At 40.6% G+C, this 57,671-nt stretch carries 52 protein-coding genes (1 of these 52 running past the window's edge); 24 read left to right on the top strand and 28 right to left on the bottom strand.

Annotation, left to right across the window (positions count from 1 at the left end; translation table 11 throughout):
* Positions 1-361 precede the first annotated feature (361 nt).
* Both H5162_RS16015 and H5162_RS16020 read right to left on the bottom strand, forming a co-directional pair.
* A complete protein-coding gene (locus tag H5162_RS16015; RefSeq protein ID WP_182768348.1) occupies positions 362-1,141 on the bottom strand; it encodes an RES family NAD+ phosphorylase in 780 nt (259 codons plus the stop codon).
* Between the two features lie 115 nt (positions 1,142-1,256).
* Positions 1,257-1,586 carry a stress response translation initiation inhibitor YciH gene (locus tag H5162_RS16020; protein WP_145240330.1) on the bottom strand — a complete coding sequence of 110 codons (330 nt, stop codon included), beginning with the start codon at positions 1,584-1,586 and terminating at the stop codon, positions 1,257-1,259.
* Between the two features lie 157 nt (positions 1,587-1,743).
* On the opposite strand from H5162_RS16020, the gene H5162_RS16025 reads away from it, so the two are divergent.
* The 4 genes from H5162_RS16025 to H5162_RS16040 all read left to right on the top strand — a co-directional run bounded on the left by H5162_RS16025 (position 1,744) and on the right by H5162_RS16040 (position 5,690).
* On the top strand, positions 1,744-2,049 hold the full coding sequence (locus H5162_RS16025; protein WP_145240332.1) for an STAS domain-containing protein: 306 nt from the start codon (positions 1,744-1,746) through the stop codon (positions 2,047-2,049).
* Positions 2,049-3,707, top strand: a complete 1,659-nt coding sequence (locus H5162_RS16030; protein WP_182778975.1) for a fused response regulator/phosphatase — start codon at positions 2,049-2,051, stop codon at positions 3,705-3,707. Before H5162_RS16025 ends, H5162_RS16030 begins: the two co-directional genes overlap by 1 nt.
* Positions 3,708-3,760: 53 nt before the next feature.
* Positions 3,761-4,420 (top strand): histidine kinase, encoded by a 660-nt coding sequence (locus H5162_RS16035; protein WP_182734871.1) that lies wholly within the window; start codon positions 3,761-3,763, stop codon positions 4,418-4,420.
* Between the two features lie 79 nt (positions 4,421-4,499).
* On the top strand, positions 4,500-5,690 hold the full coding sequence (locus H5162_RS16040; protein WP_149983417.1) for an amino acid aminotransferase: 1,191 nt from the start codon (positions 4,500-4,502) through the stop codon (positions 5,688-5,690).
* 98 nt (positions 5,691-5,788) lie between these two features.
* Here H5162_RS16040 and H5162_RS16045 read toward each other — a convergent pair whose 3' ends face one another.
* The 9 genes from H5162_RS16045 to H5162_RS16085 form a co-directional block, all read right to left on the bottom strand.
* Entirely contained in the window at positions 5,789-6,628 is an 840-nt protein-coding gene (locus H5162_RS16045; protein WP_145240341.1) for a Tim44 domain-containing protein, read from the bottom strand.
* Positions 6,629-6,840: 212 nt separating this feature from the next.
* Positions 6,841-7,644: a DUF3379 family protein gene (locus H5162_RS16050; protein WP_182735578.1), complete on the bottom strand. Its 804-nt coding sequence runs from the start codon at positions 7,642-7,644 to the stop codon at positions 6,841-6,843.
* Positions 7,644-8,201 carry a sigma-70 family RNA polymerase sigma factor gene (locus tag H5162_RS16055; protein ID WP_149983044.1) on the bottom strand — a complete coding sequence of 186 codons (558 nt, stop codon included), beginning with the start codon at positions 8,199-8,201 and terminating at the stop codon, positions 7,644-7,646. Before H5162_RS16055 ends, H5162_RS16050 begins: the two co-directional genes overlap by 1 nt.
* Before the next feature lie 70 nt (positions 8,202-8,271).
* Entirely contained in the window at positions 8,272-9,918 is a 1,647-nt protein-coding gene (locus tag H5162_RS16060; protein ID WP_182740091.1) for a BatD family protein, read from the bottom strand.
* Positions 9,912-11,819, bottom strand: coding sequence for a VWA domain-containing protein (locus tag H5162_RS16065; protein WP_182778977.1), 1,908 nt, complete (start codon positions 11,817-11,819; stop codon positions 9,912-9,914). The genes H5162_RS16060 and H5162_RS16065 overlap by 7 nt, the downstream gene beginning before the upstream one ends.
* Positions 11,819-12,805, bottom strand: coding sequence for a VWA domain-containing protein (locus H5162_RS16070; protein ID WP_145240351.1), 987 nt, complete (start codon positions 12,803-12,805; stop codon positions 11,819-11,821). Before H5162_RS16070 ends, H5162_RS16065 begins: the two co-directional genes overlap by 1 nt.
* A complete protein-coding gene (locus tag H5162_RS16075; RefSeq protein ID WP_145240353.1) occupies positions 12,798-13,235 on the bottom strand; it encodes a DUF4381 domain-containing protein in 438 nt (145 codons plus the stop codon). The genes H5162_RS16070 and H5162_RS16075 overlap by 8 nt, the downstream gene beginning before the upstream one ends.
* Before the next feature lies 1 nt (position 13,236).
* A complete protein-coding gene (locus H5162_RS16080; RefSeq protein ID WP_182778979.1) occupies positions 13,237-14,181 on the bottom strand; it encodes a DUF58 domain-containing protein in 945 nt (314 codons plus the stop codon).
* A 3-nt stretch (positions 14,182-14,184) separates the two neighbouring features.
* Complete coding sequence (locus H5162_RS16085) at positions 14,185-15,141, bottom strand: MoxR family ATPase (protein ID WP_182778981.1); 957 nt, start codon at positions 15,139-15,141, stop codon at positions 14,185-14,187.
* A 285-nt stretch (positions 15,142-15,426) separates the two neighbouring features.
* Here H5162_RS16085 and fadI point away from each other — a divergent pair, with 285 nt between their 5' ends.
* The 3 genes from fadI (at position 15,427) to H5162_RS16100 (ending at position 19,694) form a co-directional block, all read left to right on the top strand.
* A complete protein-coding gene (gene fadI / locus H5162_RS16090; RefSeq protein ID WP_145240359.1) occupies positions 15,427-16,737 on the top strand; it encodes an acetyl-CoA C-acyltransferase FadI in 1,311 nt (436 codons plus the stop codon).
* Entirely contained in the window at positions 16,737-19,031 is a 2,295-nt protein-coding gene (gene fadJ / locus H5162_RS16095; protein WP_182731357.1) for a fatty acid oxidation complex subunit alpha FadJ, read from the top strand. Before fadI ends, fadJ begins: the two co-directional genes overlap by 1 nt.
* Positions 19,032-19,175: 144 nt before the next feature.
* Positions 19,176-19,694, top strand: coding sequence for a GNAT family N-acetyltransferase (locus H5162_RS16100; protein ID WP_145240362.1), 519 nt, complete (start codon positions 19,176-19,178; stop codon positions 19,692-19,694).
* Between the two features lie 53 nt (positions 19,695-19,747).
* On the opposite strand, the gene H5162_RS16105 is transcribed toward H5162_RS16100, so the two are convergent.
* Positions 19,748-20,134, bottom strand: coding sequence for an MmcQ/YjbR family DNA-binding protein (locus H5162_RS16105; protein ID WP_145240364.1), 387 nt, complete (start codon positions 20,132-20,134; stop codon positions 19,748-19,750).
* Positions 20,135-20,336: 202 nt separating this feature from the next.
* Here H5162_RS16105 and yeiP point away from each other — a divergent pair, with 202 nt between their 5' ends.
* Positions 20,337-20,909, top strand: coding sequence for an elongation factor P-like protein YeiP (gene yeiP, locus H5162_RS16110; RefSeq protein WP_145240366.1), 573 nt, complete (start codon positions 20,337-20,339; stop codon positions 20,907-20,909).
* Positions 20,910-21,262: 353 nt separating this feature from the next.
* Here yeiP and H5162_RS16115 read toward each other — a convergent pair whose 3' ends face one another.
* Together H5162_RS16115 and H5162_RS16120 are read right to left on the bottom strand one after the other, a co-directional pair.
* Positions 21,263-23,395, bottom strand: coding sequence for a bifunctional diguanylate cyclase/phosphodiesterase (locus H5162_RS16115; protein ID WP_257326390.1), 2,133 nt, complete (start codon positions 23,393-23,395; stop codon positions 21,263-21,265).
* 157 nt (positions 23,396-23,552) lie between these two features.
* A complete protein-coding gene (locus H5162_RS16120) occupies positions 23,553-26,273 on the bottom strand; it encodes an insulinase family protein (RefSeq protein ID WP_182731359.1) in 2,721 nt (906 codons plus the stop codon).
* 180 nt (positions 26,274-26,453) lie between these two features.
* Between H5162_RS16120 and sixA the strand changes: the two genes are divergently transcribed.
* The 4 genes from sixA to H5162_RS16140 all read left to right on the top strand — a co-directional run bounded on the left by sixA (position 26,454) and on the right by H5162_RS16140 (position 29,604).
* Entirely contained in the window at positions 26,454-26,930 is a 477-nt protein-coding gene (gene sixA, locus H5162_RS16125) for a phosphohistidine phosphatase SixA (RefSeq protein WP_182731360.1), read from the top strand.
* A gap of 232 nt (positions 26,931-27,162) precedes the next feature.
* Positions 27,163-27,513 (top strand): RidA family protein, encoded by a 351-nt coding sequence (locus tag H5162_RS16130; protein WP_149983028.1) that lies wholly within the window; start codon positions 27,163-27,165, stop codon positions 27,511-27,513.
* Positions 27,514-27,780: 267 nt separating this feature from the next.
* A complete protein-coding gene (locus H5162_RS16135) occupies positions 27,781-28,359 on the top strand; it encodes a hypothetical protein (protein ID WP_145240375.1) in 579 nt (192 codons plus the stop codon).
* Positions 28,360-28,866: 507 nt separating this feature from the next.
* Positions 28,867-29,604 carry an SDR family oxidoreductase gene (locus H5162_RS16140; RefSeq protein ID WP_182731362.1) on the top strand — a complete coding sequence of 246 codons (738 nt, stop codon included), beginning with the start codon at positions 28,867-28,869 and terminating at the stop codon, positions 29,602-29,604.
* 3 nt (positions 29,605-29,607) lie between these two features.
* Here H5162_RS16140 and H5162_RS16145 read toward each other — a convergent pair whose 3' ends face one another.
* Positions 29,608-30,531, bottom strand: coding sequence for an AEC family transporter (locus H5162_RS16145; protein WP_182778983.1), 924 nt, complete (start codon positions 30,529-30,531; stop codon positions 29,608-29,610).
* 36 nt (positions 30,532-30,567) lie between these two features.
* Positions 30,568-31,125, bottom strand: a complete 558-nt coding sequence (gene smrB, locus H5162_RS16150) for an endonuclease SmrB (RefSeq protein ID WP_145240381.1) — start codon at positions 31,123-31,125, stop codon at positions 30,568-30,570.
* A 147-nt stretch (positions 31,126-31,272) separates the two neighbouring features.
* Between smrB and prmB the strand changes: the two genes are divergently transcribed.
* Together prmB and aroC are read left to right on the top strand one after the other, a co-directional pair.
* The gene (gene prmB, locus H5162_RS16155; RefSeq protein WP_145240383.1) at positions 31,273-32,208 is read left to right on the top strand and encodes a 50S ribosomal protein L3 N(5)-glutamine methyltransferase; all 936 of its coding nucleotides are present in this window, start codon (positions 31,273-31,275) and stop codon (positions 32,206-32,208) included.
* A 67-nt stretch (positions 32,209-32,275) separates the two neighbouring features.
* The gene (gene aroC, locus H5162_RS16160) at positions 32,276-33,373 is read left to right on the top strand and encodes a chorismate synthase (protein ID WP_145240385.1); all 1,098 of its coding nucleotides are present in this window, start codon (positions 32,276-32,278) and stop codon (positions 33,371-33,373) included.
* 81 nt (positions 33,374-33,454) lie between these two features.
* Here aroC and H5162_RS16165 read toward each other — a convergent pair whose 3' ends face one another.
* Positions 33,455-35,464, bottom strand: coding sequence for a fused MFS/spermidine synthase (locus H5162_RS16165; protein WP_182778985.1), 2,010 nt, complete (start codon positions 35,462-35,464; stop codon positions 33,455-33,457).
* Positions 35,465-35,592: 128 nt separating this feature from the next.
* On the opposite strand from H5162_RS16165, the gene H5162_RS16170 reads away from it, so the two are divergent.
* Entirely contained in the window at positions 35,593-37,593 is a 2,001-nt protein-coding gene (locus H5162_RS16170; RefSeq protein WP_182778987.1) for a winged helix-turn-helix domain-containing protein, read from the top strand.
* Positions 37,594-37,610: 17 nt separating this feature from the next.
* Here the strand turns inward: H5162_RS16170 and H5162_RS16175 are convergent, their stop codons facing one another.
* Complete coding sequence (locus H5162_RS16175; RefSeq protein ID WP_145240391.1) at positions 37,611-38,456, bottom strand: LysR family transcriptional regulator; 846 nt, start codon at positions 38,454-38,456, stop codon at positions 37,611-37,613.
* Positions 38,457-38,565: 109 nt separating this feature from the next.
* Here H5162_RS16175 and H5162_RS16180 point away from each other — a divergent pair, with 109 nt between their 5' ends.
* Together H5162_RS16180 and H5162_RS16185 are read left to right on the top strand one after the other, a co-directional pair.
* Positions 38,566-39,216 carry a glutathione S-transferase family protein gene (locus tag H5162_RS16180; RefSeq protein ID WP_145240393.1) on the top strand — a complete coding sequence of 217 codons (651 nt, stop codon included), beginning with the start codon at positions 38,566-38,568 and terminating at the stop codon, positions 39,214-39,216.
* A 34-nt stretch (positions 39,217-39,250) separates the two neighbouring features.
* On the top strand, positions 39,251-39,604 hold the full coding sequence (locus H5162_RS16185; protein WP_145240395.1) for a DUF4112 domain-containing protein: 354 nt from the start codon (positions 39,251-39,253) through the stop codon (positions 39,602-39,604).
* 13 nt (positions 39,605-39,617) lie between these two features.
* Here H5162_RS16185 and H5162_RS16190 read toward each other — a convergent pair whose 3' ends face one another.
* Positions 39,618-40,322: a DUF1045 domain-containing protein gene (locus tag H5162_RS16190; protein WP_182731369.1), complete on the bottom strand. Its 705-nt coding sequence runs from the start codon at positions 40,320-40,322 to the stop codon at positions 39,618-39,620.
* A gap of 260 nt (positions 40,323-40,582) precedes the next feature.
* Between H5162_RS16190 and H5162_RS16195 the strand changes: the two genes are divergently transcribed.
* The 5 genes from H5162_RS16195 (at position 40,583) to H5162_RS16215 (ending at position 45,742) form a co-directional block, all read left to right on the top strand.
* The gene (locus H5162_RS16195) at positions 40,583-41,137 is read left to right on the top strand and encodes an elongation factor P hydroxylase (protein WP_149983018.1); all 555 of its coding nucleotides are present in this window, start codon (positions 40,583-40,585) and stop codon (positions 41,135-41,137) included.
* A complete protein-coding gene (locus H5162_RS16200) occupies positions 41,127-42,242 on the top strand; it encodes an ATP-NAD kinase family protein (RefSeq protein WP_182778989.1) in 1,116 nt (371 codons plus the stop codon). Before H5162_RS16195 ends, H5162_RS16200 begins: the two co-directional genes overlap by 11 nt.
* Positions 42,243-42,278: 36 nt before the next feature.
* Complete coding sequence (locus tag H5162_RS16205) at positions 42,279-42,554, top strand: YfcL family protein (protein WP_145240403.1); 276 nt, start codon at positions 42,279-42,281, stop codon at positions 42,552-42,554.
* A 161-nt stretch (positions 42,555-42,715) separates the two neighbouring features.
* Complete coding sequence (locus tag H5162_RS16210) at positions 42,716-44,275, top strand: AbgT family transporter (RefSeq protein WP_182735590.1); 1,560 nt, start codon at positions 42,716-42,718, stop codon at positions 44,273-44,275.
* Between the two features lie 153 nt (positions 44,276-44,428).
* Positions 44,429-45,742 carry an AarF/ABC1/UbiB kinase family protein gene (locus H5162_RS16215; RefSeq protein ID WP_182731371.1) on the top strand — a complete coding sequence of 438 codons (1,314 nt, stop codon included), beginning with the start codon at positions 44,429-44,431 and terminating at the stop codon, positions 45,740-45,742.
* Positions 45,743-45,901: 159 nt separating this feature from the next.
* On the opposite strand, the gene H5162_RS16220 is transcribed toward H5162_RS16215, so the two are convergent.
* From H5162_RS16220 to H5162_RS16235, 4 genes are all read right to left on the bottom strand, one after another.
* On the bottom strand, positions 45,902-47,749 hold the full coding sequence (locus H5162_RS16220; protein ID WP_145240410.1) for a DEAD/DEAH box helicase: 1,848 nt from the start codon (positions 47,747-47,749) through the stop codon (positions 45,902-45,904).
* Positions 47,750-47,909: 160 nt separating this feature from the next.
* Positions 47,910-48,173 carry a GrxA family glutaredoxin gene (locus tag H5162_RS16225; protein ID WP_149983014.1) on the bottom strand — a complete coding sequence of 88 codons (264 nt, stop codon included), beginning with the start codon at positions 48,171-48,173 and terminating at the stop codon, positions 47,910-47,912.
* Positions 48,174-48,312: 139 nt separating this feature from the next.
* Positions 48,313-50,391, bottom strand: coding sequence for a TonB-dependent siderophore receptor (locus H5162_RS16230; protein ID WP_145240414.1), 2,079 nt, complete (start codon positions 50,389-50,391; stop codon positions 48,313-48,315).
* A gap of 123 nt (positions 50,392-50,514) precedes the next feature.
* Positions 50,515-51,012 carry a TlpA disulfide reductase family protein gene (locus H5162_RS16235; RefSeq protein WP_182778991.1) on the bottom strand — a complete coding sequence of 166 codons (498 nt, stop codon included), beginning with the start codon at positions 51,010-51,012 and terminating at the stop codon, positions 50,515-50,517.
* Positions 51,013-51,299: 287 nt separating this feature from the next.
* Here H5162_RS16235 and H5162_RS16240 point away from each other — a divergent pair, with 287 nt between their 5' ends.
* Positions 51,300-51,788, top strand: coding sequence for an Hsp20 family protein (locus H5162_RS16240; RefSeq protein WP_182778993.1), 489 nt, complete (start codon positions 51,300-51,302; stop codon positions 51,786-51,788).
* A gap of 140 nt (positions 51,789-51,928) precedes the next feature.
* Here the strand turns inward: H5162_RS16240 and H5162_RS16245 are convergent, their stop codons facing one another.
* The 4 genes from H5162_RS16245 to H5162_RS16260 form a co-directional block, all read right to left on the bottom strand.
* The gene (locus H5162_RS16245; RefSeq protein WP_145240420.1) at positions 51,929-52,471 is read right to left on the bottom strand and encodes a hypothetical protein; all 543 of its coding nucleotides are present in this window, start codon (positions 52,469-52,471) and stop codon (positions 51,929-51,931) included.
* Positions 52,468-53,601, bottom strand: coding sequence for a peptidylprolyl isomerase (locus tag H5162_RS16250; protein WP_259398267.1), 1,134 nt, complete (start codon positions 53,599-53,601; stop codon positions 52,468-52,470). The genes H5162_RS16245 and H5162_RS16250 overlap by 4 nt, the downstream gene beginning before the upstream one ends.
* Positions 53,602-53,657: 56 nt before the next feature.
* Positions 53,658-54,671 carry a phospholipase gene (locus H5162_RS16255; protein ID WP_145240424.1) on the bottom strand — a complete coding sequence of 338 codons (1,014 nt, stop codon included), beginning with the start codon at positions 54,669-54,671 and terminating at the stop codon, positions 53,658-53,660.
* 115 nt (positions 54,672-54,786) lie between these two features.
* Entirely contained in the window at positions 54,787-56,340 is a 1,554-nt protein-coding gene (locus H5162_RS16260) for a cryptochrome/photolyase family protein (RefSeq protein ID WP_182735593.1), read from the bottom strand.
* 132 nt (positions 56,341-56,472) lie between these two features.
* Here H5162_RS16260 and H5162_RS16265 point away from each other — a divergent pair, with 132 nt between their 5' ends.
* Positions 56,473-57,285, top strand: a complete 813-nt coding sequence (locus tag H5162_RS16265; protein ID WP_182760376.1) for a hypothetical protein — start codon at positions 56,473-56,475, stop codon at positions 57,283-57,285.
* A gap of 17 nt (positions 57,286-57,302) precedes the next feature.
* On the opposite strand, the gene H5162_RS16270 is transcribed toward H5162_RS16265, so the two are convergent.
* Positions 57,303-57,671: the 3' portion of a globin gene (locus tag H5162_RS16270; RefSeq protein ID WP_182731376.1), read on the bottom strand. 96 nt of this gene lie beyond the right edge of the window; the window shows 369 of its 465 coding nt (coding positions 97-465); its start codon lies off the right edge, out of view; it ends in the stop codon at positions 57,303-57,305.

The following is a 57,671-nucleotide window of genomic DNA, read 5'->3' on the forward strand; positions in this document are numbered from 1 at the left end:
ATTTAAATAGAAAGCGGCGAGCAAATGTGAGAAATTGTGAAAAGCTATTAGCATAAAATAGAGCGATATAGTAAACCATCTAAAGCAATTCAAAAACTGCGAATTTGCAGCCTTTCTATGTCTAACATTCAGTATTCAGCGGACATTAGTCACGTTATTTATTACAAACAACATTTCCTCGAAGAGTAATTGCGGGCAGGCAATTTTTTGCACGGTTAAGTTTGATGACTTCAGCATTTATTTATAATGGGTGTCAATTTTGTTTTCAATTTTGTTTTTCTCAATTTTGTTTTTCATCATAATATCTCGTCTGTAAATAAAGCACTGGAGCGATAGTGCTAACCAAATGCAATCAATTAATTTAATTAGAGCCCTTAAATTTAGAGATAATATTAATACGTTTACTAAGTTGCTGTACTTCTATACTTTCAGGAATACAATCTGCAGTTGTAATATCAAAAAGGCAGAGATTAAATTGCTGTTCCGTTTTCAATAGTTCATCAGCGGATTTACCTTCAATATGCTCTTTATCAGATGAAATGAATTGAGAAGGGTACTCTATCCCATCGATACCTTTGCTTTTTAGAAACTCAGAAATAATTTGAGTCGGAATATACTCTCTTGCTTGATGCTCAGGTGCATCAAGGGGCAGTGAAAATCGATGGGCTAAGAAGTAAGTAAACTTAGGGAAGTATAAGCTGTACCAATCATCAACGTCAGAAATATAGTCAAATCTAGCTATTTTTAGTTCTTTATTAGTTTTGAACTGAGCAACGCTAATGGGCGCTTCTGCATTCGCTCTGACTTCAGAAATCGCAGTACCTTTGTCGGAAGCTAAATAAAGAGCATTTACGTTGTATGCATTTAGCCTTCCAGAAGATCTTATATTAGGTACGGGTTTCATTTCATCACAGTTAAAAGGTTCTTTTTTATAGGCATTATCAATACTTGAATAAACATGCGAGCGTGCACGATAGAAGGTAGAACCACTTGGAATATTCTGGACAAATTTCTTCGAATCTGCGGTTAGAGCTTCATAAAAATCATTTAAGAAGCAATTGCTTTCTTGCGAATAAAAAAACCTATTTTCCTCACATACTTCTTTACAAAAAATGTTGAATCTTTCAGTAAAATTTTCCATTACGGCTCCAAAAAGTAGAATAGTTAAAAAGTATCGAAGAACAGAAGTGAGTTTACAATCTGTCTAAGGTCGCTTTTAGAACAGCGTAAATTATTTAATACTATAAACCGGCGGCTCACCCTCCGGCAATTTTCACTTTGAATTTGAGTGCTTCGAGGATGGCTTTGAGTTTTTCGCGGTCGTCGCCTTGTACTTCAATGATGCCGTCTTTTACCGCGCCGCCTTGGCCCATTTTACTTTTAATGGTTTTGGCGAGTTTTTTTAAATCGTGTTGCTCGCTGTCAATACCAGTTACCAACATAACACCTTTACCTTTACGGCCTTTGGTTTGGCGTTCGATGCGCAGGGCGCCGTCTTTAAATACTTTACTAGCCACTTCTGTGCTTGGTTTTGGTTGGCTGATACGGCCTGTTTCGGTTGAATAAACGAGATTACTATCACTCATGCTTAACCTGCATTTAAAAAGTTAAATAAACAATGGCCTAGATAATATCAAATCTAAAACAAATTTGTGCATAGGGTGTTTTATTTTTGGTGATTTATCATTAACAAGTTATATTTAATACTAATTAAGAATGGATAATCTGAGCAGGAGTTAACTAATGGGTCTAAGTAAGAGTGCATCAGCAGATGGTGCTACACTGACTATTCAAATTAAAGGGAAGTTCGACTTTAATTTAGTGCAGTCATTTCGACAGTCGTATTCCGATATCAATGAAAAAACCGCTAAGGTCGTAATTGACTTGCGAGAAACAGATTACATGGATAGCTCCGCCCTTGGTATGTTACTGAATATGAAAAAGACCTTGGGTACCTCAGTTGATGCAATTCAAATCAGTAATTGTCAGCCGCAACTGAAAAAAATCCTGCAAATATCACGTTTTGATAAAAAGTTTGATATTGATTAATGCATATTCTCGTTGTTGATGATCAGCCACTTAATTGTACGCTTTTGAAAGTAATGCTGGTGCAACAAAATTACGAGGTATCAACTGCCGCTAACGGTGTTGAAGCATTAGCAATATTAGCACAGCAAAGCATTGATATTGTGCTACTCGATGTAATAATGCCAGTAATGGATGGCTATGAAACAGCGACAAAAATTAAGCTGTTATACAACGATGTTCACCTACCAATTATTTTTATAACCTCTTTGGAAGATCAAAACAGTTTTGAACGTTGTTTAGAGGTCGGTGGTGATGACTTTATTCATAAACCGTTTGATAAAGTAATTTTAACCGCGAAAATAAAAGCTCATAGCCGCACCCGCAAGCTGAGTTTAAAAACCCACGAACAAAATAAATTATTAGAATATCATTACAATCAAACCGAGCGCGAGCACGAAATCGTTGAGCATATTTTTAATAATGCCTTAGAAAACCAACATAAGTTTACCAACAACATTGATTTTCATCTTTCACCGGCTTCTATGTTTAATGGTGATATGTGTTTGGTTGGGCAAAGTCCAATTGGTAGTTTGTATTGTATGCTGGGGGATTTTACCGGCCATGGCTTAGCGGCAGCGGTAGGGGCATTGCCGGCGTCGAAAGTGTTTTACACTATGGTTAATAAAGGCATGGCGGTCAGTGATATTGCCGCAGAAGTTAATGCCGTATTAGTACAATTATTGCCCGGGCATATGTTTTGTGCCGCGACAATTATTGAGTTAAGTAGCTCCGGGAAAAGTGTTTCTGCTTGGCTTGGTGGCTTGCCTGACGCTTATTTAATTGATCAACAAGGAAGCGTATTAAAAACCTTAGAGTCACAGCACATGGCTTTAGGGATTTTAGAAGGCGATGAATTTGAGCGTGAATTAATTCATTTTGAAGTCGATAGCAGTATGCGTTTGGCACTGTCCACCGACGGTATTATAGAAACTACCAATGCAGACGATGAATTTTTTTCAGAGCAACGCTTTATAAAGGCGCTTGCAAGCAAGCCCCAAGTCAGCTGTAAAGATGTGATCAATCAAGTTACCAAGTTTGCTCATGGCAGTAAACAACAGGACGACCTTAGTTTAGTGCTTTTTAACTGTATGGCGGTTCCTGCTGCGGCTGAAGAGCAAGCCGCTTACTCTCGATTACCGTTCAATTTTTCTTTAACGCTTAATTCACAGCAAATAAAACAAACCGATCCAGTGCTTGAAATCGTCGAAGTGATCACCCAAGTTGGCGGGCTAAAAGAGCACCGCTCTGATATTTTTTTACTGCTCTCTGAGGCATATAATAATGCACTTGATCACGGTGTATTAGGGCTCGATTCAGCGATTAAAAATAAAGAGGATGGTTTTATTGAGTATTATCAACTTCGAGAGGCAACATTAGCCAAACTCGTTGATGCATTGATCATTGTAGATATACGTTATTGTCCTGATACATTGAGCCTTTATTTTACAATTTGCGATTCAGGCAATGGTTTTGCAAACACCGACAGTAATGCTAACAGTAATAATCGCGAGCACGGTCGTGGGCTATCTATATTAGAAGAAATAGCAGAGCAGGTGACTTATAACTCATCGGGTAATCAAATTGAAATGTGTTATCGATTAGCGCAGCAACAAAGCTAGTCGTGGTTGATTAGCCATGCTATGATTCGTTTTTTAGATGTTTGGATGGCTAAATGGTTTCTTCTTATTTATCTCTTGCGCAGTTAGATGTGCCTGCTCAGTTAGTCTCTACTGAGCTTACTAAGCTCGAAAGCTATTTATCAAATCAGTCGCATCCTGAGGTACGCTGGCAATATCAAATACCAGAACTGGGTGAAGGCGGGGCGTGCAGTTTATTTGGCTATTTACAAGATGAGCCGTTTAAACTCACTGATTTTTTACCGCAAGATCAGCACACCACGCAAAAGCTTGCTCAATTACAACTAATTGTTGATTACGTTGTAGCGCAAACTAAGGTTGATTGGTACGGCATTTACCAAAGTACAGCAACACCTGAGGGTCAGCAATTACTTAAACTGACTTACTTTGGCGCGCCAAGCCGACCGCTTTTTCCGCTTACTGAAGCATTTGCTGCTGGTAGTAATAATGTGCAGGTGGCACTGAGTAGTAAAGGGCGAGTGATCAACAACGTTGAGCAGTATTTGGCTGCGGGTGGTGAATATTATACCTGTGACCCTAAAGTAAAATCAGAAGCCTGTTTACCGCTTTTTGACAGTGCAAATCGCTGCGTTGGTATTGTTGATGGCGAAGCCTTTAATAACGATTTTTTCAACCAGCAAACATTAGCGCTATTAATTGCGTGCTGTATTAAAATTCCTCACTTTTTAGTGTAAATAACACTAGTCAATCTAGTGAGCTTTTATGTTAAGCTAAGTGCAACAGCTAACCCCTAAATAATGAAAGAGATAGTCAATGTTCTCAGTATTAAAACCATTACCCACTGATCCTATTCTTGGCCTTATGGCGGCCTATAAGCAAGATACTAACCCAAATAAGATTGACTTAGGGGTTGGTGTTTATAAAGACGAATTCGGTAATACGCCGGTATTAAAAGCAGTTAAAAAAGCTGAAGCGTTTCGTCTTGAAAACGAAACTAGCAAATCATACATTGGTTTGGCGGGTAACTTAGATTACTGCCAAAAAATGGAAAACCTATTATTAGGTGAGCACCAAGCGTTATTAGCTAATCGTGTTCGTACAGCACAAGCTCCTGGCGGTACAGGTGCACTGCGAGTTGCAGCTGAATTTATAGTTCGCTGTAATCCAGGTGCGACAGTATGGGTTACTAATCCTACTTGGGCAAACCACATTAGCTTGTTTGAAGCCGCTGGCCTAACAGTTAAAGAATACCCGTACTACGATTATGAAAACAAAGACTTATTATTTGATGAAATGATCGAAACCCTTACCCAAGTGCCAAAAGGTGATGTGGTATTACTGCACGCATGTTGTCATAACCCAAGTGGTATGGACTTAAACGAAGCACAGTGGAACACGGTTGCTGAACTGGCAAAAGATGTTGGCTTTACACCGCTGGTTGATATTGCATACCAAGGTTTTGGTTCAAGCCTTGAAGAAGATGCAAATGGTTTACGTATTTTAGCCAATGCAGTTGATGAGTTAATCATTTGTTCTTCATGTTCGAAAAACTTTGGTTTATACCGCGAGCGTATTGGTGCATGTTCAATTATTGCTAAAGACAGTGCAACAGCAGACATTTCAAACTCTGTTATGTTAAGTGTGGTACGTAGCATTTATTCAATGCCACCTGCGCACGGTGCTGACATTGTAAATACCATTTTAAGCAGTACAGAACTGACACAACAATGGCACAGTGAACTTGATGAAATGCGTAACCGTATCAATGGCCTACGTACTTTGATCAAAGACAGTCTAGCGGCAAAAGAGATTGCTCAAGACTTCTCATTTATTGACCGTCAACACGGTATGTTTTCTTTCTTAGGTATTAATAAAGAACAAATTGAGCGCCTGCAAAAAGAATACGGTATCTACATTGTTGGTTCAAGCCGCGTTAACGTAGCGGGTATCAGTCAAGCTAATATCGATTACTTTGCAAATGCTGTTGCAGATGTTTGTAAATAATCTTATTTAAATAGCGTTTATTGAAATAAAAAACCGCACTAACTTATTGTTGTGCGGTTTTATTTTTTAACCTAGAACCTAGAACCTAGAACCTAGAACTACGCGTCAATTAAATCTTCAACACCAACAATCAGCCAAGGCGCATCATCGCTGGTGGCACGCTCTAAGTGCCAAATTTCTAAAATAGGCTGTTCTTTATTATCGCCTAAGTCACGGTACTTCCCTTTAAAGCGTACACTTACTTGCCATTTTTGTGTGTCGGTATCGGCACGTACAAGTTCTGCATCAATAAACATCACGTCAGTTGCAACGCTGTCAATCGCTTCACGTTCCGCTTTAAATTCAGCGACTAGTTCAGGGCTTAAGTATTCAGCCATCGTTGCATAGTCAGCATTATTCCATGCTGTTTGCAATGTATGATAATGGCTACGCGCACCTTGTAAAAAGCCGTTAGTATCAAAGTTAGCGGGTAAATTAAACGGTACGTCATTGGTTTGACTAAATCCACTTGTAGTGGTGTGCTCAGGCGCAGTTTGTCTCATTTTCGGTGCAGTAAATGCTCCTTGGCCGTGCGCCATTACAGGGGCGTTTTTACGACGTATTATACCGATGATAAGTTTAAAGATAATAAAGGCAATACCTGCCATTAAAATTATCTCAAGTAGTTGCATCCCTTCAAAGTCATCGCCCATCATTGCGGCGATTAATCCACCGGCTAATAAGCCGCCAAAAATACCTGCCATCATGCCTTTTTTGCTTGATTTTGGTTTTGCAGCAGGGGCGAGGGTATTGGTATCTGTTTGTTGTTTTTGTGCGGTTTGTTGTGTTTCTGGTGTTTGGCCACGTTTTTTACTACCAAACTTTTTACGTGCTTGTGCATCAAAACTTGCAGTACATAGTAGAGCAAGCAATGAAAATATAACAATCAGGTTTTTCATGAAGTTCCTTAAAACAAATTAGAACGGCGATTCTAAAGTAGTTCAGGAATTAGATAAATAGCGACAAACTGAATTAGTTCTAAAATGCTCAGTAGCTTGGTCAATAGACTAATTTAAAAGCAATTATTGGTTCAAGCAGGAAGAATATAACGATTGTTTCGCGAAGGTATAAATTGCATTGCCGTTATAATAACGGCAATGCAAAAGGAAGGTTAATTTAACCAGCGGATCGCACCATTAATACGATCATTGTAATTTTCTAATGGCGCACCAAGACTTGCTACTAAAATAGTATCTGCGTCAGCACCACGGTTAATATGGCCTTCAAAACGATCGTCTTGAAAATCATCGTCGCCGATGCCAAACGATTGCTGTTTTGATGGCACTATAAATACCGTCATCGGGCCATAGTCTGATTCAAAAACCAGGTGTAATCCCTTTTGGCCTTTAAAGTCACAAAACATTAGGTAAGTCACTTTACCTGGCAATTCATCTAAATGGCCGCCTAACACAGCAAATTTTTCATTTACCGTTGCTAAGCTGATTGCTTCGGTCTTTTGCAGCGAATTAATTTCATAGTAAACATGAGCAAGCGCATGTTCGCCAGCTGCGTACGCAACATTTTGTTCGCTGCTAAATAAAAATGCTCCCACAGCCACTAATACTGAGGCTGCCATGGCAAGTGGTAAACGAGCACGTTTAAAACGTGTACTTGCCTCAACTACATTATCTGTTCGTTGCGGCGGTGTTTGCGCGCTGGTATCAGCTGGTGCTTGGTTGAGTTGCTCAGTTGTGACCGACTCGTTTTGTGCATGCGCTGCGGTGTTTGCTAAAATACGCTCGGCAAGACCTGCTGGCACCGGTACGTCAAGTGCATTGGCAAGCTCTAAATCAAAGGCCTGCATATCATTAATAAATTCTTGTCGCTCAGAGTGTTGCTCTGCAAACTCCACAAGCTCCTTATCTGTGCTGTTTGGCTGTGCGCTAATTCGGCGACGAAACTCGAGATCATCCATTAATTTGATGCCCCTTTAAGTTGTTCATCATCACGGCTCAATGCCTCTTTTAACTGGTTTCTGGCGCGGTATAAACGCGTCATAACCGTGTTTTTATTTAAATCTAATATTTCTGCTATCTCTTCACCGGAGCAGCCCATAACGACTTGTAATAATAATGGCTCGCGGTATTCATCAGGTAACTTAGCGATTTGACGTTGGATCACTGTTTGTTCCATTTCGTCATCCAAGGTGACGCTTTTTTCGTCAACTAAGGTGTCGTTTTCAACATCGCTATAATCAAATTGTTTGCGTTCAAAACGACGGGCATTTTCCCGGCGTAAAATCGTCAATAGCCATGGCTTAGCTGCTTTTTGATCTAATAATGAATCCAGAGATCGCCAAGCACGTAAAAATGTTTCTTGGACAAGATCTTCGGCAATATTAGGGTCGCGGCAGAGCCAATAAGCAAAGCGATATAATTCGCTATGATAAACATGAACAAGTTTTTCATAGCGTGTTTTTTTCTCTGCCATATCAACTAAGACCTGACTTTTAGAGTTTTCATTTCCAAGCATAAGCACTTTTTTTATTTATTTTAAGTTATTTACTATTTGAGCGCGGGGATTGCTCCCCGTCACTTAAACTCTATTTATAAAGTCCTTTTAATACAGCTTGTTGTGATTTTTTTTGTACTTTACGTTGCTCTTCTAACATGCCGACAATCGCAATTAAATCAACATCTGTATCATTAGGACTATAGAGTGCAGCCCTTAGTTTAGCAATATGTTGACTAAGCTGTGCATTATCAGCTAGTTGTTCGAGCTTGTCTATTGCACCGCTCGATTGTTTTGTTAAGTGCATTGCGTAACGATTTAGCGCCTGATAAAAGGCACTTACATCATTGCTTTTAGCGTGTTTCTTTAATTCATCTAATGAAATTGATGAATCACTATGGGTTACTGTCGGCTTTGCTTGCATCAAGCTGCGCTGAGATTGACTGCGCCACCATAAAATCAAGGTAATAAACCATAATAAATAACCAATCACACTGATAATAATTAACCATAGCGGATACTGATTTATCGGCGTTGCTTGATAACTTATTGCTGCAGCATCTGTTGTTGCGCTTTGTGATGGCGTAAGTGGCTGCGCAGCAACGGCTGCTGGAGTGCTTGTGCTACTAGGTGTTACTGTAATAGTACGAGCTGGTAGTGTTGCATAACTGATCCGGTTAATCTTGGTGTTATACCAAGGCACGCTTACCTCTGGCAGTGTATAAGTGCCTGGCATCTGTGGTAACAAAGCGTACGAGGCTGTTTGTTGTGATATCACCCGACCATCGCGAACCAAGTGATTATTTTCTTTTTCATCTGGGTAACTGCGAATACCTTTGATTTCAGGCAGTTCAATATCAGGTAGTTGCTCTTTGGTGATACCAAGTGCAGTTAAGGTCAGCGTTCGCGTAATAGGTGTACCCACTTCTACTGTGTCGTCAGCGGGTTGCCATTGCTCATCTAAATTAACTAATTCACTAGGCAGCCATGCACCTTGGTAGTCACTTGGTATCGGTTTAATTTCAATATCGACATTATCACCCAGTGCAGATACATCTAATTGGCGATAGTCTTGGCGAATTCGACCTTGAAAAGTTGGTGCTTGAATCGTGTAACTACCACTTTTTTGGGGCTGTACTAAATACTCGCGAGTGATCACTAAGTAACGCTTACCATCAACAAGTTCATAGTTTTCAGTCTGCTTGCCGATTTGACTTAGCTGCGCATCGGGCATCGCGGGGGCACTTAAATTACCATCAAGTAACTCTTTGGCAAGATATAGCTTAACCGTGTAAAGCCCTGCCTCTTGAACAAATAGGCTGTCACTTGAAAGCGATGCTTTAATAAAAATATCGTTGTTTTGCTGCGCATCTTTACTGCGTTCAGCCACTTTTAATGCAATGGGCGCAGAGCTGACACCAGCTACACTAAATGCTGGGATTGTATAATCACCGGCAGTGCGGGTCATAAGTTTAATAGACCAAGTGGTTTCTTTTGAAATACTACCATTAATGATGTTTGTGCGGGTGCTGACACTGGTGCGGCCAACCACGAAGTCTTTTAACAGGACTGAGGTATCAGGTTGATCATTTTTTATGGTGTCATCTGCACTGATATTGAGCATAAAAAATTCACCCGCTAGTACCGGGTTTTTATCAACACTGGCTTGTAATTGCGTAACGGCCCACGAGGGCATAGCGCTGATAAGCAATAAACAACAGATTAATCGCATTACCATGATTTTTCGACTCCTTGTGGACGGCGTTGATTGTTTCGTTTTTGGGCTTCTAATTGCATTTTGTTACGTAACAGGATTGCGGGATCATCGGGTACTTTTCGCAATAACTGACTAAGCTGCTGCGCTTTCTCTTTCTCTTCGTTGGTAAGCTCTGCGGTTTGTGCTTGCATAGCTTGTTGCTTTGCCGCTTCTTCAGCTTGTTGCTGTTGTTCAGGAGTCATTTGTGGCTGCGCCTGCTTATCATCGTTTGCAGAGTCATCTTGGGGCTCGGTTTGCGCATCTTGTTGCTGTTGCCCATCAGTTTTATCACCTTGCTCAGGTTCCGCCTCCATTTGTGGCTCGTTTTGCTTGTCAGTTTGTTGATCAGATGGTTTGCCATCTTGCTGATCATCACTTTGCTTAGATTGATCGCCTTGTTGAGATTGCTGGTCCTGATTTGGCTGTTCACCTTGCTGTGACTTATCTTTATTTTGCTGATCTTGACCTTGTTCACCATCTTGGCTTTTTTGATCTTGGTTTTGTTCGCCGTCTTGGCCTTGTTGATTTTGCTGCTGTTGCTGTTGATTTTTCAATTGCTCAACGAGTGCCTGATTTTCTTTTGCTTGGGTAAAGTCGTCTTGCAAAGTTTGTGCTTGCTGATAGGCGGCAATTGCTTCGTCGAGCTTGCCTGCCTTTGCTAGAGCATTACCGTAATTATATAAACCAGTGGCGCTTTTATCTTGGCTAAATTGTGCCAATGCAGCATCAAAATTACCTTGCTGGTAAAGCGCCGCGCCTTTTAGTTGACTAGAATCTGCTGTGGCAGCTTGCTCATATTCACCTTGTTGATAGGCGTCCAGCGCACGTTGATCTTGATTTTTAAAGACCGAAGGCAGCTCTACTGCATAAGCATTGTGTTGCGGTAAAAAACTCACCACTAAAAATGCAGCTGCAAAAGCTCCTCGGCGAAAAATCCACAGCATCATTGGCAGTAAAATAAACAAGCCATAAATCCCCGCATCAATACGCCAGAGCGCTTGACTTTGTTTTTCATTTTTCAGTATTTCACTATTTGCACTGGGAGCAAAAATTTGAATATCGCGGGCACTCGGTTGATAAGTCGCAAATTTACCGCCACTGTTTCTTGCTAGACCATTAAGCATACTGATGTTGATGGTGGGCACCACAATTTGCCCGTAACTATCTTTTAAAAACCCACCTTCAGGAAGTTTAATTGGCGCGCCTTGCTCTGTTCCGATACCATAAATGTTTAATCGATAAGGGTTAACGTCTGTAAATTGGCTTATATCTTGTTGCTCACTTTGTTCAATACCATCTGTTACTAAGATAATATCGCCTTCAAGGTATCCGGCTTGTGTTAATAACTCTTTTGCAGCATCAAGCCCAGCAAGTACGTTGGAGCCTTTATCAGGCATGATATCTGGGCTTAAACTTGGGATCAGGTTTTCAAGCGTCGCGGCATCATTGGTTAGCGGCGAAATGGTATAAGCAGTGCCTGCATAGGCCACTAACGCAGTGTCACCTTCTTTAAATAGTTTGATCATATCCAGCGCTTTGAAGCGCGCTTGCACTAAACGACTGGGCGCAATATCCGTGCTGTACATCGATAGCGACATATCCATCACAATTACACGGGCATTTTTGCTTTGAAATACCGGCACTTGTTTTTCTTCAAAACTGGGCCCTGCGCTAAAAATGACGGCTAACACTGCAAAGAGGGCAATTAGCCACATGGGTTGCGTGTTTTTTTGGTTGTTGGTGTTGATCACAAATTTTGCTAAGTGAGCTGCTATTAATTCACCTTGGCTGGTTTTCTTGTGCTTTATTATTGCAATAGTAAACACTAAACACACAGGAACTAATAACCACAATACGGTCGGGCGGATAAATTCAAAGTCCATTAGGCCTCCTGTCTTAATGCTTTTGCACTGATAAACATAACGCGCAGACCAATCAAGGTCAGTGCAATTAATAAAGGGAAGTAAAATAACGCACTTTGTGGGCGAAAGGTTTGCTCATCAGCGCTGATCGGCTCAAGTTTATCAAGTTCTTGATAAATTTGTTGTAAGCCGGCAACGTCTTTTGCGCGAAAATAAAGGCCGCCAGTTTGTTCGGCAATACGTTTTAGCAGGGTTTCATCTAAACTACCTCCGCTCATGCCTCCCATATTAAATAAGCTAAAGCCACGCGGATTATCAGAGCCTACGCCGATGGTATACACTTTAATGCCTTCTTCGCGGGCAAGCAGTAAGGCTTCTTCTGGATCTAAGTTACCGGCGGTGTTTTGACCATCTGTTAATAACACCACAATGCGATTGCTTTCATCTTTACTGGCAAAACGTTTTACTGATAAGCCCAGTGCATCGCCAATGGCGGTGGCACGGCCAACCAAGCCTATTTGCGCTTCTGATAGCATTTGGCTTACGGTTTTAACGTCTCGCGTTAGTGGTGTTTGTAAAAATGCCGTATCACCAAATAAAATCAGCCCTAAACGATCGCCTTGACGTTGCTCAATAAAGTCACTTAATACCGCTTTTACCATAGTTAAACGGTCAACATATTGGCCCTGATAAGCCATATCTTGCTCGGTCATTGATCCTGACAAATCCACAGCTAGCATGATATCGCGGCCTTCGTTAGGTAAGGTAATTGGCTCATCAAGCCAGGTTGGGTTAGCTAAAGCGGTGACTAAAAGCAACCAAACCAACCATTCAAATATACTAATACCACGCGCCTGTTGCTGGACAACTTGCGCGCCTAAATTGTGTTTGGCGAAGCTTGGAATACGTAAGCGGGTATTGCCTTCACTGTGCACTGGCTTAAATAAGCGCAACAACCAAGGCAGCGGTAATAATACAAATAACCAAGGCCAGCTAAATTCAAACATTCAGCGGCTCCTTTAATTTAAATTGCACAATGGCGAGTTTTAATTTCTGTGCCAGCGCAGTTTGATTGCTTTGTGATTGATAAAGGCTCATCAGTTCGTGTTCAGTAAATTGTTGTCCGGTCAGCTTATTTAGAGTAATACACCATTGTTTCGTGCCTTGTGATGCAGCACTTTGCTGATAATAGTGTAAAACCAGGCGTTTAATTAAAATATGTAGTTGCTGGGCATCTTCTGCGTGTTGTTCACTGAGGGAAATAGCTTGGCGTTTGGCTTTTTTAAACTGCCGTGCCCGGTACAACTGGTAACTTATAAAGCTTACAGTTACGAGTAACACGACAATGATGAGCCACCAAATAGGTGCTAAAGGCCACCAAGAAACATGGCTTGGCACAATCACATCATGGAGGCCAGCTAATGGAGAGGTTTGCATATTACTTTCTCACTAATTGCAGCTCAAGAGGTGTGGCTGCATTGAATGATATTAAATTTAGACCCGATTTAGTTAAGCGTTGCATTCGTGTGGTAAATGCTTGCTCAGCAGTTTTAGCAAATTTATCACGAAAACTTTTATCCATCAGCGGTAACGCAAAGTCACTGCCGTTGGCGCTCACCGTGACTGTTTGTTTAAACGCCGGTAGCTGATGCTCAAATGGGTCGCTAATATGGCAGCCGATCAGTTCACAATGTCGACTCAGTATTTCTAGTTGTTTAAAACTGGCATCATCAAGGGCGCTAAAATCTGACACCAAATAGACTAAGCTGCCCGGCTTGGCTAAATGATTCAAACGTTTTAGATTATCACTGAGTTTATTGTTTGCGGGCTCATCAATCTGCGCGAGTGCTTGCTGGTGGTTATTACACAAATTGTGGCATAGTTTTAACACGGCTTTTTCGCGGGCGCTGGGCTTGAGCTCTAAATGACCGTGTTGATTAAACACGATGCCACCGATGCGATCGCCGCGTTGGCACGCTGACCACGCAACCAAGGCACTGATATGCGCCGCTTGCACAGATTTAAGTAATAGCTTTGAGCCAAACAGCATTGAATTAGAAAAGTCTGTAAACACAAACACTGGCCGTTCTTTTTCCTCTTGAAACAACTTAGTGTGTGTTTCGCCAGTACGTGCTGTAACGCGCCAATCAATTGAGCGAATATCATCGCCTTGTTGATAATGACGTACTTCAGCAAACTCCATACCACGGCCTTTATGAGGCGCGAGATATTGGCCGGTCAGGCTATTTCTAATTTTAACTTTTGGCGCAAGCTCTAATAAGCGAGCTTTCGCTTTATAATACATCAGCTCTTTCAAGCCTAAGTCGACCCCATGGCTATGACTTAGGCTGAGCCACTGTTGGTTATCTAATTGGCTTTGCATGATTTATGGCACGGCAACAAGTTCTAAAATACGGCTAATGACTTGATCTTTAGTAACGCCATCGGCTTGTGCTTCATAACTTAAAATAATGCGATGGCGCAGAACATTATGTAACACAGCTTGAATATCATCTGGAGCAACAAAGTCACGACCTTGTAACCATGCATGAGCACGGGCACATTTATCTAAGGCGATGGTGGCACGCGGACTTCCGCCATATTCAATCCAGCTACCTAATTGGGCGTCAAGTTTTGCGCCTTCACGCGTTGCAATAATAAGTTGCACTAAATATTGCTCAAGTGGCTCAGCTAAATACAGCCCTAAAATTGCTTTGCGAGAGGCAAATAAATCGCTTTGACTAATTTGTTGTGCTGGTGCTTGATGCTCGCTCAACGCTTCGCCACGGGTAAGGCGTAAAATATCAAGCTCATGCTCGGCGCCTGGATAATCAATACTTAGGTGGAGTAAGAAACGGTCTAATTGCGCCTCTGGTAGCGGGTAAGTGCCTTCTTGCTCCAGTGGATTTTGGGTTGCCATCACCATAAATAAATCCGACAGCGGATAAGTGTTTTTACCAACCGTGACTTGGCGCTCAGCCATGGCTTCTAATAAGGCTGATTGCACTTTAGCTGGGGCACGGTTAATTTCGTCGGCTAAAATTAGGTTATGAAATAGTGGGCCTTTTTCAAAAACGAACTCGCTGGTCTGTTGGCGGTAAATATCAGTACCGGTTACGTCAGCAGGTAATAGATCTGGGGTAAACTGTACGCGTTGGAATGAGCCTTCAACGCCTTTGGCTAATGCATTTACTGCGCGAGTTTTAGCAAGCCCTGGAGGGCCTTCTACTAATAAGTGACCATCGGCTAAAATAGCAATAAGTAGTGCTTGCGTTAATTCTGGCTGGCCAATAATTTGGCTATCTAAATAAGTTTTTAATTGTGAAAATACGTTAGTGGCCATAGTAAAAAAACTGTCCTGATTTGCAAGGTTTATAAAAGCTTAACTAGTAATATGGGTAAATAGTTTATAACACAAGTGTTAGACTCAAGTTTTCAAAATAGTTCGTTATTTTTTAACGATTTTTACCCTAGCATAGAAAGCGCAGTATTTTTTGTAAATATGCTAAAAAAAGCCTATGGTTGGTAACTAATTATACTATTTTCAATTTCGCTATTGGCTTTAGCACACGGGTTGTTTAGAATCGAGGAAAACAAACAGGTCAGACCTGTCAGCGGGAGAGCATTAATGTCTGAGCAAAATATACTAAAAACAGCAAAGGGCGATCGTATTGCCATCGTCAGTGGTTTACGTACGCCATTTGCTAAACAAGCAACTGCATTTCATCATGTACCAGCCCTTGATATGGGGAAGTTAGTCGTTAACGAAATGCTTGAACGCCTTAACTTTGATAAATCTGAAATTGATCAATTAGTGTTTGGTCAAGTAGTACAAATGCCAGAAGCGCCAAACATTGCCCGCGAAATCGTATTGGGTACTGGTATGCCAGTATCTGTTGATGCGTACTCCGTATCACGTGCTTGTGCTACTAGTTTTCAGGCGATTGCTAATGTGGCTGAATCAATCATGGCAGGTTCGGTGCAAGTGGGTATTGCTGGTGGTGCAGACTCGTCATCGGTATTGCCAATCGGCGTAAGTAAAAAATTAGCAGGTAGCCTTGTTGATCTCAATAAAGCACGTACCTTAGGTCAGCGCTTAAAAATATTCTCTAAGCTGCGTTTAAAAGATTTATTACCAGTACCGCCTGCGGTTGCAGAATATTCAACTGGTTTATCTATGGGTCAAACTGCCGAGCAGATGGCAAAAACTCACAGTATTAGCCGTGAAGATCAAGATGCCTTAGCACATCGTTCACATACTCTTGCTAGCCAAGCATGGGCAGATGGTAAACTTGCTGATGAAGTGATGACTGCACATTTACCGCCGTATAAAAGTTTTATCGAACAAGATAATAATATTCGCCATAATTCAACGGTTGAAGGGTACGCTAAATTAAAACCAGCGTTTGACCGTCAGCATGGCTCAGTCACTGCTGCAAACTCAACACCGCTAACTGATGGTGCAGCAGCGGTATTAATGATGAGCGAAAGTAAAGCCAAAGCATTAGGCTATAACATTTTAGGTTATGTACGTAGCTTTGCATTCTCTGCCATTGGTGTGAATGAAGACATGCTAATGGGGCCGGCTCATTCAACGCCTGTTGCCTTAGCGAGAGCTGGCATAACGCTTGCCGATCTTGATTTAATTGAAATGCACGAAGCCTTTGCAGCACAAACGTTAGCGAACATGAAAATGTTTGCCTCAGATAAGTTTGCGCAAGAAAAACTCGGTCGCAGCAAAGCGATTGGTGAAATTAACATGGATAAGTTTAACGTTTTAGGCGGTTCGCTTGCATATGGTCATCCATTTGCAGCCACCGGCGCACGACTTATCACCCAAAGTTTACATGAACTCAACCGCCGTGGCGGTGGCTTAGCACTAACAACTGCGTGTGCCGCAGGTGGCTTAGGTGCAGCCTTTGTATTGGAGAGTGCGTAATGACACAGTCAGTATTTAATTTAGACGTTGATGATAGCGGTATTGCCGTTGTCACCATTGATGTGCCGGGCGAAAAAATGAATACCCTGCGCGACACTTTTGCAGATGATTTAACAGCCTTACTTGATGACGCAAAACAGCAGTCAGTGAAGGGCATGGTATTCATTAGTGGTAAAAGCGATAACTTTATTGCTGGTGCTGATGTAAAAATGCTTGATAACGTGCAAAGTCGTGATGATGCACTGGCGATCAGCGAATTATGCCACCGTGCATTTTTTGATATGAAAAAACTGCCATTTCCAACTGTTAGTGCCATTCATGGTGCGGCATTGGGTGGTGGTTTAGAATTTGCCTTGGCGTGCGATTATCGCGTATGTACAGACAGTGATATCACTAAACTAGGCTTACCTGAAGTACAACTTGGTTTATTACCCGGTGGTGGTGGAACGCAACGCTTGCCTAAACTGGTTGGTTTGCAAAAAGCCCTTGAGTGGACGTTAACAGGTAAACAAATTCGCGCTAAACAAGCTAAAAAATCGGGTTTGGTAGATGATTGTGTACCACAGACCGTATTGCTAAAAGTAGCAAAAGAATTTGCTTCAAAAGGTAAAGCGAAAGCGGCCAAGCCTAAGCTTGATCGTATTAGCCAATTATTAGAATCGAATCCGTTTGGCCGAAACTTCATCTTTAAAAAAGCACAAGAAAATGTACTGAAAAAAACCGGTGGTCATTATCCTGCGCCGTTGGCTATTATCAAAGCAATACGCGCAAGTGTTGAGCTGGATGAACTAAAAGCTTATAAAACAGAAGCGGAAGGTTTTGCTACTTTAGTAATGAGTAGCGAATCAAAGTCATTACGTGGGATATTTTTTGCCACCACTGAAATGAAAAAAGAGTGGCGCAACGACGACGCTCCAGCAATCACTAAAACAGCCGTACTAGGCGGTGGTTTAATGGGCGCAGGTATTGCCCATGTTAGTGCTGTAAAAGCCGGTGTACCAGTTCGTATCAAAGATGTTGCAGAGCAGGGCATAAGTAATGCCATGAATTACAGCTATAAAATTTTAGATAAAAAGCAAAAGCGCCGTATTTTATCTAAGGCTGAACTGCAACAAACTATGAACCGAATTACTGGTACAACTAACTACAGTGGTTTTAAACACATTGATTTAGTGATTGAAGCGGTATTTGAAGACCTAAGCCTTAAGCAAGGTATGGTGGCAGATGTAGAACGTGAATGCCAAGCAAACACAATTTTTGCTAGTAACACGTCATCATTGCCTATCTCACAAATTGCGGCAGAAGCTGCCCGTCCAGAGAATGTAATTGGCTTACATTATTTCTCACCAGTTGAGAAAATGCCATTGGTTGAAATCATTCCACACGAAGGCACCTCAGAAGAGACTATCGCCCGGATTGTAAATTTTGCCCGTAAGCAAGGTAAAACACCAATCGTTGTTAAAGATAGCGCAGGCTTTTACGTTAACCGTATTTTAGCGCCTTATGTGAATGAAGCGGCTAACTTATTACTGGCAGGTGAGCCAATTGAAAAGATTGATGCGGCACTCGTTGAGTTTGGTTTCCCTGTTGGGCCATTAGCACTATTAGACGAAGTCGGCATTGATATCGGCTCTAAGATTGCGCCAATTCTTGAAAAAGAACTCGGTGATCGTTTTAAAGCACCCGATGCGTTTTCACGTTTAATTGATGCCAAACGCTTAGGCCGGAAGACTGGCCGTGGTTTTTATCTTTACGATAAGAAAGCTAAAAAAGTAGACGAATCAGTTTACGAATTACTCGGCGTGAGCCCATCACCACGTTTAAATAAAAGCGAAATTGCTAAACGTTGTGTGGCACAAATGCTTAACGAAGCTGCCCGCTGTTTAGACGAAGGCATTATTGCCAGTCCTCGTGATGGTGATATTGGCGCAATCTTTGGTATTGGCTTCCCGCCATTTTTAGGTGGTCCATTCAGCTATATGGATAAACTTGGCGCAAACAAAGTAAGCTCAGAAATGGCTACTTTTGCTAATTTTAATCCGGTATTTGCGCCGTGTGCAGCTTTAGTTGCGATGGCTGATGCTGGTGCAAGCTTTTATCAGCCTGAGCCTGCACAGCCAAGTAAAGCAGTTGTGGTAGAACAAACCGTGGCGGCTACGCAAGACGTTACCGATGTAGAACCTGTCGAAGCGGTTGAGGCTCAAGAAGTTATTGTTCCGCCAGCGCCAGCTACTGAAGCTGAATCGGTAACCGACACGCACCCAGCCGATGCAAGCGATGATAAAGTGAAATAGTATTTAATTGCTAGTTATAAAAACGCACGGATAGTTTGAAGTGCGTTTTTTTATGCCTAGAATTAAAAAAATTTAGTTGCTGAAATCATTTTGCTTTGTTGTTATAACAGGGGCATCCTAACTGATACCGCGTAAAGACGAATAATGAACATCAGCACTGCAAGATTACAATTGAGACTCCTTGAACAAGACGATTGGGCGTTTTTTTTAGCTTTGCATGATGAGCCATGCGTTATTGAAAAATGTTTTGACAGGCCTTCTGATACGCAAATACGTAGTAAGTTTATGCAGCGGTTGGCGCCGTGGCACCCTACAGCCAATAAGTCTTTGTGTTTGATGATCATTGAAATAAAAACAGGCAAAAAAGTGGGCGTTACAGGGCTTACAACATCATCATCAAACACTCCCGAAGTTGGTTATCTGTTAATGCCTGAGTTTTATGGTCAAGGTTATGCAACTGAAGCACTACAAGCATTTTTAACATGGGCGACGACAGCGTTTAACATTCAACAATTTACTGCTGTGGTTACGAAAGGGAATGTAGGCTCAGAAAAAGTGTTGGCTAAATGTGGCTTTAAGTTAGTTAGCGTTGAACCGTCAGCTTACGAAATTGGTGGGGTATTATTTGATGATCATCATTTTTTACTAACGTGTACGGAGTAAGGCTAAGTTGTACTGAACAAGTAGCTTGCGCAGTACAACATTAAAATTGTGACTTACATATGAATTTCAATCGCTTTGCGATCTTTTTCCGGCATATTGGCAACCACTAAGTTAAATGAATTATCAATCATACGTTCAATTTCACCTTGCGGGATTGAGCCATCTAAAATAACAGTATTCCATAACCGTTTATTCATATGATAGCCCGGGATCACTGAAGGAAAAATATCACGAAGTGATTGCGCTTCATCCGGGTCGCATTTTAAATTCATCCACCAAATAGGGTTGCCGTCTTCGTCAGTTTCCCCTTCGTTGCCAACCGATAAAGTGGCAAACATTTTATGGTTTACTTTATATACATCAACTTCTTGGCCGAAAGGTTGGGTAACCATAACCAGAGGTTTTTTTGCTAAATACTCATGTGCAGTGTGCTGATCCATGATCCAGTCCTTGAAGTCATTTTTGGTAGTTTAACCATAGCAGCTTTTTCGTAGTTTAGTCATGAAAAATCGATTAATAGGTAAAATTTATGAGTAAATACAGGCCCTACGAGAAAAATAGCGGTATGTGATATTTTCTTATTGAAGAAAATCCAGTTCGTGGTATGTTTCTGGGGATTTATAAATTATAGGAAATACACTGATGCCAAAGGCAAGTGAAGTTAAAAAAGGTACTGCGATTGAGTTTAATGGCCGCGTTTTAGTGGTTAAAGATATTGTTCGTTCTGTACCACAAGGCCGTGCTGGTGGAAGTTTGTACCGTATGCGCTTATACGATGTAGTAACTGGTAGCAAAGTAGATGAAACATTCAAAGATAGCGACATGTTAAAACTAGCTGATTTAACTCGTCGTGAAGCAATGTTCTCGTATTTAGATGGCGAAGAATACGTATTTATGGATAACGAAGATTACACGCCATATAATCTTAATAAAGAAGCGATCAGCGAAGAAATTTTATTCGTCAACGAAGAAACCCAAGGCGTGCATGTCATTGTAATTGATGGCGCACCAGTGGGATTAGATTTACCATCAAGTGTTGAACTTGTGGTTGAAGAAACAGACCCTTCAATTAAAGGTGCTTCAGCGAGCGCTCGCTCTAAACCTGCACGATTATCAACTGGTTTGATCATTCAAGTGCCGGAGCATATTTCTACAGGTGACCGCATCCGTATTAATACCGCAGAGCATAAATTTATGGGCCGTGCTGAAAAATAAGTACGCTGCCTGTATTGATAAAAACCGACATCTTTGTCGGTTTTTTTATATCATTATAATTTATGCTCATTATTTGCCCGCAGTACTTTAAATCAGTGCATGCTTTGGTTACACTGCGCGCTCATTTTTTAAACTGAAAGAACGAGGCTGCTTTTGTATTTTCTGCTCAGCGTAGTATCTATTGTCGTTATGTATTCACAGGCAATTAAAAAAGGTATGCCAGTTAAACGCTGGTTGGTGCTAGCAGGGTTGTTAGGCCCCGTTGCATGGTGCTTGTTTAACTTACATTATCGTCGTGCACTAGTGCGCTGTGTGGGTATACAAGCGTGCACATGGCGACCATAGGCTGTCATTTATGCCTGTTGTACTAAACTAAGTGCCGCTTGGTTTTGTTGTTTCTTCAAAAATTCTGTAAATTCAGCTCGCGATAAAGGTTTTGAATAATAGTAGCCTTGCATCGTTTCGCAATTAAGCTCTTTTAAGATTGCAATTTGCTCTGCTTGCTCAACCCCTTCAGCCACCACATGTAAGTCTAAGTTATGTGCAATGGTAACTATTGAGTCAACCATATTACGGCCTCGCTCTGTTTGCATATCATCAATAAACGCTTTATCAACTTTTAGGGTATTAAGTGGAAACTGCTTTAAATATGCAAGTGATGAGTAGCCAGTGCCAAAGTCATCCATGGCTAAATGAATACCACGGGCACTGAGAGAGCGCATGATCGAAATAGCATCTTGTGGGTCGTCCATTACCGTACCTTCCGTAATTTCAAGTTCTAAAAAGTACGATGGCAAGGCGTGATTTTGTAAAATCACATCAATACGAGTAGTTAGATCCGGTAAGCTAAATTGTTTAGCAGACAAGTTTACCGCAACTCGGCCATTAAATAAGCCAGCATCCAGCCAGGCTTTAACATCACGGCATGCTTTATGAAGTACCACTTCACCAATTTCGATGATTTGCCCGGTTTCTTCTGCGATGGGAATGAACACGCCAGGACTAATAATGCCTTTTTTCGGAGTAATAAAACGCACTAAGGCTTCCATTCCAGTGAATTTACCGGTGCGGATATTCATTTTTGGTTGGTAGTAAACTTCAAAATGATCTTCTTTTAAACCAAATCGCATTAAGTTTTCAATTTGCAGGCGTTTTACTGCTTGGCGGTTCATGGTGTCGTTAAAGAATAAGTAGCTATTACCTTTCTTTTTCGCATGGTACATCGCAGTATCGGCATTTTTAAGCAGTAGTTCTGGGGTATTGCCATCTTCTGGGAATAACACAATGCCGACACTTGAAGTGATCACTAATTCGTGACCTGCCATTTTAAATGGCGTGGCAATGGCGGCTAAAAACTGTTTTGCCATTCTGGTAATGGTATGAATATCGTTAGTGCCAGACATAACTAAGGCAAATTCATCGCCACCTAAGCGGTAAAACACATCTTTTTCACGGGTGAGTTTACTCAACCGCATCGCTAGTTTTGCCAGTAAACTGTCGCCTAGTTGATGCCCTAATGAGTCATTAATTTTTTTAAAGTTATCTAAATCAAATACTAGTAATGCATGGTGGCTGTCTTGTTTTGCCAGCTTTTTAAGATCGGTAAAAAATAGATTTCGGTTAGGTAAGCCAGTTGTACGATCGCGATTTGATAAGTTATGTAGTTGTGATTCGGCTTTTTTACGCTCGGTTAAATCTGAATATACAATGACATAGTTACAAATTTGATTATGTTCATTCTTAATTTCATCGATTGAGATTTCAATCGGTAGTAGTTTTCGCTCACTGTTGCGCAGTTTAACTTCTTGTTGCCAATGGTCGGTAAGACGAACAGTATTTTTAATATCATCAATATAACTTTGCTCGTAACCTGGTAAGGTAAATGGCTTGTTTAAATAGTTATCTCGGTTCCCACCAAACTGCGATAAAAAGCTGGGATTAAGATCAACCAGGTTAAAGTTTTTATCGTAAATGGCTAATGCATCAGTGAGTGATTCAACACATTTAGCGAATAAGTTAAGGCGTGCCTCGGTTGATTTTAATTGCGTGATATCGCGTACCGTGCCAGTCATTCTTAGCGGGTTTAAATTGGTATCTTTTTCAATTATCTTGCCTCTGTCGAGTACCCAATGCCAGCGATCAAAGCTGTCTTTAATGCGATAGCTGGCTTCAAAAAAAGCGGTTTGCTCCGCAAAGTGTTGCTTTAACAGTAATTCAACTTGCGCTATATCATTAGGGTGAATAAGGGCTTTATTAGGTGGAACATCAATGATGGTATTTCTATCCATCATGTATTTATCGTTAATGCGCAGTACTTCACCAGTTTTGATATTCCAATCCCAAAGTGTGTCACCACTGCCTTCAACCGTGCTTTTTAAACGCCGTTCAGAAATACATAATTGGCGTCGTGAGCGGCGTAATTTGTAGATTGTGAATAATAAGTAAGGCAGCACTAACGTAACAAATGCACTCGGTAAATAAAGCATTAAAGTTTGCTGATCGACTAATTGCTCGCTATAGCCCAATGGGCTAAAGCAGAGTAATAATGAGGCGAATATGAATGTGTTGAATATTATTTTTATTATTATCATAGGGCACTTCTGTATTTTGCACTTGATAATCTAATTGAAGCACGGTGTTGTGTCAAAGAGAATGAGAAGAAATCAGCTTTTTTGTCGTTTTGTTTGTTTTAGGTACGCTTAGTAGCTCATATCTTGGTCTATGTTCTGCAAATGTCTCGCGAATATAAGTAACTATCTGCGCAAGACTAAGGTTTTCCAATGCTTCTAACAATTTTTGTTGCATATGAAAGTGATGATCTTGATTACCAATGGCAAGCCACAAGCGTTGTGAACGCAGCCGGAGGTTTTTATCTTTTTCGGCGATGTGGGTGGTTAAGCCATGTTTTTGTTGCTGCCATTGCTCTTCATTTAATTGCTCTAATGAAGCAAGGAATTGCTCAAGAAACGCATTATGACGCTCAAAAATCGCGGTTGCACTGTAGTTAGGTGACTGCACGTAGAAGGCGATGCCCGCACGAGTATTAAAGGGCGCATAACCTGCGCCCACTAGGTAGCCTAACTGTTGTTTGGTACGAAGTTCATTAAAGTAATCTTGATTAATAAGATGGTTTAGCGCCATCATTTTTACTTTTTCAACAACGTCATCGGTTTGTGCTTGGTAATAAATAACCATCGCATGATCGCTACAATTTAGGGTCAGTTGCGAGCGGGTTATTTTGTCTATTTCAAATAACGGACGGGTTAGATCTTCAATCGTAGCTGATTTAGCTAAGTGGTGAGCAATCTTTTTTTGAAACTCAATTGCATCACTTTCTCGCCAATTACCGTGCAAAAATGACTCTACATGCAAGGCATTAAAAAACTCGCGGCGAAAACAATTAAACTGATGAAAGCTGGTATCTTTAAGTGCCACAGCAAGCTGCTCTGGTTCTGGATTCCACGGCATTATTTTTGCACCCAGCACGCTAAATAATTCACCAACGGGTTTATTTTGATTGCTGTTACGCCAATGGCGGACTAACTGTTTTTTATACTCGGCAAAACGTTTAGCGCAAATATCGACGTTAAATAACGCTTGGAGTAATTCATCAACTAATTCTAATTGGCTCGATGAGAGTCCCGCAGTGTGCAGGGTTAAACCACCTTGATGTGAGGTTAAGTGATAACTTAAACCAGCTAACTCTGCCGGGTAAAATTGTTCTGCAACACTATCCATAAATAAGTCTGCAAATAGACGAGTAAGTGCCATGTGTTTGATATCTTTAACAGCAAAGTCAGAATCCATCGCCAAATAAAAGTGCCCCTTGGCAACTCGAAAAGTGTTGTCTTGTTTAAACCAAAAATCAAAGCCAGGTTCTTTTACTAATAGTTGTGGGTGATTTTGTGGCTGCTCAACGTCATACAATGACACTTCTTTGGTTAAATAAGGGTTTGCTGTAGGTAATAGCATTTCTGGTAGTGGAGTATTAATTTCGCACAGCGCTTCCAGCCAACAGCTAGAAATACTTTCGATCCGATAGGGCGTGTGATACCACTGAGTGGTATGCTCCGGTTCAACATCAGGATGGATCAACACCAAGCGCATATTATGCGGCGTTAACCATTGCATTGCAGTTTCATGAGCCGTTTGATTAAAACCATCCATGAGATAGTCACCTTGCACATAATTGGCTTCATCGTAGTGTTGCATGTTGATGCTTAAATTACTGACCCAATCGATTAAGCGGGCTTTTTCTTGGTTATCAAAGGCGATTTGTAATAGATTTTTTTTATCTTGATATAAGCGCGGTAATTTATCGATGTTTTGATTAATTAAACAAATATATTCAAACACCATTTCAACGATGTCTTCATAGTATTCAATTCCTTCATCGGTCAGTGCCATGCTGATATTAAAATCTTTAAAGTTGCTACCGTTAATGCCACCTCCAGCAGAGAGGGCATTGATCCAACCTTGCGCTTTTAAAATAGAGTAAAGCGATCCTTGCCCTTCATACCCTAATAAATGCGCAATAAAACTAACGGTTTTATGGCGATAAAAATCATCAATATTAGGCATCGCAAAACTTACTATGAGTTTTTGCATATGCTTATGCGGTTCTATATGCAGTACTTTGCAAAGATCTTGCGCGCGATAAAGTGATGCCTCTATGACGGGTTTTGGTTGCTGCTGACCTTTAATATCATTAAATAATGTAGTTACCCATTGCACCATAGTGTCAATTTCTGCATCAGCGCAGATCACTAGGCTCATCCACTGGGCTTGATAATGGGTGTTAAAAAAATCTCGCAATTCTTTGCTTACACAGCCATTACGATCCGCTAAGGTTTGCTGATTACCCACTGAAAATTTAGCAAATGGATGAGCAGGATTAACGGTTTCTTTGTGTGCTTGATAGATGCGTCGGCCATCGTCTTTTATTTTTAATTTAAATTCTGCATCAATGGCATTACGTTCTTTTTCAGTTTCGCCAGGGTTGAGAGAAGGTGCAATAAAAAACCGGCTAAATTGGCTCAGTGCTTGTGCAAACTCTTGATTGTTAATATCGAAGAAATAACAAGTGTGCTCGGTGCCGGTCCATGCGTTGGTGTTGCCTCCGGATTGGGAAACAAAATTACCAAACCCGCCGGATTCAGGAAATTGGTCTGTGCCTAAAAAAAGCATATGCTCTAAAAAGTGCGCGAGCCCTTGTCTATCAACAGGATCGTCAAAGTGACCAGCATTCACGGCCATCGATGCAGCGGCTTTAGTTGAATCTTTATCTTGCACTAACAGGACTTTTAGACCATTGTCCAGTGTGAGGGCACGGTATGTTCTGTTATCATTGCGGCTGATATTCAAATGATGCTCCTGAAACGTTAAGTTTACTCGTTAACAACAATGATAACTTCAGGGCTGCGATTAAATTGCTTGGCGATTTTTACCTGAATATCATAAGCGAAATGTGTGACGTTGTTTTAATATAGCGGACAAACAGGCAAACTGGCTACTGTTTTATATTCTTTAATCGGTTGATTTTTTATGAAAACAATCTTAATAATGCGCCACGGCGAAGCAACACCGATGCAAGCTGACGATGCAAGTAGAAATTTGACCTCGGTTGGCCAACAACAGGCCGAAAAAATGGGTTTATGGTTGCAAGCAACGCATACCCCAACGGCATTGTTAGTAAGTCCTTACATTCGTGCTCAGCAAACAGCTGAAGGAGTAAAAAAGCATAATGCTTTTTTATTCGAAGAAACTTGCAGCGATATAATCCCTGAAGGCAATCCACAAATTGCCGCCGATTATCTAGAAACTCTCATCGCGATGCATCCACAATGCGATACCTGGTTGGTCGTAGCTCACATGCCAATAGTTAGTTATTTAGTTGACCAATTGAGTGCTGGGAATATGCCGATATTTAACACTGGAGCGGTTGCCGTATTGAGTTACGATGAAAGTCGCCATAAAAGCCAATATTTAAGTATTCACGCTCCCAGCAATGTCGAAATTTAACCTCATACCCAAACCACCTCAAGATACAGAATTCAGCGTTTCACAGGGGCTTAATATCAAGGCGTTACTTTGCAACAATGGCAGTCCCTTTCAAGAAGTAACAACGATGAGAGTAAGTGCCAGTGAAATGCCCAACTGAAACTCGCATCTTGAGGTGACTTGGGTATGTAACCTTGTGTTCAGAACCAAATTTGCTAAATTAGCGACACACTAATTTAGCAAAGACAATTTTATGACAATTGAACGTATTCAAACCGCAACTCGCATGAGTCGTATCGTTAAGCACAATGGTACGGTGTACTTATGTGGCCAAGTATGTGCTGACGCAGAGCAGGGCATCACCGAACAAACGCAAACCATGCTTGATAAAGTTGAGTTACTTTTAAATGAGGCGGGAAGTTCAAAAGAGCATATGCTCAGCGCCACTATTTATGTAAAAAGCATGGATTACTTTGCCGATATGAATGCGGTTTGGGATGCGTGGGTACCAGCAGGTCATGCGCCCGCACGTGCCTGCGTAGAAGCTAAAATGGCCCGCGATGCTTTGCTAGTTGAGATTTCAGTTGTTGCTGCAATCAAGTAACCCACAAGCATTTAAGGACTTAATATATCCAAATTAATGCGATGAATTTGCAGCCTTTGTATTAAAAGAGGTAAAGCTACTACCTCTTTTTTATTTTGCTTTGAGCATCATAATGAAGCAATACTAAAAAATGGTGATTTAGCTATCTTCACCAATTGGCAAGGTCCGTCAGTGCATGTATTGTAAAGACATTGCTGATACTTTTCGATTGCATAATGGGGATGAGTAATTTAACTTAAAATTTACGCTTGCTTTGGGGATTAATTCATGGGGTTGTTTCTTTTAAATAGAAAGTGCTTATTACTTATTGTTTTAACGTTTTCTTTAGTCGCTTGTAGTGATAATTATAATGAAGAGTTTATTACATCAGCTTCTACGCTGAATAAGTCCAAAGCTTTAGCTCAACAGTTAGAAAATTTAAACTTGGTAACCTTAAGTTATCTTAAAGAAGAAATTTTCATCGTTAATAATATTATAATAAATGATAAGAAGAAAACGTATGGTATAGCTCCTGAAGGCGGGTTTTATGAAAGTTACTATATACAATCTGAAAAAAATGCATACGAAAATTGGGACACCATTACGAACAATTTCATCCCTTCTACTATAGTGAAAAGAGAAGATGTACTCGAATTATTATCGGCAATGAAAGCAATCGGCATTACGGATATTTATCATAATAGAACTAATGAAATTTTCACTTTGCAATGGGGAAGTTCAGTGATGAACGGTTATCAAGGTTTAATTTTTGGAGATAAAAGTAGATTAGGTGATGAATACAAAGCTAGTCGGTTTGACGATTTTAAAGAAGTAAATAAAGATACATTTTACTTTGCTGTCAGGTGAGTATTTCCACAGTCCATTCGAACCTTTTTGTTGAGTTGAATTACACTGGCAGTGTCTAAATTACTCCTTTGAATACCTCACGCTTGTTGTCAGTAATGTACGCCCGATGTTTACCTCAACTTAATACCATTTTGATTTAATACATGATCTATTTAAGCTAGAAGAGTTTCTTTCATAAATAACTTGAAACGATTCTATCTCGTTCTTGGAGGAAGCTAAGCCTTTGTTTATAATCAGGTACATTTGAACACTAATTAAATAGTATTGGTGTGATGGCTATAAAGAATTTGCTCAATATATTCCCTGAAGCGGGGATCGCAACATAAAATATCTTTAACAGCGAGGCTATTAATGCCTGTTGCGAGTTTGCTACAATTTTATAAAATCCTGGTGCGCCGATGAAAAATTTAAACGATTGTTTTGAAATAAAGATGACGTTAACCCTTAGCGTCTAAATTCATCACTTAGTGGTCAGTTTTTTTAAATAAGCAAAAACAAGGACAGACAATGAAATCTAACCCAGTAGTACTTATAACCGGAGCAAGCCGAGGAATTGGTGCTGCAACCGCAATTTATTTTGCTCGTCACGGTTATGATGTTTGTATTAATTATAAAAGGAATCAACACAGCGCAGAAAAAATAGCAGAGCAAGCACGCGGCTTTGGTGTAAAAGCCGAAATAGTGCAAGCCGATGTGTCTGATGAAACGCAAGTGCTGACCCTGTTTACAAAAGTAGATGAGTTATTTGGCAAATTAGATGTGCTTATAAATAATGCGGGTATTTTGAAACCGCAAATGCCATTACTTGAGATGGGAGCCTCGCGTATAAATGAAGTGCTAACCACCAATGTAACAAGCGCTTTTTTATGTGCCCGAGAAGCGATTAAGCGAATGCCCAGTGGCGGCAGTATCGTTAATGTATCATCGGCAGCGGCTAAAACCGGTTCACCAAATGAATATATTGATTATGCCGCATCTAAAGGAGCAATGGACACGTTAACCATTGGTTTAGCCAAAGAAGTAGCCAAGTTAGGTATTCGTGTTAACTCAGTGCGCCCAGGGTTAATCTACACCGATATGCACCGCGATGGTGGTGAAGTAAATCGGGTGGAGCGTCTTAAAGACAAGCTGCCATTGGGCCGAGGTGGACAACCTGAGGAAGTTGCCGCTGCAATTTACTTTTTAGCCTCTGAGCAGGCATCGTTTACCACAGGTAGCTTTGTTGATGTAGCTGGCGGTTTGTAAAGGTTAAAGCAATACCGATAACCAAAAACTAAAGCTAATCACACTTAAAACCGTTGACAGTACAACTGCACCGGCTAATGTCACCTGATGTTGACCTATTTGACTGGCAATAAGGTAAGCATTTACACCAACAGGAGAAGCGCTTAATAGCACTAACACGTTCAAAATCTCTCTATCTAGTTCAAATGCGTATGCACCGATTAAAAATACCCCAGCAGGAAGTAAAAAAATCTTCATTAACGAGGCGATTAATGCGGGTTGCCAGTTAGCTGCAATTTTGTAAAACGCTAAGTTGGCGCCTAATACAAATAACGCGCAGGCAATGGCGGGGGTTGCTAAAAGCTCTAAACTCTTTGCTAGATTATCAAACAAAATAATGCCGCTGACATTTAATATTAGCCCGCAGCCGATGCTCAATACAATCGGATTCAGTACCATGCTCTTAGCAAAACTTGACCATGAAAATGCGTGTTCGCTGCCCTTTGCGCCGATTAAATAGGTAAGTGCAAACAGCAATGTGCTATGAAAGGTAATGATCATAAAAGCGATGGCGATCATTTCTTTGCCAAGGGATGCGATGATGATAGGAATGCCCACCAACACCATGTTTGAGTAACTCGACGCTAAGCCAAATACACTGTGTTGTTGATAATTTTTTTGCTTAGCTAAATAAAAGCGGTCAACCAAAATACCTAAGGCAAATACGCTCAGTACAGGAATATAAAAACTCAGAAAGGCCGATAAACTAATACTTTGCTGTAAATCGATTTGCGACATATTTAAAAATAAAAATGCCGGCAGGCTAATGTAAAAAGTAAACTTACTTAGCCCTGCAATGTGTTGCTGTTCAAAAAACTTTAATTTACAACAACTAAAACCAAGCGCAACAATGAAAATCAGCGGAAAGATGATAGAGAAAATATGCACTGCACTGTTGCCTTGAAATAGGGATAACGTTAACGCTTAGCGTCTAAATTCATCACTTTGTGGTAAGTTTATTAAAATAAGTACCGCACCTTTACCACCGTATTCAAGTGGCGCTTGGTGTATTGCTATGACATCTGGATGCTGTACTAAATATTGCGGCACTTTGTGTCTGAGTATATGTCCACCAATACCATGTACTACACACGCACAGTAGTAATGCTTCTTTTTGCACTCATGGATCAGTCCTGCGAGTTCATCTTTTGCCAACTCCTTATTTAAACCATGTAAATCAAGGGTTAAATCAGGTACAAAGTCACCTCGGCGTAACTGCTTTGCTAAAAAACGATCTTGACCGTCTTGCACATAATTAACCGTTCCGTTGGTATCAATATCTGGCACATATTCATCAGAAAAGAAAAATTCTGCCTGATGTTGCTTTTTTTGCTGGGCAAACAGCTTAGCTTGTGAGATTTTAGGTTTGTTAGCAAAGCGATGCGTGTCTTGTTTAAATACACGGGCACCATTAATACTTTGACGAAACATATCGATGTCGTCAGGGCTAATATCTGCGTTTGAGAGAGGATCTTTTTTCATAGCGGCAGTCTAAACAAAAAAACGCTAGAAATCGAGTGAAAACAGAGTAAAAACTGTGTAAAAAAGCGTTACAATAGGGCAATCATGGGGCCTTAATTGCGCCTCGATTGAATTGATATTTTCTAAAGCAGCAGGTAGATAACGAATATGAGCGAATTATTAATAGAAGAAGCAACCTTAGATGAAGCTGTAGCAGAACTGTCAACGTTACACGATTGGCTACGGTGGACCACGAGTCAATTTGCCAGCAGTGGTATTTTCTTTGGTCATGGAACTGATAACGCATGGGATGAAGCAGTCAACTTGTTACTGCCCGCGTTAAGCTTACCCATTGATGCACCAAAAGAATTAATGCATGCCCGGTTAACTAGCACCGAAAAAAACCGCCTTGCGGGATTAATTGCAGAACGTATAAATGATTTCACGCCAGTACCTTATCTGACTAATATTGCATGGTTTGCTAATATGCCATTTTATGTCGATGAGCGCGTATTGATCCCACGTTCACCTTTTGCAGAGTTAATACATAATCGCTTTTCACCTTGGCTAGCTGAGCCTGAATCGGTAAATCGTATTTTAGATTTATGTACCGGTTCTGGTTGTATCGCGATTGCATTAGCACAAACTTTTGCAGAAGCGCAGGTTGATGCCGTTGATATTTCTTATGAAGCACTCGAAGTTGCTGATATCAATATCACTGATTATCAGTTAAGTGACCGTGTATTACCTATTCAATCCGACGTATTCAGCGGTGTACCAGGGCAGAAATATGACCTGATCGTGGCAAACCCTCCGTATGTAGACGCCGAAGATATGGCTGATTTACCGCGTGAGTTCCACCATGAGCCAGAGCTTGGTTTAGCATCAGGCCATGATGGTCTTGATGTAACCCGTACTATTTTGAGTGAAGCGGCCGATCATCTAACTGATAACGGTTTGTTATTTGTCGAAGTTGGTAATTCTATGGTACACATGGATGCCCTTTATCCAAATGCGCCTTTTGAATGGGTTGAGTTTGAGCAAGGTGGATTTGGCGTATTTGTGATCAGCAAAAAACAACTCGTTGCATATTTCGCAGACTGATCACCACAAAAATCAAAGCCGAGCCTTAGGCTCGGTACTTAGTAGTCATTAGGAATGAGGAAAGTTAATGGCAGGTAATAGCATCGGGCAGTTATTTAAAGTGTCCACCTTTGGCGAAAGCCACGGCGTCGCCTTAGGCGGTGTTGTGGATGGCACGCCAGCAGGCCTTGAAATCACTGAGGCAGATTTACAAATCGATTTAGATCGTCGTAAGCCAGGGCAAAGCCGTTACACTACGCAGCGCCGTGAGAGCGATCAAATTAAAATTTTAGCGGGTGTTTTTGAAGGTAAAACCACCGGCACCAGTATTGGTTTATTAATTGAAAATACCGACCAACGCTCACAAGATTATGGCAAAATTAAAGACGTATTTCGCCCAGGTCATGGTGACTACACGTACTGGCATAAATACGGCCTACGCGATTATCGCGGTGGTGGCCGTTCATCTGCTCGCGAAACCGCTATTCGTGTTGCCGCAGGCGCTATTGCTAAAAAGTATCTAAAGCAATTTCATGGTATTGAAGTACGTGCGTGTTTGAGTCAACTTGGGCCAATTAAAGCTGAAAATTACGATTGGGATGAAGTTGAAAATAATCTTTTCTTTTTCCCAGATGCAAGCAAGTTAGACGCGCTTGACGACTATATGCGCGACCTTAAAAAACAAGGTGACTCAGTCGGCGCGAAGGTAAAAGTAGTGGCTAAGAATGTACCTGTTGGTTTAGGTGAGCCGGTATTTGACCGCCTTGATGCAGAACTTGCCCACTCACTGATGAGTATTAACGCAGTAAAAGGCGTTGAAATTGGCGACGGCTTTGATGTGGTTGAGCAAAAAGGCTCTGAGCATCGTGATGAGTTAACCCCTGATGGCTTTACCTCAAATCATGCCGGTGGGGTGCTTGCAGGTATCTCTACAGGGCAAGATATAATCGCGTCAATTGCACTCAAACCGACATCAAGTATTACGATCCCCGGTAATAGTATTAACACGAGTAATGAATCGGTTGAGATGATCACCAAAGGCCGTCACGACCCATGTGTTGGCATTCGTGCAATCCCGATTGCCGAGGCGATGATGGCCATTACTTTAATGGATCATTTACTACGTCAACGTGGTCAAAACCCGCATGTTCATCATGAGCATGGGCCAATAAATGGCTCTGTTTAGGGTTTAGTTAAAAGCATTTAGAATTATTTAAAAGCGCGATGTTAATCGCGCTTTTTTGTTGTGGTTATTTTAAGATAGACATCAAAGTTTCAGGAGCGGGATCAGGCTGTGTTTTTGATCTGTCCATTGCGCCAAATGTACTGTTGAATAAGGTGTTATCGGTGATAAGTCTGTCATGGCTATCGAATTTAAAAATGCTTGGTTATTCGTCATTACGACCCATTGTGAGCCTAACTGCGTACCGCTATAGTTAAATTTGATCAGAGATTTATCGAAGCGCTTACTGTGAGCTTGGAGCACTGGCATCAAATCAATATGATTATTGGATATATGGATAATTAATAAGCCGCCTTTTGTTAGTCGCTGCCAATATAACTGAAAAGCTTCTTCAGTCAGTAAATGGGTAGGAATAACATCACTTGAAAAAGCATCAATAATTAACGCATTCATTAACGGTGCATTATTTTTTTGCTCTTTAGTTAAGGTGATTCTGCCATCGCCAATAGCCACATCAATACGTGCAGGGCTATCTGTTAAATATGAAAAATAATTCATGGCCATGTTGTAAACCGCAGGATTAAGTTCATAAAAGCGGATTTTATCGAACTTATCGCCAAACTTTGCTAAAACTCCAGCACCTAAACCAATAATACCTATATTTAAATCATGTTGCTTTTTTAATGCTGACAATGATTTAGCGATACCAGTATGGTGATGGTAATAGCTGTTTGTGAGTTCAGTTTGTTTATTAAGTGGCTGTGAGCCATGAATCGTTGTGCCATCGATTAGGCGTCGTTCAGCAAGATCAGACGTTGTAATGTCTTTGACAGTGACATAACCGTAAAAATTTCTCTCAGACGCTAAGTTGTATTGATTAAAATTAACAAAAAGATAGCTATATCCTGTGCCCCAAATAACCAGCGTAGCCAGTAAAGCTATTTTATAGCAAGAGGACGTTTTCGTCGTCTGGGTGAGTAGCGTGTATATAAATAATGAAAGCGCTACAGCTAACGCCACAATGAATTCTGTTATTTGTTCAAACAGTAGCGGTGCGACTAAGGCACTGAGTAAACTGCCGATCACTCCTCCTAAAGCGATATATAAATAAAATACAGTAAGCAGTGAGCCATCTGGCGCGAGTTTTCGAAGTTCACCATGACAGATCATACAAACAATGAATAAAATAAAGCTGTAGATCACCAGTTGAGCTAAAGCATTAAATTGGCTGCCAAGGAAAAACATCATCAGCCCTGCGAATGCGCTAAATATTAATAAGTACGTCCAATGGGCGCGATTATAGCTTTTTGCGGATGCAAACGCATAACTGAAGGTCAGCAAATATATTACCAATGGTAAAGCCCATATCAGAGGCATAGGCGGGATGTTGATGCTGATCATCTGAGTTGTCGCGATCAACATCATTGAACTGGTTGCTGAGAACGCAATCCACAGCCAATTAGGTTTGACGAGCAAAGTCGTTTTTGACTTAGTAATAGCTTTATCAGCGATACTGCCATTACTAAATAATACATAAATTAGGCACAATAACAGTATGCAGTATGCAAATAACCCCACTGTCCAATAGCTCTTTTGCTCATCGATTGAAAATAAAACTTCAAAAATAAATGGGTAACTCAGCAAAGCAAGTAGTGAACCCAGATTCGAAAGCGAATACCATTGATAAGGTACAGTCATAGCGGTCGATTCAATATACCAGCGCTGCAATAGTACGCTGGTGGCACTTAGTAACATAAAGACTAAGCCAACCTGTAAAAACAATTTAGCAATCACTGACCACGCTGGTGTTAGTGATAAAAATAGACTGACTTCAATTGTGTTAAAAGTAATGATGCTCGATACAGCCACTAACAATGTGTGTATAAATAATTGTCGTTTGAGCTGATAACGGCTTAACAAATGAGCATATAAATAGCCGAGTAACAGCATGCTTTGATAAAAAAATAGGCTGGTTGACCAAACCGAAGCGCCACCGCCAAACTCGGGTAGTAGCTCTTTAGATAAGATAGGTTGAATTTGAAAGAGTAGAAACGCGCTCACAAAAATAATGAATGTCGATAATATCCGTTGCATCTTTTTTATTACTTAGTAAATGGTGCCTAACCATTAACTGAACTAATTAATGCGGCAATGTAATAACCCTTGAGTTTATCTTAAGAAAATCTTAATCTATGATTTGTATGAATTTATTGGAGTTGTAAGTGGGTAGGTTTCGAATCGGGAATTTTGACGTCGATGTTAGCCGTGGTAAAATTTCCTCAGCTGAAGGCGTACAAATTGTCGAACCTAAGGTTATGGATGTGCTCCAATTTTTGTACTCTCATAGGGGCAATGTGGTTAGCCAGGAAGAAATTTTTGCAGCTGTGTGGCCTAATTCAGTGTTTAGCCCAAGTAATGTGCAACGCAATATTGCACTGCTTAGGAAAGCATTAAATGAAGATTCTAAAAATCCACAATTCATCATTACCCACCCGAAACGGGGTTATTGCCTTGAGCTTAACGAACAAACACGTTCTCACTGTGTAAAGTGGCCGTTGTTGGCTTTTATTGCCGTGACAATTGTATGTTTGGTTGGTGGTTGGTTCGCATTTACAACGCAGGTTGTTAAAACTGATTTCTCTGCGTTGGTGCCTGTAACATCAAATGAAGCCAATGAATCCTCTCAATCGCAATCTAATAACGGCAATTATTTAGCATTTGTTCGCGGTGACAATGATAATCAGCATATCTGGCTAAAAGAATTAACGACAGGTAAAGAGGTACAATTATCCCAGCACCCATCGACCTACTATAGTCTAGGCTGGAGTCCGGATAATCGCGCATTGGCTTTTATAGAAAAACAAAATGATGTTAGCCAATTAGCGTATTTTAATTTAGACATGGTAACTCTAACGAGTTTAAATTACGCCAACGTACTGGAATTTAAAGAATATTTAGTTACCAGCCAGCAATTACAATGGACTAATAACAATCAGGTTTATTTTATTGAGCGACGAAAACATAAAAATGATACGCAGCTTTCGACCGTCAATATAGAAACTAAACAAAAACAGGTAATCAAAGCCTCAATGGGTCAAGACTGGTTAAAGTTACATGCGTTGTCGCCAGATCAAACGCAACTAGCGCTTGGTTATGAAGCAGGACAAAATAACTACCGTATTGAAATACTGAATTTAACGGATAATAGTAGTAAAACAATTGCCGTTATTGAAGATGGTATTCAGGGGCTTAGTTGGCACCCAAGTGGTGAATACTTGCTGATAAGCAACACAAATAATCTATTACTTATTGATCGTCAGGGCAACTCAACTGATATCGAATTTAATAATTATCAAGTTATTCGAGATGCTGCATTCACGCCATCTGGTGAGGAGATATTGATGGAGCTTGTAAATATTGATGTTGATATTTTGCGTGCAACTGGTGCAACACCTCAGCAGTATGAAAAGCTCGTCGATACCTCGTCGGTTGATTTTTTGCCGGTATTCTCACCTGATTCAACTAAGTTTGTCTTTGAATCCCATCGTTTTGGTTTAAAACAGCTATTTTTATATGAGCAAGGTAAACAAACGCTGATTTTTGCAAACCCTAATAATGAAGAACTGTTTGGGGTTGTTTGGTCAAAAAATGGCGAAGAAGTGATCACCGCAAGCAAAGATAAACTGTTTCGAATTGATTTAAAAAGTGGCGATTATCAAGAAATAGCCCACCATCATCATTCGTTTTATCTCAGAGAGAAGTTTTATAATGAAGATGCGATCTTGGTTTCATATCGCGCTGACGATGGCGTTACATTTCACCCAGCAAAATTAGACATGCAAACATTAAGTTTATCGCCATTCACTGGCCAAGGAGAGCGGCTGGCTTGTTATGCAATGGCTTTAGACAAACACGATCAGATTTATTTTTCAAATAACAAACAGGTATTTCGACTCGATCAAGATGGCAATTTTGCTCAAGTATGGCACGCAGATGATAGTGATATTATTGGTCTGGCGGTCGATGAGCAAACGTTGAGTATTACCTTAGAGCAAGAAGATGGTTATGAGCTTAATATGCTTGATTTACAAAGCGCTCACTCAGAAATACGCCATATCGCGAACGAGAAAGGTAATATGTTAATTAATGCTTCACACGATAATACGCAACTTTTATATCTTACTGAGCCAAAGCGAAAACGCACCTTAGTAAGGCTGCGATAGTCTTTAAAACCCAAGATTCACAAGGTAAGTGCATAATCTGCTGCTATTAGCTTTACTAACTCTCGTTTTATCGGGTTATGAGCGTGGTTTGCGTGTAATAGTACGATATCAATAACGGGCAAGGGCGGCAGAGTTGAGTCAGTAACCGTCACCAGCTCCTGAGTGTTACTTACCTCAGCCATCACACCAACGGCTAGATTGGCTTTTACTAATGCTGTGAGCGCACTGAGCGAGCCGCAGCAAGCAACAATGTTAAATGGGCGTTCAGCCTTTAGTAACCCTTCAATAGCCGCTTGATGAAATTTACAATCTCGTTGAAATATTGCAACTGGCAGGGTCATAGCGGATTGATAGTTAAATTCGGCACTTTTAACCCACACACCTTTGCTTGATTCTAAAAAATAACCTTCTTCAGAGCTGGGCGAGCGCGTCGCAATCACCATGTCTAGCAAGCCTTGATCTAGCTGTGTTTTGAGCTGGTTGGTCGGCGCGCAACTGATTTGTAAATCAAGTTGCGGTATATGTTTATGTAATAAAGCCACAACTTTAGGTAATACTGTGCCTGCATAATCGTCAGGACATGCTAAGCGCACGCGAGTTTGCCCACCACCGGTTTTAAGTTGTTTATAGGCTTCATCATGCAGTGCTAATAATTGTTTTGCGTAGCTGGCTAAGTGAACGCCACTTGACGATAGTACAAGCTGCCTGCCTTGTTTGATAAATAATGGATTACCCAGCTCTTGTTCGAGCTTTTTCATTTGCATGCTCACTGCCGATTGGGTGCGGCATACTTGTTGAGCAGCGCGAGTAAAGCTGCCCGTTTCAACAAAAGCGCAAAAAGTACGTAGGGCGTCTAAATCCATATTTAACTCATCTATCAATTTTACTTATGTATTGTATAAAAACTATTGGTAAGTAATTAATTTACTACTGCTCTATATTAGGGATATTAAACACTACTAAGGAACGCAAATGCAATTATTTATCGGTAATAAAAACTATTCGACATGGTCGCTTAGAGCATGGTATTTAATGAGTAAATTCAATGTTATTTTTACTGAGAAACAACTCGTATTAGACACCCCTGAGTTTTATGAAACGCTTAAAAACAGTTTTGCAGTACAGAAAGTACCCGCCTTAGTCGATGGCGACTTGCAGGTATGGGATTCATTGGCAATTTGTGAATACATCAATGATGCTTATTTATCTAATACAGCTTGGCCTATTGATACTGCGCAGCGAGCGACAGCCCGCAGTTTAAGCGCTGAAATGCATACCGGCTTTATGGCGCTGCGTAATGAAATGCCAATGAATATTCGTGCAACTCGCCTAATTGAGTTATCTGCGGCGGCTAAAAAAGACATTAGCCGCATTGATGAAATATTTAGCCAGCAACAACGTAGTTACCCAAATGCGTGGTTGTTTGGTGAGTTTAGTATCGCAGATGCTATGTATGCGCCTGTAGTACTTAGGTTAAAAACCTACCAAATATCACTTTCAGCTTTGGCGGAGCATTATTGTCAGCATGTTTTAAGTTGCCCTACATTACAACAGTGGATCACCGAAGCGCTAAAAGAAACAGATATTGTTGCTTGCGATGAAGCAGGGGTTGATGTTACTTAAAGTAACTTGCCAAGCGCTAAGGTTATGAGGATGTATGGAACAGATTAAGCTATCACACCAAGATACATTAAAGCGGCTAGAAAGGTTTAGTCGCTTTACCGACAGCAGTATTGGCATTCCTTTTACTCGGTTTAAGTTTGGCGTAGAGGCACTGATCGGTATTCTGCCTGGTATTGGAGATCTAGCTGGGCTAATTTTATCTAGCTATATTCTATTTGAAGCCCAGCGCCTAGGAGTTAGTAAGCGTATAAAATTACGTATCGTAATAAATATGTTGATTGATTTTTTTGGTGGCCTAATTCCGCTTGTCGGTGATATTTTTGACGCTTACTTTAAAGCAAATACCCGCAATACCCGTCTACTGAAACGCTACTTAGTAAAACAATAACGATAAAAATAAGTTAGTTTTTATCGTTATTAAAAAAGTATTCTGCAATCACTTGTTTCTGTTGGCCAAACGGGTCTGAAATGCCAATCCCAATGCCGATTATTTTACCCTGCGCTTCAGGCGGGTGGGCTTGCATTTGTTTATTTAAAATAACGAGCTTAGGGCTTTTCTCGTTAGCTAATAATGTTAAATGCGGCTGAAAGTTCTGAAATACATTGGGGCTACCATAGCGCTCAAATGCCGTTAATTTGTTGGGGTAGTTTTTAACCCAGCTAGGGATTGTGGCATTTGTGTCGCGTAATGGCTCAATCGCCATTGTTACTTCATCTGCTAGCCTTTGTAGCTTAGGCGAATACTGTAAGTTAATAAATGCCCAATTACTTTGCGTAACACTAAAACCTTGCGCTGTTATAGCAAACTCTTGATGTTGCTCGGTGATACTTTTTACAGCACGTTTAATGTCTTCTTCTGAGCCTTCAACAAAGTCAGTTAAATACAAAGTAGCGTGCACTGGCTTACCTTTTTCATAAAAACTCATGATCCCTTCTTTTTTTAATGCATCACTAGTTTGCTCAACTAAGTTAATGATTGACTTGGAAGGGATTGCAAACACATTGATGCTGACACTTTTTGCAAATGAGGGCAGGGGGATACTTATCAGCGTAATTAAAGTAACAACTAAAAGCTTCGGTCGTTTTATAAAAAGTAATTTGAACATGGGTTTATAATTTTATTCTTAAATTCGGATAGTAAGTGTAAAGAGGATAAGGGTTATTACTTGAACAGTAAATAAAAGGAGCTAGATTGCAGCGAATACATATTTTTGGCTTAGCTAAATTTGCAAAGTAAAGGCAAGACAATAACGCATGGCTGCTTAGTCGTTATCAACTTTTACATTCTTGCTAAAAGCCCGTACAATTCGCCTCGATTTTAATGTGCATTTGTTGCATTTTACCGAGGCGAATTAATCAGACTTTTATGCATCAAATAGCCGATTTAACATCTATTTTTGAACGCACTTTTTACCACAGCCATAATACACGCTTGGTCAAAGGTGAGCATGAGCCTATTTATATTCCCGCTGATGTTAAAACGCCGTATCATCAAATTGTGTTTGCCCATGGTTTTTATGCCAGTGCACTGCACGAAATAGCTCATTGGCTGGTGGCGGGTGATAAACGTCGTTTACTCGAAGATTACGGTTATTGGTATTGCCCAGATGGCCGTGATAAAGCTCAGCAAGCAGAATTTGAAGCCGTTGAAGTAAAACCGCAAGCAATCGAGTGGGCGTTGAGTGTTGCTACAGGTTTTGAGTTTAATGTTTCGGTTGATAATTTAAATGGTGAGCAAACCTGTCGTTTTGATTTTCAGGCGCGAGTACACAAGCAACTTTTACAGTTACTAAAAATAGGCTTTAATCCTCGGACTACTGCACTTTTAAAAGCATTAAGCGAATTTTACAATACGCCATGGCCATTGAATGCCGGGCAGTTTGTATGGCAACATCCTCAGGAGTTAAGTAATGCAGTTTAAGTTAGGACTAATTGTAAACCCAGTTGCTGGTTTAGGTGGCAGTGTGGCGCTCAAAGGTAGTGATGGTGTTGCGGCTAAAGCTCTGGCGCTTGGCGCTGAGCCAAAAGCTAATTTACGCACTAAAGCAGCGCTTGAGGTGTTATTGCCTTATCAAGATAAAATAACAATTTATACTGTTAATCACTCAATGGGTGAAAGCACCGCTACAGATCTTGGTTTTAATACCGAAGTTGTGTATCAAAGCGAGCACCCCAGTAGTGCAGATGATACTGAGCGTGCAGCCAAGGTATTGCAACAGCTAGGTGTTGATTTAATTTTATTTGCTGGTGGCGATGGCACTGCGCGCAATATTTGTCATGCGGTTGAAGATAGCGTACCGGCACTTGGCATTCCTGCCGGCTGTAAAATTCATTCAGGGGTTTATGCAATCACGCCAAAGGCCGCAGGGCGGGTAGTCGAAATGCTGGTCAAAGGTGAACTAGTTACCTTAGGCGATGCCGATGTGATGGATATTGACGAAGATGCGTTTCGTCAAGGCACAGTTAAAGCAAAACGTTATGGTGAAATGCAAGTACCCAGTGAAGTACGTTATGTACAAGCCGTAAAAAATGGCGGTAAAGAAACCGACGAGCTGGTACTTGCTGATATCGCCGCCTATGTCGTCAGTGAAATGGATGAAGATACGTTATATGTAATGGGCAGTGGCTCAACAGTTGCAGCTATTATGCAAGAAATGGGACTTGAAAATACCTTATTAGGTGTTGATTTAGTTGCAGATCAAAGCTTAATTGCGCAAGATCTTACAGCTGAACAATTATTAGCGATGACCCATCAGCGCGACACTAAATTAGTGATCACGCTAATTGGTGGCCAAGGCCATGTTTTTGGCCGTGGCAATCAACAGTTAAGCCCAGCACTTATTCGCGCGATAGGGCTGGATAATATTATTGTGGTGGCTACCAAAACTAAATTACAGGCTTTAAACGGCCGCCCGCTCATTTGCGATACAGGCGATAGTGAGCTGGATGATGAATTAAGCGGTTATATTCGTGTAACCTGCGGATTTAACGACCATATTATGTATGCAGTAGGCCATCAAGATTGATTGGTAGAAGACCCTGCAAAATCAGGAGAAGTAGAAGTGAGTTTAGTAAATTATATTGACGCAGCCCAACAGTATTTTGATGACTTAGTGATCAAAGCCACTGATGATGAGTTATTTGCCGGTGGTTATTTACGAGGCCATTTTGATTTAGCAGTAGGCTATGCGCAAGTTGAAGAGCTTAATCTTGAAATAGATGAGCTCAATGAAACCGTTGAAAAAAGTTTAGTGAAAGCGTATCGCAATGGTGAGCTTAACGAAGAAGATAAAGCCCTAGTAGTAAGATTATGGGAAGAAGTAAAAGCACTCGCTTAAAAGACTAAATAAAAAGTTATTTAAAAAAACGGCAACAATGCCGTTTTTTTGTGCATTGAGACTATTTAGTTCCTAAAAATGTATTTTCTGTTCACTTAAAATTTACCTCATTCCCTAGATACGCTAAAGTACCACTGACTAAATTCTAGGGAACAAGTGAAATGAATAATAATAATGATGCGGCAATGCCCTCGGGCATAGTTGCGCGATTTTTAAATTTTGTTGAGCGGGTAGGAAATAAACTGCCTGATCCGGCAATCATCTTTTTGTTTGCCATGTTACTAATTTGGCTACTGTCGTGGTGGTTCTCAGGTGTTACTTTTGACGCTATCGACCCTCGTACCGGTGAAGCTATTATTATTAATAATATGCTGGCGAGTGATTCGTTAGCGACCTTTTTATCATCAATGGTAAAAACTTTTACCGGTTTTGCACCGTTAGGTGTGGTGTTAGTGGCCATGCTGGGTGTAGGGGTTGCTGAACATTCTGGCTTTATTAATACTGGCCTTAAGTTAATGTTAAAGGTGACACCTAAAAAACTTTTAACACCGTCAATTATTTTAGTCGCCATCGTCAGCCATACAGCAACCGATGCAGGTTATGTGTTAGTCATTCCGTTAGCTGGTGTTATATTTTATGCAGCAGGGCGCCATCCATTGGCGGGTATTGCGGCGGCATTTGCGGGAGTCAGTGGTGGCTTTGGTGCAAACTTTATTCCGTCGGGGATTGATCCACTACTGCAAAGCTTTACCCAAAGTGCGGCGCAAATTATTAACCCCGCGATGTCGATTAACCCATTAAATAACTGGGCGTTTACCTCGGCTTCAAGTTTATTCATTATTTTATTAGGCTGGTACATCACCGATAAAATTATTGAACCACGTTTAAAAAATACCGAATTAGATGGTAATAAAGAAGACTTACCTGCATTTGAAGATGCCCGTAGCGACGAAAAACGCGCGTTTTTTATTGCAAGTACAGTGATGATTGCAGGTCTTGCTTTATTAGCCTATGTGTCAGCCCCTGCGGACTCTGCAATGCGAAGCGAAGATGGCTCTTTAACTAATTTTCGCTCGCCTTTAATGCAATCTATCGTACCGCTAATTTTCCTACTGTTTTGGATACCTGGTGCAGTGTATGGTTTTACCGTTGGCACCTTTAAAAGCTCTAAAGATATGATAGATGCCATGAGTAAAGCAATGGGCGGCATGGCGTATTATATTGTAATGGCGTTCTTTTGTGCCTTGTTTATTGCTGCATTTAGTAAATCAAACTTGGGAGCTCTGCTGGCAATTGAAGGCGCGCAGCTGTTAAAAGCCATGGAGTTACCAAGTGCGGTGACTGTTGTCGGTATCATCTTTTTAACTGGTTTTGTAAACTTGTTTGTTGGCTCAAGTTCAGCAAAGTGGGCGCTACTGGGCCCGGTGTTTGTGCCTATGTTAATGCAGTTAGGTATCTCGCCAGATTTAACTCAAGCGGCTTATCGCGTGGGCGATTCTAGTTCAAACATCATCACTCCTTTAATGCCGTATTTCCCATTAGTTGTGGTGTACTGCCAAAAATACGTCAAAGGCACGGGCATTGGCACGCTTATCGCGATGATGCTGCCATATTCAATCGCTTTTATGATTGGCTGGAGCTTATTTTTACTCGGTTACTGGGCACTGGGTATCCCGCTTGGATTAGACGCAAGTTACGTGTACCCAGCAGTCGCGCCTTAATAAAACACGGCTAAATATTTATGTGTAAAAACCTCGTCATTATAATGGCGAGGTTTTTTTGTGGTTAGTTTTATCCAGCCAGTTGTCAATTCGATCGTATACCCAGCTTGGTACGTATCAACCGGTAAATATATTCGTTAACTAGGTTTTAGTATGGCCAATGAACGCGCTGTTCCTACATCTCGATTTTCACGCTTTGCAAAGTTAGGCTCATTAGCAACCAGTGTCGCGAGTAATATGTTATTTGAGGGAGCCAAAAGTACTCTTTCAGGAAAGGGTTGGGATAATAAAAGCTTATTACTGCAGCCTAAAAACATAAAAAACCTAGCGACAGAACTATCACACTTACGCGGTGCGGCAATGAAATTAGGACAGCTACTGTCAATGGATGCTGGGGATCTACTCAGTCCAGAGCTTGCTCAATTACTTGCATTACTTCGATCAGACGCTAACCCCATGCCACACAAACAACTCATTACTGTATTAAAAGAGCAGTGGGGAGATGACTGGTTATCGCGCTTTTCACATATTGAGCTTAGGCCATTTGCTGCCGCTTCTATTGGTCAAGTGCATTTGGCCTACCATGAAAACGGCGAGCAATTAGCTGTAAAAATTCAATACCCGGGGATCGCAAAAAGTGTGGTCAGTGATGTTGATAATGTTATATCGCTGCTTACACTGTCTCGTTTATTACCTAAAGATCTTGATATTAAGCCACTCGTCGCAGAGGCTAAAATACAATTATTAGCGGAAGCTGATTATCATCGTGAAGCGCAGTATTTATTACGTTATAAAAATGCATTGGCAAATAACCGACACTTTATTGTTCCTAACGTCTATAAAGAGCACAGTACTAAACAAATATTAACGATGCAGTATATTGAGGCTCAGCCTATAGAGGGAATTACCGATCTACCCAAAGCAGAGCAAAGCTTTGTGGCACAGCAACTTATTGCGTTATTTTTTAAAGAAATGTTTGAATTTAGACTGATACAAACAGATCCAAACTTTGCTAATTTTCATTATCAACCAGCCACACAAAAAATCGTTTTATTTGATTTTGGGGCAACCCGCGAGATTTCGCCTCAGTTGAGCCAAGCTTATCTAGCTTTATTTAAAGCAGGCAGTGAGAATAATCGTGATGGGGTATTAAATGCGGCCACTCAGATTGGTTATTTTAAAGATACATTGCGTGACAGTTATAAAGATAATGTCATAGAGCTATTTTTAATGGCGTGTGAGCCACTGCGTCACGATGGTGATTTTGATTTTAAAAATAGCCAACTGGCATCAAATATTAAAGATGCTGGGTTGCAACTTAGTGCACAAGCACAGCAATGGCATACACCACCAGTGGATGCATTATTTATTCACCGTAAACTTGCTGGTTTATATTTGATTGCGGCTCGCTTAGAAGCAAAAATAGATGTTAGAGCGTTATTTATGCCAATTTTATTAAAAACATGATTATTTTAGCGAATTCAAATACTCATTCATTCAATGCAATTGCTATCAACGACTATTGTGACTTCACAAAATCTTCCCCTCACGAAGATTTACTTTATTCCAAACACAAAAAAACCTTGTCACTTTCGTGGCAAGGTTTTTTTATTAAAGAGTCGTTGCTTATTTAGCTGTGAAGCTTACTGGGCGACGTTCTTTACGAGGACCGCTACGCTTATCACCGCGTGCACTGTCATCTTTGTTAAAGCTGCGTTTTTTGTCACCTGATGGACGCTCAGAGCGTTCAGCACGTGGTTCAGCAGGACCTTGATCTTGTGTTAATGTTAAGCCCATTGGACGTTTACAAATAAACACTTTTTGGAAATGATCAAGTACATCTTTAGGCATGTTTTGCGGTAATTGAACCGTACTGTGATTGTCGTGTAAACGAATATCACCAATAAACTTGCTTGAGATGTCAGCTTCGTTAGCGATAGCGCCAACAATGTTCTTAACTTGAACACCATGTTCACGACCTACTTCGATACGGTAAGTATCCATAGGGCCTGCATCACGGCTATTACGTTCACGTGGTTTAGCATCACGGTCACGTGCAGGGCGTTCGCTGCGTTCGTTACGACGACCACGGTCACCACGATCATTACGCTCACGTGGGTTACGGTCATTACGTTCGCTACGCTCACGTTGTTGGATCTTAACTTCTTCAACCTTAATTGGTGATTGTTGCTGTGCTAAACACAGTAACGCACCTGCTAGGTCTTCAGGAGCAAGTTCAAGCTTTTGCGCCATATTAGCTGCTACTTCATTAAAGAAAGTAATATCTTTATTTTCAAGCGCAATAGCTAATTTAGCTTGTAACGCTTCGATACGTTTTTCTTCAACAACTTTTGCAGTTGGTAGTTCAACTTGCACAATATCTGAATTCGTATGACGAATGATATTTTTAAGTAAATAACGTTCGTTATGTTTTACGAAAAGAATCGCTTTACCAGTACGACCAGCACGACCTGTACGGCCAATACGGTGAACATAAGCTTCAGAATCTTGTGGGATATCGTAGTTGATAACAAGGCTTAAACGGTCAACATCTAGACCACGTGCTGCAACGTCTGTTGCGATAACAACGTTTAGCATGCCACTTTTTAAGCGTTCTACTGTGCGTTCACGTGCTTGCTGGTTCATGTCACCGTTAAGTGGAGCTGCAGAGAAACCTTCGCGCTCTAATAACTCAGCAAGTTGTACTGTATCGTTACGTGTACGTACGAAAACAATAGCGCCTTCATATTGTTCAGCTTCTAAAAAGCGAACAATCGCTTTATTCTTGTGTACGCTGGCATTCCAAAACACTTGCTCAACAGATGATACCGTTGAGTTACGCGCAGATATATGAACCTGTTCAGGGTTATTCATATATTTGCTGCTGATGTTTTGAATTTGCTTAGGCATGGTCGCAGAGAAAAGACATGTTTGCTTTTCGCGCGGCGTTTTTTCCATGATGTTTTCAACATCATCGATAAAGCCCATACGTAACATTTCATCGGCTTCATCAAGTACAAGAGCTTGTAAGCTGTCAAACTTGATAGTGCCACGGTTAATATGATCGATTAAGCGACCTGGAGTAGCGACAATAACTTGCGCGCCACGACGAAGTGCACTTAATTGGATACTGTAGCTCTGGCCACCATAAAGTGCCAATACTTCAATACCACGAACATGTTTAGCATATTGTTCGAATGCCTCAGCTACTTGGATCGCAAGCTCACGGGTTGGTGTGAGTACAAGGATCTGCGGCTGCTTCACAGACGGGTCAATATTATTAAGTAATGGCAGTGCAAATGCTGCGGTTTTACCTGTACCCGTTTGAGCTAGTCCCAGTACGTCCTTTCTTTCTAGCAATAACGGTATACATTGAGCTTGGATTTCAGATGGTGTCTTGTAACCCAACTCTTCAACTGCCTTCAAAATTGCAGGAGAAAGATTTAGAGATTCAAACGTGACTGGTTCTGACATTAATACGCCTCAACGAATTTAAAGAGGCGCGCATTGTATAGGATTTACGAGGCAAATGCTTGTATAAATTGAAACTAATTTGTATGTAGTTGATGTTGGTCATAATTTAATCAATTTGATTGTGGGTAAATCAAATTGATTAACAAATTTTATACAGAACTTATTGATAAAGTCCAAGATTTTCTTTAGCGTAAGCTTCAAACTCAGTGAAACCACCGATGTGTGCTTGGTCAATAAAGATTTGTGGCACGGTTGGGCAAGGCTTACCTGCTGATTGTTCTAAATCGGCTTTACTCACGCCTTCTTTAATAATATCAACATAACGGTATTTAAAATCATCACGTTCATTTGCTAGTTTTTCAGCAACATCTTTAGCACGTACACAATAAGGGCAGCCTTCACGGCCAAAAATTACAGTTAACATATCGCTCTCCTCGATTTTATTTACATTCATCTTAACTAATTGAGAAAAAATAAACAGCGTAAAAAAACGATTGATGAATTCTATTTTAATGATTGCATACACCTTTAATCAGTATTAAAGGTGTATGTGGGGTGGCTAATTAAAACTTAACACTAAAGCCAATTGAAGGGCGCATTTCAAAATCATCCTCGTTTTCTTTGATAATTAAATCATTAGTCGAGGTTACTTTCTGATAATCTAAATCAATGCTACTGGTGTTTGCTTGGCCGTAGGCGTTCATTAATTCTAAAATTAACACACCGTCTAAGCCCCAAAAGTCGGTTTGACGTTCAAAACGAAGATCAAGCCGATGATAAACATCGAAACGCTCAGAAAATGGATCACCATATTGTGGTAAAAAACGTCCTTCGAATTCGGAATTTTCTGTGACGCCAACAATCGGGGTGTAAGCTTGACCGCTGCGGGCAGTAAAGTTAAAGCCGCCTTGCCATTTTTCACTGATTTGGTAATTAAACACCATGTTGACAACTAAAGGGGTATCAGCGTAATAATCCCGAGTGATATTTTGGCGTTGGTCAGTACGTTCACTTTTGGCATAACTAACTGCAAGCCAGCCATACCATTTATCAGTTTTATTTTTGTTTATTAATAGATCAACACCGTAAGCTCGCCCAGTTACATCATTACTGTAACGAATTGCTGCATCGGAATAATTGTTTAATGCCAACGGTAAATCGTCCATGGTTTTGTAATACCCTTCAATAGACCATGTCCATTCATCGGCAAGTTCTTGTGCAAAACCTAAACTGCTGTGTTTTGAGGTTTGCGAACGTAAATTCGGGTTGCCGTGTTCAGGCAATAGAGTGTCAATATCTTGCATGCGATTATAATGCCCGTATTTAGCATTTATGCTATTGTGATCATTAATAAAATAGCTAAGCGCAAGGCGCGGCATCACAAAATCTTCATCAGTGTAATCATTGCTTTGATATTGCACGCCGACTTCGCTTTGCCATTGTTCGTTAATAACCCAAACATGGCTAACACCAACAAAGTACTTATCAAGGGCTAGCTTGTCTTTGCCCGTTATTCGCTCACCTTTGTTTAGATCGCAATCAGGATCGAGCTCGGTACAAAGATATTGAAAACTATCGTAACTGTAAGTACTGTCGTTATCAAAATAGGCGGCATCAAAAACCAGTTGCTGGGCTTTAGTAACACGCCAATTTAATCGTCCTTTATAAGTGATTTGTTTTTGTTGTTCTTCATCAAAATAGCCATCACTTAGCGTGGCACGTTTAGCGTATTCCAATCGGCCAGAATGTTCGAGCGAACCAACGCCTAAGCGTAAATGAAAGTCTTTATTAAAGTGATCCCATAAAATACTTTGGCTGGTAAATTCACGAATAAAATCAGCATCGCCTTGATACTCAGGATTTTTTAGTGAAAGTTCAGCGCGTTGATTAAAGCCTGCTGCAACCGAGTCTTTTGCGCCTGTAAATGACACTGTTAGGGCGTTTTGATTGTTTATATCCCAGATCCATTTGCCTTGGTAATCATGATCATCTGGGGGGTCATTGATGGTGATACCACTGAGTTCACCATCGTCGTTTTCAAGCTCTTCACCTTTAGAGAAGAACAGTGGTAATGTACTTTTACGTGCTGATAAATAAAACGCGGTGTTCTGCGTGAGTTGCCCTTCAACAAAGACACCGGCATTAAACATTGTAAGATCAAGCGTGGTAGTAATCGGTTGATATTTAGGGTTACGCAGTGTTACGTCAAATACGGCACCGGTGGCGTTGCTGTAACTGGTGCCATAGCCGGCTGAGTAAAGTTGAAAATCTTGAATAATGTACTTGTTGAAAATAGAACTGCCGAAATCATGAAAAATATAGCCTGCAGGCATAAAATCCACTTCAAACAAATTATCATCGGGCGATGAGCCACGTACCGCCGGTTCACTCATTGAGCCGCCAGCGGCGACAACGCCTGGCAATGCAAATACTGCCCGCAGTGGATCGCCCATAGCACCGGGCATAGTGATCAGTTTTTCAGTATTTTCGGTTATTTCACTGGTAATGCTACTGCGTTTATAAACGGTTTCAAGACGCTCTATTATTTCTTCATTAGCATCAACGTTGGCGTGCGTTAAAAATGGCAAACACAACGCCAGTGGCGTTAAACGGTAAAGTGATGGCAAGCAGGTGGCTAACATGATTCTTCCATGGTTATGAGTAAGTGTGACTGCGACCTATAGTAATGAGAAAATATATAAAAATACGTAGTAAACTGTACGAAAATGTAGGCAAATGTAGGGAGGTGTTACAAGCTGTTACATTTAGTTTTGAGCTCTGATAGTAATACCTAATTGGCTTGAATAGCCCATTGAGCGTGCGGTTATTCGCAGTTGTTGATCAATTACATAGTAAGTAGGAAAGGCGCTGATTTTATAATTACTCTGGGTATTTTTATCGCCTAGTAAAATGGGCATTGTGAGTTTAAGTTCACTAACAAACTGCGCAACTGCTTGTTCATTTTTATAATCAAGTGCAATGCCAATGGCGTTGATATTAGAATCAACCAATGCCGCTTCTAAGTTTGGCATACTGTAACGACAGATTGTGCACCATGGCGCAAAAAAATAAACCACGGTGGTGTTACCTTTGAGCATCGCAATATCAATACGTTGTTCGCTGTCATTGAGCAGCGGTAAATTAAAATATGGAGCAGGGCTGCTATCTGAGCTGAGTAAATTGCGTTGCTGATATGTAGTCACTACAAAAAACACCACAGCTAACATAATTATATTGAGCAGCAAACTCGTTACTTTTTTCATATCGACCTCTAAAGCTAATTCCCCTTATTACTATTTAAAGACTTGAAAAGCAAACTTTGAGTCCTCACTTTATTGAGTAGGCAAAAAGAGATTTTGAAAAAAAATAAAACTTTTTTCAAAAATAATCTTGAAAACAATTTCGCCGTCCATATATAGTTTAGTGAGGACGCCTGATGGGTCCTAACTAAACAGAAGTAATTGAAATTTATATTATTAATTAAACTTTGCTTGCGCTTGTTCAACCGAAAAGCACATGCAAAATATCGCTTAAATATGAGGATATTATTATGCGTACAGTAGATTTATCACCACTTTATCGTTCATTCATTGGCTTCGATCATTTAGCATCTTTAATGGATGCGGCCGCTCGCACTGACAAGCAGCCAAGTTTTCCTCCGTATAACATCGAAGCACTCGATAAAGACAAATATCGCATTACTATGGCTGTTGCCGGTTTTAGTGATAATGAGCTGACGATAGAGTCAGAAAATAACACCTTAAAAGTTGCTGGCATTAAAGCCAATAAAGATGACAGCGCAGAGCGCAAATTTATTCATCAAGGCATTGCTGAGCGAAACTTTGAACGCAAATTTATTCATCAAGGCATTGCTGAGCGAAACTTTGAACGCAAATTCCAGCTAGGTGACCACGTTAAAGTACTCGGCGCTGATTTAGCCAATGGGCTACTTAGTATCGACTTGCAACGCGAGATCCCTGAAGCACTTAAACCACGTAAAATTGAAATTGGCAGTGGTAACTTGCTAGAAGGTAAATAACCATCCCTTTGACAGTATTTTTCCCCTAATTTACTTATTATTTTTAGTAGCCGCCTCAGCTGAGGCGGCTTTTTTAGCTTTGCTCAAACATCGGTTCCGCTTAGCGCACCATTAATCGCAGATGATTAATGGTGCTGTGTTCAGTTAGTATCTTTACTTTTTAATTTGGCTTGCATGTCTTTTAAGGCAGCAATTTTATCAATAGCAACTTGCAGCTGCCGTTGAGGGAGGCCTTTTTGACGGCCTTTTTCGAGCAAGCTTTCAAGGTTAGTTATTTTTTGTTGAGCAGCTATTACAAAGCGTTGCTCAAGCTGAGTTTGCTGCTGTTTATGAAAATCGAGGTAAGCTTGATGATCGGTTAAGTCGCCTTGAAACTGACTCGCACTGATTGGATTTTTTGCGATGACAGGCAAGTAACTCGGTGTAGTAATGGGCGGCAGTTGTTGACTGGCATCAGTATTTTTTAATGAGGTGTGACTATCAATCGCCGCTTCAGCAGTCATATCTGGATTAATAGCTGTCGGTGCCGACGCATTATTTATTTGTGGCGCGGGCGTTACTGGCGTTAAATCATCAGCAGCGCGGATGGGAGCTATTTCGCGTTTTCGCTCTGTTGTTAAATTTATTACTAAAAAACCTAAACAAGCGACGCCTGTAATTATGTAGATAGCTTTTTTATTCATAGTTTTACTGCATTTTGTTGTTGCCAAGCCAGCCAATTTTGCTGATAGCGTTGCTGCGCTTTTTGTATTGCGATGGCTTTTTTAGCTTGATAGCGAACAGTTTCGTCAGTAGCGCTAAAGTAGTTATACTGATGGTTATTACTAATTATGACGACCCATAGACCTTCAGGTGAGCGCATCACCGCAGATAATTCTTCTGCTTTTAGCGTATAAGCCAGTTGCACAGCCCAATTACTTTTATTTTTGCGAGTTAGTTTATTGTGATACTTAGCATAAATGTCGTTTTGCTGTGATATATATAATGCATCTGTAAAAGAGCTTGCTTGTACTGTATTTCTAAAGCGAACCGCTTGGTCTCGCTCAGTAAACGCAGCGCCGTAAGCTGTCACTTCACTAAGGTATTTAAAGCGCGCTTTATTTGCCTGATAATAATTTTTTATTTCTTTATCGGATATTTGTTGTTCAAGACTGTCGAGTATTGGGCTTTGAACGTGCATCATGTCTTTAATACCTAGCCAACTTTGAATCGAAGGCCTTAAAGTATCGCCTTTTGCTAGTTCTTCTAGGTGCGCGATACTGATCCCTTGCTTTAAAAGTAATGGCGTTGCTTTTAAAAGCAACGCCTCAAATTGTTGCTTTTTTATTACTTCAGTTTTGAATAAGTCACTTTCACCTTGGTGCAGTCGAAAGCGTACTTGCATAGATAAAGGGGCTATAAACTCATAAAGATTGACGGCGGTTGTAAAGAGCCCTCTGAGCTCGGTGCGCTGCATTTTATTGATTTGTTCAGCGTTGTATTGGCCATCAGCAGGGTAGCTAGGCAATACTTTGAGCAGCCACTGGGCATTATATTGTGTGAGATTACCTCCTTTAACATAGGATGTTGATAAACTTAGTTGCGTGTCAAATATGTTCATCAAATAGCGCTCAACATGGTACTGCGTGCTAAAGCCTACCGCAGATTGACGTTCAAGCAGCTCAGGCATATGTTGTTCTGCTTGATATAATAAAAATTGATTTTCAAACATATGTTTACGAACGTCTTTGCGACTAATGTTGGCATTGTGTTGTTGATAAACTTGCTGCATTAAACGCACTTCAGCATCGTTATATTGGTTAAATGATGCCATTGTTAGGCTGCTATAAAGCAGTCCTAATAATAACAAAATACAACTGCTCAGCGCTTTCATTGGCGCACGACCATGGCATGATTAAGTAGGTGCACAACCATGGCAATCGCATGTGGGATCACTTGTTTTGCCGTATTTAAGCGGTCGTAATGGTCTTGTGAATTAAGCACAATACCGCCTTGAGCATAAGAAAAAGCGCCACCTTGTGTCAGTAAAGGGCGTACGTCTTGACTGTTTATATCCAGTGCTGAAAATGTTTGCATGGCTTGTGTAATAAGGGCAGAGTCATTGAGTTGTTCCTGATCATAGTAGTCTTTTACCCAGCTTTCCCAGCTTGAATGATTGAGATCAGATGTGGTCCAAGTATGGTGTGGTTGTAGTAAGTCAGTTGTATGGAAAACAAAACCTAACACTTGTGGGTTGCCACTTTGCAAATAGCTTTGATACCAGTATTGACCTAAATTATCAATTGGCTGAAAAGGCATTTCTTCAAAGTCATCGTACATGTTGTAATTTGATTGGCTGTCAATTCGGTAATTAGCTTCAGTAATACCATAGCTGTTGTACTTTGATGAATCGGCATTAAACCAGCCTGTTTCACCGCCTTGACCGTCATCAAGGTAGTCACCTTTTAACCAGCTTGAAGCCAAGTTATCAACGGTGCCCCATACCGTCAGTTTTTGGTAATTGTAGCCACCAAAGTCGTTACCGTGTTGATCAGCCCCTTGGGTATGGTTTTGGAAATGCCAATAGCTGGTATATTTAACAATACTCTCTGCTGCTCCCCATATTGGTGCTTGAACACATGACCCCGTTACAGCACCACAAAAGAAGGTGTCTTCAAAGTCATCCACATCATAGGCTGCTTGGCCTAGTACTTCGGCTAACTGGGTTACCGTCATATTATTTTGTTGAGCGTATTGGCTTAATGCCGAAAACTGTGTGCTGCTTGGGTGCTGCTGCATGTAGTTCACTGCATCGATGACGATACGTTTATGTGTTTCTTGGCTAAATGCCTGTGCTTGGCTTGTACTGATCAGTAATAATGCCGTTAAAAACTGTTTTTTCATCGTGTTCTCATAGTGTTGTGGAGTAATTTCTAATATTAGAAAGTAGGGTGATTACACTATAATTACAAATTAATTAAACATTTAATTAACAATATTACCTAATATGATACTTCTGTTAGAGTTTTTCTATATTATTTAGGCACCATTGCGCTCGCTCTAAAATAGCGTGCTGTTGTGATGTATCTTGTTTTTGCCAATTTTTATAGACCATGCCAATACGTGGGTTACGAGCTAAGCGGGCTTCATGGGTGTGCATAAATTGCCAATATAAACTATTAAAAGGGCAAGCCGTGTCATCACTTTTTTGTTTTACGTTATAGTGGCAGCTGGTGCAGTAATCACTCATTTTGTTTATGTAGTTACCGCTTGCGGCATACGGTTTTGTGGCGATTAGGCCGCCATCTGCAAATTGACTCATACCACGGGTGTTAGGCATTTCTACCCATTCAATGGCATCGATGTAAATGCCCAAATACCAGCTATCAACTTCATTTGGATCAATACCGGTTAATAAGCAAAAGTTTCCGGTGATCATTAAGCGTTGAATATGATGCGCGTAGGCGGTCTCTAAGCTCTGCGTGATTGCCTGTTTCATACAGTTCATTTTTGTTTTGCCACTCCAAAAATAATCTGGTAACAGACGAGCAGCCTCAAGTTCATTTTTACTCGCGTAATCAGGCATATTTTGCCAATAAATACCTCTTACATATTCTCGCCAACCTAAAATTTGCCTAATAAACCCCTCAACTTGGGCAAGCGTGATCTGTTCTTGGCGTGCCGCAAACTCAGCCAGTACTTGCTTAATAACTTGCATTGGGTGCAGCATTTTTGTGTTAAGTGCAAACGCGATACGACTATGATACAAGCTCCATTTGTATGAGCTCTGACAGGTCATCGCGTCTTGAAACTGTCCGAAACAGGGGAGTAGATGAGTGCAAAAGTAATCGAGTAATTGTTTTGCTTGAGCACGACTGGTTGGCCATAATAAAGTTGCTGAACAATGGCCAAGGGTATTTACCTGGTGTTTTCTTATGCGCTGTAAAATAGCTTCAATATTATTGGTAAATATTTTTGGTTCAGGGATAGCAGCTAAATCAGTTTTTTTTAATTTGTTACGATTGTCTTGGTCAAAGTTCCATTGCCCGCCTAGTGGAGCATTATCTTGCATCAATATGTCAAAGCGCTTGCGCATCATGCGATAAAAAAATTCCATTTTCACATGCTTATCTTTTTTAAAATGGTCGCTGATATCAGCAAAAGGTAATAAAAAATGTTCGCTGTCTGTGGCACTAACATTAAAGTCACTGCTGTTTGCAAACTCTTGCAGTTGAGTTTTTAGTCTATACTCATCAGGATACTGATATTGAATTTGTTGACACTGATATTGCTTAGCCAAGCGTGTTAGCAATGAGGTAATGCAGGCATCATCGTGGGTATCATCGAGTGTTAAGTGAAGCACATTTAATTGTGCTTGTTTGAGCGCAGTAGCAAAGTTCTCCATTGCTGCAAAAAACGCCGCTACCTTTTGTATATGATGTTTTACATAATCTGTTTCTTGTTTTAATTCAGCAATGACATAAAGGTATTGTGTTTGATTCTCTTCTTTATACCAACTGTGATTGGCATTAAGTTGGTCGCCAAAAATAAATCGCAGCGTTTTATAAATCATGAATTTTGCCTAAATGTTATTTTATACGAACTAAGTTGACGGTTAGATCGCATTTATTATTACTGATAGTCGTGGTATATAAATATAAGGAACCTGTGTAAGTTAACTATATAAACAAAGGAATGTCGGCTTATGAATCAATATCAGTATACTGTTCGCAAATTTAAAATTGTTTTACCTTGTCTCATTGCACTTTGTCATGTTAGTTCTTTGCATGCCACAGTTTATCAGTGTGAAAAAAAAGGCGTCGTGGAATTTAGTCAATTTCCATGTGGTGATGATGCGAAACTAATCTCTATAAAAGAGCAAAACCCGAGCTTATCTAGTCAATTTGTTGCTAATGAGAATATTGATACCTCGGGCGTCGATAGTTATATTCGGACTCGGCAAATTGATGCTGATATTCAACAGCATCAAGATAAAATTGATAGCTTAAGCGAGAAAATGAATCAGCAAATTGCCGCCTTAGGTGAGCAATCAGATGCGCAGTTAAATAATTTATCTGGTGCAAAAAAAGAAACTGCAATAGCAAATCAAATGACCAGTATTTCAGAGCGCTATAACGTTTTAATTGCACGTGAACAGCGGGATATTGATCGACTATTAAAAGAAAAACACGCTTTGCCTGAGTCGAAAAACACTTCTGAAATTGACCAACAATCAACCCAGAGCAAAGGCATTGATTCGTTCATTCGGGCACAAGAAATCAAACGAGATGTTGAACAGCGACAATCAAAAATAGATACTTACCAAACTCAAATGGATCGCCAAATAGCAGCCCTCGAAGCTCAGGCTAAAGAGCAACTAAATAACTTAACTGATGCGACTTTTGATAACTCCTTATCTAGAAAAATGAGTGCGTTAACATCAAGATATGCAACTTTAATCGATGTTGAACAGCACCAAATAGATCGTCTTCTACAAGAGTTAGCTAGTATAGAATAATGCATGTAGGTTATTTGCTATGAATTCACTTGCTGCTGCACGGACTTGTTAATTGCAACAATATTACTGGTATTAAATAAATAGCTTTTCACTATGCTGTTAAACATCCTGAGTGCATAACGCCACGCTTGCTCTATGTTTGGCGTAAATTCTCGGCCTAAATGAATTTTTAGCGCAGCTATAAAAGCATCACATAATAAATCAACATCCTGACAAGTGAGGCCAGATTTACTTAGGTTGTTGGCATGATAATGAATAAAAGGTAATACAGACAATAAGCGATCTAAGTGGGTAATAGTGCGTTCCAATGAGCAATACAACAAATAACTTTTTTCACTTATTTCATCACTGCTAGGCCATTGCATAGTCAGTGCATGACGTTTTAA

The organism is Pseudoalteromonas sp. SR41-8, assembly GCF_014163915.1.
GTDB lineage: Bacteria > Pseudomonadota > Gammaproteobacteria > Enterobacterales > Alteromonadaceae > Pseudoalteromonas > Pseudoalteromonas rhizosphaerae.

Coding starts and splice junctions, on each gene's coding strand:
- H5162_RS16015 (WP_182768348.1), bottom strand. CDS start 1,141: ATGGAAAATTTTACTGAAAGATTCAACATTTTTTGTAAAGAAGTATGT.
- H5162_RS16020 (WP_145240330.1), bottom strand. CDS start 1,586: ATGAGTGATAGTAATCTCGTTTATTCAACCGAAACAGGCCGTATCAGC.
- H5162_RS16025 (WP_145240332.1), top strand. CDS start 1,744: ATGGGTCTAAGTAAGAGTGCATCAGCAGATGGTGCTACACTGACTATT.
- H5162_RS16030 (WP_182778975.1), top strand. CDS start 2,049: ATGCATATTCTCGTTGTTGATGATCAGCCACTTAATTGTACGCTTTTG.
- H5162_RS16035 (WP_182734871.1), top strand. CDS start 3,761: ATGGTTTCTTCTTATTTATCTCTTGCGCAGTTAGATGTGCCTGCTCAG.
- H5162_RS16040 (WP_149983417.1), top strand. CDS start 4,500: ATGTTCTCAGTATTAAAACCATTACCCACTGATCCTATTCTTGGCCTT.
- H5162_RS16045 (WP_145240341.1), bottom strand. CDS start 6,628: ATGAAAAACCTGATTGTTATATTTTCATTGCTTGCTCTACTATGTACT.
- H5162_RS16050 (WP_182735578.1), bottom strand. CDS start 7,644: ATGGATGATCTCGAGTTTCGTCGCCGAATTAGCGCACAGCCAAACAGC.
- H5162_RS16055 (WP_149983044.1), bottom strand. CDS start 8,201: ATGCTTGGAAATGAAAACTCTAAAAGTCAGGTCTTAGTTGATATGGCA.
- H5162_RS16060 (WP_182740091.1), bottom strand. CDS start 9,918: ATGGTAATGCGATTAATCTGTTGTTTATTGCTTATCAGCGCTATGCCC.
- H5162_RS16065 (WP_182778977.1), bottom strand. CDS start 11,819: ATGGACTTTGAATTTATCCGCCCGACCGTATTGTGGTTATTAGTTCCT.
- H5162_RS16070 (WP_145240351.1), bottom strand. CDS start 12,805: ATGTTTGAATTTAGCTGGCCTTGGTTATTTGTATTATTACCGCTGCCT.
- H5162_RS16075 (WP_145240353.1), bottom strand. CDS start 13,235: ATGCAAACCTCTCCATTAGCTGGCCTCCATGATGTGATTGTGCCAAGC.
- H5162_RS16080 (WP_182778979.1), bottom strand. CDS start 14,181: ATGCAAAGCCAATTAGATAACCAACAGTGGCTCAGCCTAAGTCATAGC.
- H5162_RS16085 (WP_182778981.1), bottom strand. CDS start 15,141: ATGGCCACTAACGTATTTTCACAATTAAAAACTTATTTAGATAGCCAA.
- fadI (WP_145240359.1), top strand. CDS start 15,427: ATGTCTGAGCAAAATATACTAAAAACAGCAAAGGGCGATCGTATTGCC.
- fadJ (WP_182731357.1), top strand. CDS start 16,737: ATGACACAGTCAGTATTTAATTTAGACGTTGATGATAGCGGTATTGCC.
- H5162_RS16100 (WP_145240362.1), top strand. CDS start 19,176: ATGAACATCAGCACTGCAAGATTACAATTGAGACTCCTTGAACAAGAC.
- H5162_RS16105 (WP_145240364.1), bottom strand. CDS start 20,134: ATGGATCAGCACACTGCACATGAGTATTTAGCAAAAAAACCTCTGGTT.
- yeiP (WP_145240366.1), top strand. CDS start 20,337: ATGCCAAAGGCAAGTGAAGTTAAAAAAGGTACTGCGATTGAGTTTAAT.
- H5162_RS16115 (WP_257326390.1), bottom strand. CDS start 23,395: ATGCTTTATTTACCGAGTGCATTTGTTACGTTAGTGCTGCCTTACTTA.
- sixA (WP_182731360.1), top strand. CDS start 26,454: ATGAAAACAATCTTAATAATGCGCCACGGCGAAGCAACACCGATGCAA.
- H5162_RS16130 (WP_149983028.1), top strand. CDS start 27,163: ATGACAATTGAACGTATTCAAACCGCAACTCGCATGAGTCGTATCGTT.
- H5162_RS16135 (WP_145240375.1), top strand. CDS start 27,781: ATGGGGTTGTTTCTTTTAAATAGAAAGTGCTTATTACTTATTGTTTTA.
- H5162_RS16140 (WP_182731362.1), top strand. CDS start 28,867: ATGAAATCTAACCCAGTAGTACTTATAACCGGAGCAAGCCGAGGAATT.
- smrB (WP_145240381.1), bottom strand. CDS start 31,125: ATGAAAAAAGATCCTCTCTCAAACGCAGATATTAGCCCTGACGACATC.
- prmB (WP_145240383.1), top strand. CDS start 31,273: ATGAGCGAATTATTAATAGAAGAAGCAACCTTAGATGAAGCTGTAGCA.
- aroC (WP_145240385.1), top strand. CDS start 32,276: ATGGCAGGTAATAGCATCGGGCAGTTATTTAAAGTGTCCACCTTTGGC.
- H5162_RS16165 (WP_182778985.1), bottom strand. CDS start 35,464: ATGCAACGGATATTATCGACATTCATTATTTTTGTGAGCGCGTTTCTA.
- H5162_RS16175 (WP_145240391.1), bottom strand. CDS start 38,456: ATGGATTTAGACGCCCTACGTACTTTTTGCGCTTTTGTTGAAACGGGC.
- H5162_RS16180 (WP_145240393.1), top strand. CDS start 38,566: ATGCAATTATTTATCGGTAATAAAAACTATTCGACATGGTCGCTTAGA.
- H5162_RS16185 (WP_145240395.1), top strand. CDS start 39,251: ATGGAACAGATTAAGCTATCACACCAAGATACATTAAAGCGGCTAGAA.
- H5162_RS16190 (WP_182731369.1), bottom strand. CDS start 40,322: ATGTTCAAATTACTTTTTATAAAACGACCGAAGCTTTTAGTTGTTACT.
- H5162_RS16195 (WP_149983018.1), top strand. CDS start 40,583: ATGCATCAAATAGCCGATTTAACATCTATTTTTGAACGCACTTTTTAC.
- H5162_RS16200 (WP_182778989.1), top strand. CDS start 41,127: ATGCAGTTTAAGTTAGGACTAATTGTAAACCCAGTTGCTGGTTTAGGT.
- H5162_RS16210 (WP_182735590.1), top strand. CDS start 42,716: ATGAATAATAATAATGATGCGGCAATGCCCTCGGGCATAGTTGCGCGA.
- H5162_RS16215 (WP_182731371.1), top strand. CDS start 44,429: ATGGCCAATGAACGCGCTGTTCCTACATCTCGATTTTCACGCTTTGCA.
- H5162_RS16220 (WP_145240410.1), bottom strand. CDS start 47,749: ATGTCAGAACCAGTCACGTTTGAATCTCTAAATCTTTCTCCTGCAATT.
- H5162_RS16225 (WP_149983014.1), bottom strand. CDS start 48,173: ATGTTAACTGTAATTTTTGGCCGTGAAGGCTGCCCTTATTGTGTACGT.
- H5162_RS16230 (WP_145240414.1), bottom strand. CDS start 50,391: ATGTTAGCCACCTGCTTGCCATCACTTTACCGTTTAACGCCACTGGCG.
- H5162_RS16235 (WP_182778991.1), bottom strand. CDS start 51,012: ATGAAAAAAGTAACGAGTTTGCTGCTCAATATAATTATGTTAGCTGTG.
- H5162_RS16240 (WP_182778993.1), top strand. CDS start 51,300: ATGCGTACAGTAGATTTATCACCACTTTATCGTTCATTCATTGGCTTC.
- H5162_RS16245 (WP_145240420.1), bottom strand. CDS start 52,471: ATGAATAAAAAAGCTATCTACATAATTACAGGCGTCGCTTGTTTAGGT.
- H5162_RS16250 (WP_259398267.1), bottom strand. CDS start 53,601: ATGGCATCATTTAACCAATATAACGATGCTGAAGTGCGTTTAATGCAG.
- H5162_RS16255 (WP_145240424.1), bottom strand. CDS start 54,671: ATGAAAAAACAGTTTTTAACGGCATTATTACTGATCAGTACAAGCCAA.
- H5162_RS16260 (WP_182735593.1), bottom strand. CDS start 56,340: ATGATTTATAAAACGCTGCGATTTATTTTTGGCGACCAACTTAATGCC.
- H5162_RS16265 (WP_182760376.1), top strand. CDS start 56,473: ATGAATCAATATCAGTATACTGTTCGCAAATTTAAAATTGTTTTACCT.